Genomic DNA, 57671 nt, shown 5'->3' with positions numbered 1-57671 from the left:
CAAATGCGAGTTGGGTTCTTTTGGTTAGTGCATCAAACTCTATTTTTTCTACTTTATCGCCGGGTTTGTGGTAATCGGCATGCGTTCCTGTAAAAAAGAATACCGACGGAATGCCGTTTTTGGCAAAATTGTAATGGTCAGAACGATAATAAAAACGGTTTGGGTCGTTTCGATCGTTGAATTTATAATCCAAGCTCAGGTTTACATATTTTTTATTTGCTGATTCACAGATGTTGTACAAATCAGATGAAAGGTAATCCGATCCAATGACGTAAACATATTTGCTTGAATCGAGATGCGCATCATCATGGCGTCCGATCATATCGATATTGACATCGGCGACGGTATTCGCCAATGGAAACAGCGGGTTTTCAGAATAATACCGCGATCCGTGCAAGCCGTGCTCTTCTCCGGTGACATGTAAAAACAGGATCGACCGTTTTGGGCCGTGGCCTTCTTTTTTCGCTTTTGCGAATGCCTTGGCGATTTCCAAAACCGCGACAGTTCCTGAACCATCATCATCTGCACCATTGTAAATTTCGCCATTTTTCATTCCGACGTGATCGTAATGCGCTGAAACCACTACGATTTCATCGGGTTTTTCAGAGCCTTTGATAAATGCCCAGATGTTTTCGGAATCGCCAAGGTTTTCGTTGCGTTTTTTATTCATGAATTCAGCCGGGACTTTCTGGTAAAAACTATCGGCTCCAGTAGGAAACGGAATTTTACTGGCTTCATATTGGCGGATCAGATATTTTCCGGCTTTTTTCTGGCCTTCGGAACCTGTTTCGCGGCCTTGCATTTCATCGGATGCCACGACATACAAGTTTGTTTTCAGGTCTTTTTCAGAAATGTAATTGATGTATTTAGATGCATCCGAATTGTCTGCCCGAAGTCCGACCCCGGTTTTACATCCGATAAAAAAAACAGCCGAAATAAAAATGATGTATTTTTTCATAAAGTAACTATTAATGAGTGGTCAAGGCTGAAATGATCATCAGTATCATCAGGAAAATAAAGATAAAAAGCATATTGATGAAAAACAGCAGCAAGCCTTTCGATCTTGATACCAGGCGGCTTTCTTCATAAAATTTGCGATGCGAACGAAAGAAGTAAAAAAACCACCAGCAAACCAAACCAAATCTAAGGAAACCATCGAAAGTATTAACGATAGTATTGTCAAAATGATCGGTAACACCACCAATGATGGTGACAATTGAAAATGTAAACAGCAGGAACGAGAAATAATGCAGTGTAAAAATACCGTGGTCAAAATAAAACCAGCGTTTTTTGGAGTGGAAAACCCAAAGCCAGAACGCGAAGAACGGCATATATAAAAACAGTGCTTTCGGGATATTGTGGAATAAAGTTTCCTTGAATTTTTCTGTAAAGTGGTCTTCTTTGGCTTTTTGCCTGAGTTGGATCGTAATTTTTTTAAGCCAACTCATGACTGTTCCGTTTCGCTTGCTTTCGGGCTTCAGTTTTTGAACGGAATCGTAAGCCGCAACTGTAGGATACTGTACAAAATCAAAATCATCTTCGCCCTGTTTTTTGGCAACCGAATCAAGTGCTTTTTGTGCATCACCATGTGCAGTAAAAAATTTTGCTTTTTTAATGATTTTGGCCTTGTTTTCCGTTTCGGCTTGCTTCTCGGCTTCGATTTGTTTTTGGGATTTGGCGGCTTTTTCTGATTCAGAATTGGATTCAAATCCTGACGGCAGCACGCTTAGCAAGAAAAAAGTTACGAAACTCACAAATATGTAAAGCTTTACCGGAGGTACAAAACTTTGCCTTTTTCCGGATAAATATTCCTTCGTTAAAAGTGCTGGCCTAAACAAAAGGTATTTGATCGTTGTCCAGAATGCATTGTCATAATGCGTAAAATCTTCCGCAAAATGCGTGATCAGATGCCCGAACGATTGTCTGGTTTCGGTATTTTCCTGGCCGCAGTTCGGGCAAAATCGGTTTTCAACAACATGAAAACAATTCAGGCAGGTTTTGTCCTTTCGTATGTCGTGATGCGCCATAAATGGATTTGATTATTCTAATACTTCCTTCAGGAAAACCATAAAATGTTCCCATGATCTTTTGGCTGCCTTTTCATTGTAAGCTGCACCTTTTGAATTGTCGTTCCCGGCTTCAGGATCAGTAAAAGCATGAACTGAATTCGCGTAATAAATCATTTGCCAGTCGGCGTTTGAGGTACGCATTTCATCCTGGAATGAAGCGACTTCTGTTGCTGTTACATAATTGTCGTCGGCACCGTGGCAAACCAAAACTTTAGGCGTGATCGGTTTGCTGCTGCGTGAAGCATCTTTCCCAAGTCCGCCATGAAAAGAAACGACACCTTTTACATTCATTCCGGCGCGGGCGGCTTCGATCGCCCCAGTTCCGCCGAAACAATATCCAATGACGACGATCTTATCTTTATTGGCACCCGACGCAATTAATTGTTCCAATGCCAAGGCAATGCGTTTTTGGTATTCTGCATAATTTTTTTTGTAGAATCCGGCTTGTTTTCCAGCTTCGTTCGTGTCTTTTGGATAATTTCCTTCGCCGTAAATATCAGCTATGAAAGCGTTGTAACCCAAAGCGGCCAATTGTTCAGCAGTATCTTTTGAATGTTTGTCAATGCCTTTCCACGCCGGAAGAATCAGTATTCCAGCGCTTGAATGTGTGTTTTTTTGGGGAACAGAAGCAAATCCGTTTAATTTTTGAGCACCGTCTTTGTAAGCGACCGGTTTGAGTTGTGCCTGTATTTGTGCCGACATAAGAAAAGCAGTTGCGATAATAATGTATTTTTTCATGAGGTTGTTTTTGAAGCCTAAAAATACCTAAAAAAACGGTGTGCGGCTTATAAATAATAAAAAAGCTGCAATTATTCATTACAGCTTTAGATTTATAGATTTTGTAGGGATTTTATTTCTTTTCAGCTTCGTCGATTTTGGCTTTTGCTTTTTCCTTCATGGCCTTGCGCTTGGCTTCCTGTTTTTGCCTGGCTTCATCGGCTTTTTGATTTTGAAATTCATTATTTGTAGTGTTTTCCACCTTTTTCTCAGGATCTTTTTGTTTTTGGACCGGTGCTTGTTGCGGCTGGGTTTTGTTGTTGTTTTGCGCTGATAAAATGCAGATAAAAGCAAAAAATGCAATGAATGTTAAAAGTGTCTTTTTCATAATGGGGTCATTTTAATATTCGAATTTCAGATTAAAGATAGGGAATTATATTCATCTTATATATTTCTGTACAAATTCCAACCACCTATTTAAGTGACCAACATTTATAACAATCGGTTTTCAACGCTGCTAAATTGAATTTTAAAAATCAGCATTGATTTATGTTTCCTTTATATGTAAGGGTTTAGAGATGATTTGCATGTTCTGTGGGAATTTTATAACAAATTAAACTTGTTCTGTAATCGCGCAAAGACAGATAATTAACACCTTTGACCCGATGAACAACTCTACTTTACATTTTCCGTTTTACGCCAAGTTCGCATTTACCTTGCTGAGCCTGGTTTTAATATTGGGCTCATTTTATTTGGCGCAAAGCATTGTAATTCCGCTTTTGATGTCTTTGCTTTTTGCAATATTATTGAGGCCAGTGGTCATTTTTTTTAACTTGAAACTTCATCTTCCACATGTCATTGCAGTGATTTTAAGTGTAATTCTTTTTGTGCTGTTTTTCGTTGGGATCATGTATTTTATATCATTGCAGATTGGCGATATGGCTAACGACTGGGGCAAGATCAAGCAAAATGTTTCGATCCATGCCAATAATTTGCAGGAATTTGTACGCGAACGTTTCAACCTTAGCAAAACCGAACAGAAAAGACTACTAAATGATGCGACTAAAGGTTCGATGGAAACGGGAAAACAAATCGTAAGCACGACTTTATTGTCGTTTTCAGATGTATTGGTGAATTTGATGCTAATCCCGATTTATACTTTTCTGATCTTATTGTACAGAACGCATTTCATTAAATTCCTGTGCAAATTGTTTAAACCGGAGCACCATCTGAAACTGCGTGAAATATTGAAACAGATCAAGGTTTCCGTTCAGAGTTACATTGTTGGGTTGCTGATCGAAATGGTTGTGGTTTCCGTGCTAACAGCAGTCGGATTTATGATCATCGGATTAAAATATGCAATCTTACTCGGGATTTTAACCGGGCTTTTAAACCTGATTCCATATATTGGGATTTTGATTGCAGGCGTGATCAGTGTCGTTGCATCGCTAACAGGAAATGCAGATTTGTCGATCGTTCTCGGGATTTTAATCGTCAATGTAGTGGTTCAATTGATTGATAATAATTTATTGGTTCCAATGATTGTAAGTTCTAAAGTAGAAATAAATGCACTCGTTTCGATTGTAGGAATTATCATCGGCGGTGCGCTTGGCGGATTTTCAGGAATGTTCCTCGCAATTCCGTTGATTGCAATCTTAAAAGTCATCTTTGATAAGATTGAAAGTCTTGAACCCTGGGGTTATTTGATGGGCGACGATTTGCCGAAAACTTACGAATGGCGCCGGATCAAACTGCCGCAATTTCATGATAATGCCACCGATACAATCAATGTGCATCCAAACGCCGATGTGAAAATCTTCACCGAAACGACCACTAAAGATAACAACCAAACCCAATAATATTAATCAGAATAAATTTTCAAAATCTTATGAAACAGCGTATTCCGATTACTAAAATGAAAAGCTATGCGAGAAATAAATCCATAGCGCTGACTGATACTTCGATGGAAAGTACCGCATCATTAAATAAATTTCTGATCAACCTTGCCGATGTATTTTTGTTCATCGGGCGCGTTTTCAGAAACACTTTTTCACGCGGATTTGAATTCAAGGAATTCTTAAAACAATGTTTCCAGATTGGGAACAAATCGCTCGGATTGATTTCTGTCACAGGATTGATCATCGGATTGGTATTGACAATTCAGTCACGTCCGGTTTTGGTAAATTTTGGAGCCGTAAACATGCTTCCAAGTATGGTTGCAATTTCGTTAATCCGTGAAATGGGACCGGTGATTACAGCGCTGATCTGTGCGGGAAAAATCGGGTCGAGTATGGGCGCCGAATTGGGCTCTATGCGTGTCACCGAACAAATTGAAGCCATGGAAGTTTCCTCTACAAACCCGATCAAATTCCTGATCGTACCAAGAGTTGTTGCGGCAACAGTAATGATTCCGTTATTGGTTTTATATGCTGATGCACTCGGGATTTTGGGGAGCTGGGCAGGAGCGAACATCAAAGGCGATGTCAATTTTGTATTGTTTATCACGCAGGCTTTCGGAAAAGTCGTTTTCATGGATTTCATTCCGGCTTTCATCAAAACGTTTTTCTTCGGGTTTGTGATCAGCATGGTGGGCTGTTACAAAGGATTTAACGCCGGACGCGGAACCGAAAGTGTTGGTATTGCTGCAAATTCAGCGGTGGTGATGGCTTCACTGCTTGTTATTTTAGTTGATTTATTCGCCGTTCAGATAACCGATTTATTGTTATGAGTACCGAAAATAAAAATACAGAAGCAGTAATTGACATCAAAGATCTGAAAATCAGTTTCGGCGGGAATGAAGTGCTCAAAGGTGTTTCGCTACAACTGAATAAAGAAGAAAATCTTGTCGTTCTTGGAAAATCCGGAACCGGAAAGTCGGTCCTGATCAAATGCATTGTGCGTTTGCTCAAAGCAGATTCAGGAACGATCGAAGTTTTGGGCGATGAAGTCAATGGCGCCAAACGCGAAGAACTGGAAGAAACCCGCAAGAAAATCGGATTTTTATTCCAAAGCGGCGCGTTGTACGATTCGATGACCGTAAAAGAAAACCTTGAATTTCCGTTGCGCCGCATCAAAAAAGATTTGTCTGAAGAAGAAATTTCGCAAAAAGTCAATGAAGTGCTGGAAAACGTAGGTTTGCCTGATGCAATTGATAAAATGCCATCGGAACTTTCGGGCGGAATGCGAAAAAGGATCAGCTTGGCAAGAACCATTATTGTCGATCCGGCGATTATGTTATATGACGAGCCAACAACAGGTCTGGATCCGGTAACGTCAAATGAAATCAGCATGCTGATCAACGACATTCAGGAAAAATACAAAACCGCTTCGATCATCATTACGCATGATATCGAATGTGTGCGAACGGTTGCCGACCGGATCATTATGCTTAAAGAAGGCGAAGTGTACAAAGAAGGAAGTTTAGCCGAATTTGAAAGCGATTCCGATCCTTACATCAGTTCATTTTTCAAAAGTCAAAGTCTCAAAAATCAAAAATAAACATTAAAATGGAAGCAAAAACACAAAATTTCAAAGTTCGTTTGGGCATATTTATCGCAGTTGGCCTGGTGCTGTTTGTCCTTGCCATTTTTATCATTGGAAAGCAGAAAAACCTGTTCGACCCGGTTATAAAATTGACCACAAGATTTCACAATGTGGGCGGATTGCAGGTGGGAAGTACTGTTCGCTTTTCGGGAATTAATATTGGAACTGTTGATAATATTCGGATTATAAACGATTCGACCGTAAAAGTAGATCTGCTAATTAAGAAAGATGTGCAGCGTTTCATCCGTGCCGATTCTGAAGCCGGAATCGGTTCTGAAGGCATCATTGGCGACAAAATCCTCGTGCTTTCACAAGGCAGCCCGACAGCAAAAATTGCGGTTGACGGACAAAGCATTCCATCATCTGAACCTGTTGAAACCGATGCCATCATGGCAAGTTTGCAGGTAACTGCGGATAATGCAGCGGTTGCCACCGGAGAAATTACTGAAATCCTCCAAAAAGTCAACAGCGGAAAAGGAACTTTAGGAAAATTAATACAAGATCCGACGATGGCAAACAACATCGACAAGACGATTTTAAACCTTCGTAAAAGTACCAAAGGGCTTGATGAAAATATGGAAGCTGCAAAAGACAACTTTCTGTTAAGAGGATATTTCAAGAAAAAGCAAAAAGCTGCTGAAAAAGCTAAGAAAGAAGCAGAAAAGAAAAATGAAGAAGCTGCTGAAAATGCAAAAGAGGCTGCCGAAAAAGCACAAAAAGAGAAAGAAAAAGCCGAAAATAAAAAATAATCATTGTCAGATTTTCGTTACCTTTATAAGCTCTAAAAGTGCAAATTATTATGGATGCAGACAAAGAAATCAACGAAAAAATCATGAAGGTTACGATGGTCATCCAGGAAAATTATCCGGAACTTTCGAAATACCTGAACGAAATGCCGGTTACGATTCCCGTTGATAACAATCCGGAAGTGAATGTGCAGGTGTTGACTAAGTATTATGAAACGTTGTTGACGCTTTTCCGAAATTATGTAGCTGAGCATCAATTGCAAAATGCCAACCGTGGAAACCAGAACCATCATTTGTAATCTAATCTTTTACAAACCAACAATTTAAGATTTAAGCGTTCCTTATTTGGGGCGCTTTTTTTATCTGTTAAAATTTGCTAAAGCCTTATAAACATTGCCAAATATGTAAATATTATAATTTTAAGGAAAAGTTCTATAAGGCATTTCAGCGATTTGCGGTGCATCTTTGTACAGTAGATTTGGAACAAAATTCTACATAAAAATTGCTATAAAAAAGAAATAAAACAATTAATAATCTATAAAAATTGAAATCATGAGCACAGGTAAAGTAGCATTAGGAGCATTGGCAGGATTGGCAACGGGAGCCATTTTAGGAATTTTATTTGCACCAGACAAAGGTTCTGAAACACGCAAAAAAATCAAAGACAAAAGCAAAGGCCAAATTGATGACTTGAAAAGCAAATACAACGGCGTGATCGACAACCTGACTTCAAAATTGGAGCAAGTAAAAAGAAACGGCCAGGCACATGTTGAAGACGCTTACGAATATGCAGAAGATGCAGCAAACAACGCTAAAGCGAAATAATCTAAATATTAAAATCCAATAATATGAAAGATAAAGTAATAATAGTAGAGATGCTCGTTGAGAAAATTGAGCAATACGCGAAAACAAGTCTGGAGCTTTATAAACTAAAAGCGATAGATAAAGGAACCGATGTATTTTCTTCATTAATCTCGCGTGTCGTTATCATCACCATTATTGCTTTATTTTTCCTATTGGTAACACTTGGGTTGTGTTTTTACCTTGGTGAAGTTCTCGGAAAAGTATATTACGGTTTTTTTGCCGTGGCCGGAATTTACGCAGTCGTTGGAATCATCATGATCATTTTCAGGAAAAGATGGCTCGATGACACTTTAAACGACTACATCGTACGTCAAATTTTTAAAGAAAAGAAAAGATGATCACAACAGTAAAAGACAACAAATCGCTGAACGAAGCCATTGCGTTTCTTGAAAACCAGCAAAAATCTGAAATGTACCTTTTAAAAGAGCATTTTGAATTTACAAAGCAGGAACTCAATCCGGCGAATATCGTAAAAGATAAAATCCACGATTTAAAGGAAAGCTTCCAGTCTGCACTGACTTCTCCAAGCCTTAAAGGCAAATTGGTTAAAGGTGCTTTAGGAATCGCAACAGGTTTTCTTACTAAAAGATTTATTGTTGGCCCAACTGGAGGAATTGTATCTAAAATTGCCGGAACAGCTTTGCAAACCGGATTTTCAAGCCTTTTGATGAAAGCGCCAGACACCCTTGAAAATGTCAATCTTGGAAATATCAAGGAAGATGGAATATCGATGCTGCAAAAAGGGCTCAGCAAATTAAAAATCAAATAATTTTTTGAATGCCATAACTTTACGCTGAACGAAAATTTTCAGTATATTAAACCTATTTTTGAATGCTGCATTTAAGATTCAGAAACCAATACTGTAAATGATCCCTAAGTTAAAACTTCTTTTTCTGATGCTGATAATGTGCTGTTATCAGCTTTCTTTTGCACAGGAAAATAAAGGAAAAAGGCAAACCGATGCCCAAAAAAAGGATTCTCTTGAGATGTACCGCAACATCGAAAATTACTCCCGCAAAAGAGGCTTTACACGTTTTCTTCACAAACTGATATTCAGGCCTGTCACGGCAAAGCAAAAAATCAAAAAAAATTCCTTTCAGAAAATCAAGAAAAAACCTTTGCTTGATTCTGAGGGTAAAATTATCCGCAAAATTTTGATTACCACACTCGATCCATTCGGATATTCTGAAATTGATTCGACCAAAAAACCTACGCGCTGGCTGGACCGCACAGGAAATATGCTGCACAATAAAACCAGCAACCTTGCCATCCGAAACTTACTTTTATTAAAGAAAAACAGGCCTTTGGACTCCTTGCTCGTAAAAGAATCCGAGCGTCTCATCCGTTCGCAACGGTATGTACGAAGTGTTGTGATTACTAGCGAGCCCATCAAAGGCCAGGATTCGGTAGATGTTTACGTGCGCGTACTCGACGCCTGGAGCACCATTCCCGATTTTTCTGCCAGCGGTTCCAGGATGTCCTTTAAACTCAATGAACGCAATTTTCTCGGAACCGGCCATCAATTTGAAAATACATATAAGAAAAGCCTCGGATCAAATGAAGATGCATTCAGTACGCTCTATGTTGTTCCAAACATCCTCAATACTTACATCAAAACTTCGGTAAGTTACCAGGAAGACCTTGACGGCAATATCAGGAAATTTGCAGATGTAGAGAGGCCGTTCTTTTCGGCATTAACGCGTTGGGCAGCCGGAATCCATGTCGAAAACCAATTCAACCGTGCGATTGAAATCGACTTAAATAAGGTGGAAACCTACCAAATCTATAAATTCAATTCTTATGATTTCTGGGCCGGACATGCATACCAGATCTTTAAAGGAACTTCAGAAAAAAGCCGAACTACAAACCTCATTACAACGGCACGCTTTTTTAATGTAGATTATCTGCAAGGGCCATCAATTGTTAAAGACAGTCTCAGGATTTTTTCGGATGAAAAATTGTACCTGATCGGGATCGGGATTTCTTCAAGGCAGTTCGTCCAGGATAAATATTTGCTCAATTATCAGGTTGTTGAAGATGTACCGACGGGAATTGTCTACGGACTTACAGCCGGGCATCAAAGCAAAAACGGAACGCACCGATTGTATTTTGGAGGCAGGTTTGCCATAGGAAAATATTTCAAATTCGGATACCTGAGCACGAATATCGAATACGGAAGCTTTTACAGGCAACGCGATTTTGAACAAAGTGCGATCGCATACAATCTGGTGTATTTTACAAATTTGCTGGAGCGCGGAAGATGGAAATTCCGGCAGTTTATCAAACCCGAACTCATCATCGGAAATTCAAGGTTGCAATCGGATGCCGACAGGTTGACTTTAAATGATGCTTACGGGATCCAGGGTTTCAACAGCAACAACCTGTTCGGTACTAAAAAGTTACTGGTCAATTTTCAAACACAGGCTTATTCACCTTGGAATTTCTGGGGTTTTCGACTCAATCCATATTTAAGTTATACGATGGGAATGCTCGGCGATGCACAAAATGGACTTAGGAGCAGCCGCGTATATTCGCAAATTGGTGCCGGAATTATCATTAGTAATGATTACCTGGTTTTCAGTTCGTTCCAGATCTCGTTTTCCTATTATCCAAGTATTCCGGGTGTTGGCAACAGCATATTGAAAACGAATGCCTATAAAACGTCCGACTTTGATTTTCAGAACTTTGAACTTGCAAAACCAACTTTGGTTCCGTACCAATAGCCGCAAAAACGAATGGTATAACGTTTAGTAAAAATCGTATAACACACTCATCAGATAGCTAAAGTATCTTTACAATATTAAAATTGCATTTAATATCTAAAAGAAAAAGCTATGAAAAATATTACTAAACTTATTTTAGGATTACTGGTGTTTTCCTTTAATTATTCTCAGGCACAAGTAGAATTGGACGCTGTAAACATCCAGGCAAAAAAATCAGAAAAAACTGAAAATTCATCTTTTGTCGATGTCAGATATTACTATTATCCAAACCTTCAGGCATACTTTGACACCAAAGTCGCCATGTACCTTTACCAAGAAAATGGGGAATGGGTTGAATCAGAAAAATTAGAGCCATCTACAAGAGGTTATTCGATAAAAAATGGCCAGTATGTCATGATTGAAGGCTACACCGGCGAAGAACCTTATGAAATGCTTGCAGAACACAAAGCAAAATATCCAGCAGATTACAGCAGCAGGCCAAAAAGAGATGTGGCATCGAATTAAGTAATGCCGATCACATAAAAATCCGCAATTGTTCTTTACGATTGCGGATTTTTATTTGCTCCATACATCAAGATAACGTCCGGCGATCATTTTATATTCATGCTCTTTTATTATGAATTCACGCGCTCTTTCTCCAATTTCGGTAATTTCCAACGGATTTTCTATCAGATAAGACAAATCCTGTGCAATCTTTAAAGCATCAGGAACGGCATTTACATTTACAGTTTTGTTGAGATCATAATGTGCTGTAAATTCCGATTCTGCGCCCGTAAAAACCACTTTCCCGCTTGCCATCGCTTCAAGCGCATTGTAACCCTGATCGTATCCAAAAACCTGGTCTAAAAGAATGTGGGCTTTATTGTATAATTTGATGTAGTCATCATAAGGAACGCTTTCTACCTGAAGGATTTCTACTTTTTCAGGATATTTTTCCTTGATGATTTTAAGTGCTTCTTCAAAATAGGCGTTTCCTTTTTTTATCGAACTCAATCGGTTCACGCCGTGAAAAATGAAGATTTTATCCGAAACCGGATTCTGGACGAATGCTATTTTATCTGTATTAATCGGATTTGGGATGAATGTGTTTTTGATGTGTTGCAAATCCATCGGAATTTTATAATCCAAATCTGAAGTAATAATGCCGTTAACTTCTGACGCTACGAAATCATACAGTTTTTTATAAAGGGCGGTCGTATATTTTAACGTATAAGTATACCCATTTTTAAGTTTCGGATTTTCAAAATAAGGCGACAGGATTGAATACTTCATTTTGTTTTTCAGAAGTTCTTCAATGATCGGATGTTCTTCACCACAAACCAGCAGGAATTTTTTACCGTTTTGGTCGAACAATTTTCTGTACATTTTGATTTGCCACAACGGAAGCGTTTCGATTGCATTCGAATTGATCAGCTGCACCACATCATATCCTTTTAAAATAGGCAAAAGCTTTGAAAAATACCAGCCTTTTTCCAAATCCTCCAGATCGGTTTTAAAAAGCCTGAAAAATATTTTATTCAAAAATCGGCTTAAGCCATTGGAACCGGAAAATTTCGGCGCAATCGAAAAATCGACTGGAAAATCTTTAAAAGCATCGCCTGTTCCCACAATTTTGACTTCATGCCCCAAAGCCATCAAGCCTTCTTTCAGGGAATTGTGCAGCCGGCTGTATTCTCCAATCAAAAGTATTTTCATTAATAGAATAAATATTTATATTTGTGTAAATATAAATAAATTGGCCAGCAATTATACCGATCAGGATTTAGAAATTTTGATTTCTACAACCAACAGAAATACATTAGATTTCCTGATTCCGATGTTTCCTTTTGGCCACTTTTCAGAATTTTCGATACTCATTATCAACCAGACTTCTAAAGATAAAATAATGGTTTCCGATTTTCCGTCGGTCAGGATCATCAATTCATTTGAAAAAGGCCTGTCCAAAAGCCGGAATATTGCCATTCAGAATGCCAGTAAAAAAATCGGGCTTTTCGCTGATGATGACGTCATTTATGCAAAAGATTTTGACAAACAGATTATTGATGCTTTTAACGCATTTGACTCATCTGTAATTACATTTAATCACCAACGCATTGGTTTGGATCATCCACAAAATGCCGCAACAATGCATTATTCACACAATTTTAAAAGTATCTGGAACGTTTGCTCAATTGAAATTGCCGTTAAAACCGAAGACATAAAAAATGCTAAAATTAGTTTCAACGAACAATTCGGTCTTGGTTCATATTTTGAAACAGCCGAAGAATTGTTGTTCATGCGAACCGTTTTGCAGCATAAAATAAAAGCAGGTTATTTTCCGGTTGTTGTTGTTTCGCATGCTTTACTGTCGTCAGGCGAAGCGCAGGGAAGTGACAAATTAATTTTTGCAAGGGCGGCGTTATCATACAAATTATACGGAATGCTTGCTTATTTTTGGCTGCCGAAATATTTGTTTTTTTTATACAGGCACCAGTTCATTTCTAAAAGTGAAATTTTGAAAAAAATGAAAGCCGGGATTTTGGGAATAAAAAAATACAAGGAATTACACAAAACAACAATCAAATGAAGCAGTCATTACAGGATATTGAACTGATCCAGATTCCGAAAATTCACAACCGCCAGGGAAATCTGTCGGTTATTGAAGGGAATACAATTCCGTTTGAAATTCGCCGCGTGTATTATTTGTACGACGTGCCAAGCAACGCCGAAAGGTACGGGCACGCACACAAAGCGCAGCAAAAATTCCTCGTTGCGCTCAGCGGAAGCTTTGAAGTGGTTTTAAAAGATGGAACTGATGAAATGGTTTTTTTGCTGAACAAACCCAATTTCGGCTTATTGATTGCACCCGGAAACTGGCGCGAAATACGCAATTTTTCTTCAGGTGCGGTTTGCCTTGTGTTGGCCTCTGAAGTTTATGACGAATCGGATTACATTCGGGATTTCGACGAATTCACATCATTTAAAGACCGAATTTCCTAAACCGACATTCGCCAGAAAAGTTTTCAGATATACGAGCAGCCGAAGCGAAAACGCAGGAAGCCGAAGCAATAATCTTTTCTTAGCATTTAAATTTTGCAGGTCAATGGATTTATAATAATTCTCAAATGCAGGCTTATCGCCGATGAGTTTGCTTTTAATTGCTGAAGAAAACCGATTCAGGTCAAGAAATTTTTTCAAGCCGGCATTTTGCGTTTCTTCTAAAGCATATCGGCCATAAATTCCTTTCTGAAAATAATTCGAATCGTTTCGCGACAAACTTTTTTCGTCATAAACGTAACGTGCCAATACTTTCCAGACGAAAAAAACTTTAAAGTCCAAGCCAATCCTGATCCACAAATCGATATCTTCCAAAACCCTCAGGTCTTTATCAAAAACACCTGATTTGTCAAAAACACTTTTTGAAATCACGACTGACGAAGTGCATATTGCCGATTCTTTCACGCTGCCTTCAAAATAATCCACAATTGCAAAATCTTTATCTTTCGGAATCGAATATTCGGGTTTAAATACTTTTTTAGCGGTTTCTATTTCAATGGCAGAAGCAAAGACTTTTTGTTCCGGGAATTTTTGGATGAAGTGATGGATGGTTTCCAGAAAATCTGCATGCCAAATGTCGTCAGCATCGATAAAGCAAACATAGTTCGCCGAAGCATTTTCTATCCCAAGGTTTCTTGCCGCTGAAACGCCTTTGTTTTCCTGGTTGAAATATCGAATCCGTTGATCGTGAAAACCTCTTACGATTTCTGAACTATTGTCAGTCGAACCATCATTGATGACAAGCACTTCAAAATCGGGGAAGCTTTGCGCCAGAACGCTTTTCAGGGTATTTGCAATAAAATGCGCTTTGTTATAAAGCGGAATAATAACTGAAAAAAATGGCATCGCTGGTTTTTAAACCAAATATACTCAAAACTTGTATTTACTTCATTTTTAAATGCTATTTTTGTGTTGTTATATGCAGAAAAAAGCCCTTCATATTGTTAGTTTCGACAATCCTTTTCCGCCGGTTTACGGTGGCATTATTGAAGTTTTTTTTAAGTTAAAACCACTTCACGAGCTTGGCATCGACATTCATTTTCATTGCTTTGTAGATGTTATTCCTAAAAACAATCCCGAGCTTGTAAAAATCACAACAACAATTCATTATTACAAGAATGACAAGAATCCTTTTTACCTGTTTTCAAAGTTGCCGTTTTCTGTAAAAAGCAGAAACAGTAATAAATTGGTTCAGAATATTAAAAAAATTCCTGCACCCATTTTCTTCGAAGGATTAAAACCAACGCGTTTTGTGTTTGAAAAATTGCTTCCTGATTATCAAAAAATACTACGCCTGCACAATATAGAACATGATTATTTCAATGGAATTGCTTCAAGTGAAACCAATATTTTCAAGAAGTGGCTGTTTCGTTCCGAGGCTTTAAAATTTACCAGATACGAATCGGTTATCCGGCATTTTGATAAAACGATTGCGTTGTCAAAATTTGAAAACAATTACATCAATGGCAAATTTGGAAAGTCGGTTTACATTCCGGTTTTTCACGGAAACACAAAAGTATTGCCGCTGGAAGGCGTTGGGAAATATGCGATCTATCATGGCGATTTGAGAATGTCAGATAACCTGCGCGCAGTTCTAATGCTGATTGATGTTTTTAAAAAAATAACTGATTTTGAGTTGGTTATCGCGTCCAACAGCAACGAGAGGTTTATCAAATCAAAAATTGGAAAGCTTGCAAACATTCGTTACGTTCCGATTGAAAATTTCGCCCATTTAAAGCAATTGCTAAGAGAAGCCCAAATCAACCTGATTTATTCTTTCCAGAAATCTGGAACCAAACTAAAACTGATGAATGCACTCTACAACAGCCGTTTTTGCATCATCAATGACAATATTATGGATGATGAAAATGTGACGCAATTCTGCGAATTTGCCAATTCTAAAAATGAAATCATCGACAAAATAAATGCCCTAAAAAACCGTTCTTTTATGGATTACGAAAAAAGGCGTGACGTTTTGGAAACGACAATGAACGATGCTTTAAATGCGGAAATACTCGCTAAAGAAATATTTGAATCATGGAATTGAACAGGAAAAACTTATCGGGTTTGATCGTTGCCTCAATTGCAGGAAATAAAGAAAAACTGGTGCGTCAATACCATCAAAGCGAACCTGAGATTGGTTATTTTTTTCTCGATGATTTGCTGCCGACAGCTATCGCTTTGCAGATTTACAACGCTTTCCCGCAACCTGATGCGATGATTCTTAAAAATACCATTCGCGAGCGAAAGTATATCGCTGTACAGATGGATCTTTACAATCCATTACTTGAAGAAATCATTTATGCTTTTCAGGAGCCAAATGTAGTCGATATCGTATCGGAAATCTGCAAAATAACGAGTGTTGTTCCAGATGAAAATTTATATGCAGGCGGAATCTCGATGATGGCAAACGGGCATTACTTAAATCCGCATCTCGACAATTCTCATGACAAAGACCGCAAATACTGGCGCGTACTCAATTTGCTGTATTATGTCACGCCAGATTGGAAAGAAGAAAACGGCGGAAACCTCGAACTCTGGCCTAACGGACTGGAAGAAAAACAACTTACTATTACAAGTAAATTCAACAGGCTGGTTGTTATGGCGACGCATAACAATTCGCTGCATTCGGTTTCACCGCTGGCATTTGACGGTTTCAGGCGTTGTGTGTCGAATTATTATTTCTCAGAAAATCCGTTATTGAAAGACGATTCGTTTCATGTGACTTCATTTCGCGGCAGGCCCGAAAACAAATTTTCAGATATGATCCTGCAGGTTGATGCCTGGATACGGATGAATATCAGAAAGGTTTTCTCAAAAGGAATCAAAGAAAATCCACATGTCTACAAAAGGAAAATATAAGGTTTAAACAGTTCTCTGGACAACTTCAAAGATCTTATTGTCTTCGCATTTCAATGTCTTGGATGGGAATTTCATCAACAATGCATAATCGTGTGTCGCCATAATCACCGTTTTTCCATTCGCATTGATCTTTCTCAGAACGCCTAAAACTTCAACGCTGGTTTGCGGATCAAGGTTTCCTGTTGGTTCATCGGCAAGGATCAATTCAGGGTCATTAAGCAAAGCACGCGCAATTGCGACGCGTTGCTGTTCGCCGCCTGAAAGTTGGTGCGGCATTTTATTGGCAAACGATTTCAAATCAACTTTATCTAAGACTTCATCGATTTTCACCTGCATTTCATTCATGTCTTTCCATCCGGTGGCGCGCAAGACGAACAGCATGTTTTCTTTAACGCTTCGGTCGGGAAGCAGTTTAAAATCCTGGAAAATGATCCCGATTTTTCTTCTGAGATACGGAATGTTGCTTTCTTTTAAATTCGCCAGGTCAAAATCAACGATGCTCGCTTGCCCTTCAGTCAGCGGCAAATCCGCGTAAAGCGTTTTCATGAAACTGCTTTTTCCGGTTCCGGTTTTTCCGATAATGTAAATAAACTCGCCGTGATTTACCTCAAGGTTTACATTTGATAAAATGACTCTGTTTTCCTGGTAAATGGATACGTTCCTTAAAAATAAAACCGGTTGCGACATGATGAATTTTGTTTATCGGGTAAAAGTAATAAGTTCACGCTGGTATTCAAAATAAATTTGAAAAGTATTATCAATATTGGGATTGTTAAAAAAAATGTTCATAATAAAACCGCGAAATAGGTCGTTATAGCTTACAGAATAATACATTTGAAAATTAAACAAAATCAAAATGCGTAAACTCTCAAAGCTCTTTTTTGTGTCATTATTTTTCGCAATGGCATCAGTATCAGCACAAAAATCTGCCATTTATACCAACGAATTCGAAGATTTCAACCGCGCGGTTTCGTTGTACAAAAACAACCAGTATTTATCGGCACAACTGATTTTTGAAAAAGTCAAAGAACAAAACAAAAACGGGGACATTCAGGCCGATTGCGCTTATTATAGTGCGAATTGTGCGATTCATCTAAATCAGCCTGACGCCGATGAAAAAATGGAAAATTTCGTACGTGACTATCCAACAAGCCCAAAGCAAAACCAAGCATTTATTGAAGTCGCCCATTATTATTTCGATCAGGGAAAATATCCGCAGGCGCTTGAATGGTTTGACAAAGTCGACGAAAGCACGCTGAGTTATGAAGACCAGGACCGGTTTAATTTCCAGAAAGGCTACAGTTTTTTCAACGCCGGAAATAAAAAAGAAGCGACTCCGTATTTTAATAAAGTGCTGAATTCGAAAGAATTCGGCTCACAGGCCAAATATTACCTCGGTTTTATGGCTTATGAAGGCGACGATTATAAAAAAGCGACAAAGTATTTCGACGAAGTTTCGGGTGAGGAAAAATACAAAGAGAAATTGTCTTATTTCCAGGCCGACATGAATTTTAAGCTTGGGAATTTCCAGAAAGCGATTGACCTCGGATTGGCGGCCATGCCAAAATCGAACGCATTAGAAAAGTCGGAACTCAATAAAATCATTGGCGAAAGCTATTTTAATTTACAGCAGTACGAAAAAGCAATTCCGTTTTTAAAAGAATACAAAGGCAAAAAAGGGAAGTGGAACAACACCGATTTTTACCAGTTGGGTTATGCATATTACAAGCAGAATGATTTCCCGAATGCCATTTCGCAATTCAATAAAATCATCGGTGGAAATGATTTCGTCGCACAAAATGCGTATTACCATTTAGGAGAAAGTTACCTCAAAAGTGATTTGAAACAACAGGCATTGAATGCGTTTAAAAATGCTTCTGAAATGCAGTTTGATGCGAAAATCCAGGAAGATGCGAGTTTGAATTATGCCAAATTAAGCTACGAAATAGGAAATTCTTACCAGCCGGTTCCCGATATTTTGGCCGGATTTTTAGAAAAATATCCAACTTCTCCAAGCAAGACCGAAGTGGAAACGTTGCTGATCAATTCTTACATTACTTCCAAAAACTACAAAGGCGCGCTTGATCTATTAGAGAAAAACAAATCTTTTGCGAACAAATCTGCTTATCAAAAAGTGACTTTTTACAGAGGTTTGGAATTGTATACCGACGGAAATTATCCTGAAGCGTTGGCGATGTTCAAAAAATCGATTGCACAGCCAAGCGACGCAAAATTTACGGCACGCGCAACGTTCTGGAAAGCAGAAACCGAATATGTGACTGAGAATTTCAGTGACGCTTTGATCAGCTTTAAGCAATTTGCAGCGTTTCCGGAATCCAAAACGACACCTGAAAATAAAAATAGCAACTACAATATTGCTTACACGTATTTCAAATTGAAAGAATACGATCAAGCTGGGAATTATTTCCAAAGCCAGATCGACGCGGTAAAAGATGATAAATTCCGCCTGAATGATTCGTATTTGCGTTTGGGCGATTGCCGGTTTGTAACCGCGAAATACTGGCCGGCGATGGACGCTTACAACAAAGCGATCGAAATGCGCGGCGTAGATTCAGATTATGCGGCGTTCCAAAAAGCGATCAGTTACGGATTTGTTGCGAGAAACGACAAGAAAATTGAAGATCTGAACAAATTTATTGTGGCGTTTCCGAAATCGCAATACCGCGATGATGCGTTGTTCGAACTCGGAAATGTTTATGTGACCGAGAAGAAAAACGACCAGGCTATCAAAACGTATGATCAATTGATCAGTGAATATAAAAATGGTTCCTATGCTTCAAAAGCGATTTTGCGCCAGGGTTTGATTTATTACAATGCTGAAAACGACCAATTGGCTTTGGCCAAATTTAAAAAGATCGCTGCCGAATTCCCGAAAAGCCCGGAAGCTATCGAAGCGGTTTCTACCGCGCGTTTGATTTATGTTGATAACGGCAAAGTCGATGAATATGCGGCCTGGGTGCGCACTTTGGATTTTGTAAATGTTTCCGATGCCGATTTGGATAACGATACTTACGAAGCTGCCGAAAAACAATACATGCAAAACAATGTAAAGCAATCGATCACGACTTTAAAAAGTTATGTGTCGCAATTCCCGAACGGTTTGCATTCGGTTAAAGCGAATTTCTATCTGGCGCAGTCTTATTTTGCTGACGGACAGGAAGCAGCGTCCATTCCGAATTATGAATTTGTAGCATCGAAGCAACGCAATGAATTCACCGAACAATCATTAGCCCGACTGGCTTCAATTTACCTCAAAAAAGACGACGCAGCAAAAACAACTGCGACTTTAAAACGTCTGGAAACGGAAGCCGATTATCCGCAAAACGTGACCTTTGCACAAGCGAATTTGATGAAGACTTATTATGAGCAGAAAGATTACCCAAATGCGGTGATTTACGCCGATAAGGTTTTAGCGAATCCGAAAACTGATGATAAAGTCAAATCGGATGCGCAGATTATCGTAGCGCGTTCTGCGATGAATTCGAATGATGAGGCTAAAGCGCGTACGGCTTATGCTAAATTGCTAACGATTGCAAAAGGAGAAGTCGCAGCAGAAGCTTTGTATTATGATGCGTATTTCAAAAACAAAGATTCTAAGTTTGAAGCTTCGAATACTGCGGTTCAAAAACTCACGAAAGATTATTCGGGCTACAAATATTTTGGGGCGAAAGGTTTGGTGGTGATGGCAAAAAATTTCTACGGACTTAAAGACAGTTTCCAGGCAACGTACATTCTGGAAAGCGTCCTCAAAAATTTTAAGGCTTATCCTGACGTAGTTACAGACGCACAAACACAGCTCGACACGATCAAAGCAGCCGAATCACAAACCAACTCATCCATCCAAAACTAAATTTTATTGTCACACGGAGAAACTCGAAGTGCTTCATTAAAAAACAAAAAATATGAAATTCAAAATCCAATATAAAATCGCTTTCATTTTCGCACTTGCAGGATTGCAATCAGCAGTTGCCCAGAAAAAAGACGAGAACATCGGAACCGAAGTAGTGAATGTCGTAAAGCCTTATACGCCGACGATTTCAGACGCTTTCAAAATTAAGGAAACGCCTGCTTTAGACGACGAAGACAACACTAAGAAAGAAGTTATCAAATACAACATTTTCTCATTTCCCGTAGCATCTACATTTACGCCTTCTAAAGGAAAAGCGGCTGGTGTTGACAAGTCTAAACAAGAGCGTTTGTTTAAGAATTATGTTACTGGCGGATTTGGAAATTACGGAACGGCATTCGGTGAATTGTATGTCACGCAAGACGTTGGAGACAACGATTATTTCGCGGGTTCTGTAAAGCATTTGTCTTCGAATGGCGGCATCAAGGAAGCGATCGTTGACGACAAATTCCTGAATTCTTCCATCGACTTGACTTACGGAAGCAAACAGAAAGATTTTTCCTGGAACGCCGATCTGGGTTATCAGATCCAGAAATATTTCTACTACGGATTTCCGGTTGATTATGGAAAAGACATTTTGACAAACGAACAGCTTGTTGGGATTGTACGCGGACTCGATGATGTACAAACCTACAACAACGTATATGTTTCGGGAAAACTGAAATTCAATGAAAACATGTTCAATGAAGTCGGATTGAAATACAACCGTTTCTGGGACGCGTATGATTCGGCTGAAAACCGTTTTGTCATCAAGCCGGTTTTTGAATTTGCGGTTGGCGAAAATTCGATCAAAACAGAAATCATTGCCGATTATCTGGGTGGCGAATTCAAGAAAAATTATTTTACGGCATTGCCGACAAAATACGGATTTACGAATTTCGGGATCCATCCGAGTTTTGCCATGCAGAAAGACGATTGGTCGTTCAACATCGGCGCATCGGCATTTTACAGCATCGATTCTGAAAACAGCAAAAACAAATTTTACATTTATCCGAATGCGACGGCTTCGTTAAAAGTGGTTGGTGATTTAATGGTGTTTTATTTAGGCGCGGACGGAACATTACAGCAAAATTCCTATCGTGATTTCACCAACGAAAATCCTTATGTTTCGCCTTCGCTCGGCATAGCGCCAACAGACAGGCAATTGGACGGATTTGCAGGTTTGAAAGGAAAACTGTCGAATTACATCAGTTATAACGTACGCGGTTCGATGATCGCCGAAAGGAATAAAGCGATGTTTTTAAATAATCCGAGAAATGAATTGAACTTAGACCAGGAAGCGTATCAATACGGAAATTCTTTCGGCGTTGTGTATGACAATGTCAGGACGTTAAGCTTTTTCGGTGAAGTGAAAGCCGATTTTACGAAAGACATTTCTGTCGGAATCAATGGAACTTTCAATAAATATGACGCAAAGAATCTTGATGATGTTTATAATTTGCCTGAGCTTAAATTTGGAGCCAACATTGACGTAAACATCACGCCAAAATGGTACGCAGGTGCAAATCTGTTTTTTGTCGGAGAACGAAAAGACCTGCTGCAATCAAGTTTTGCAATCGCACCTCAGACCATTACTTTGGACAGTTATTTCGATGCCAATGCACACGTCGGATTTAAATACAGCGACAGGCTAACCGCTTGGCTGCGTTTGAACAACATTGCAAACCAGGCGTATGAAAAATGGCTCAATTACCCGGTACAGTCGTTTCAGGTAATGCTTGGAGCGAGTTATAAATTTGATTTTTAGAAGAAGTTTCAAAGTTTCAAAGTCGATTCGCTGAACTTTGAAACTTTGCTGCTTTAAAACTTTCTTACTTTCACATGACTTTCAAACAAAACATACATTCCCATTACCTTCAGCTTGTTCAGGATCGGATTGACGTATTCCGTGATATGATTTCGGCTTTGACCGAAGATTCAAAAAACGACGCAAAAGGTTCAGCAGGCGATAAGCATGAAACCGCTTTGTCGATGATGCACATCGAACAGGAAAAGCTGAATCGAAAACTAAAAGAATGTTTGGATCAGAAAGCGATTTTGGATAAAATCGATCCGTTGGCGCAAGCCAGGAAAATCAGCCTGGGCAGCTTGGTCAAAGCCAATGGCATTTATTTGTATGTGAGTTCTGCTTTGCCAAAAATTACCGTTGGCGAAATTTCTATTATCGCGCTGTCACCACAGTCTCCGCTTGGAGAGAAATTAATGGGAAATGAAACTGGTTTTTCATTTGAGATCAATAAAACGCTATATGCAATTGAAGAAATTGCATAGCAGCAGTTGCATTTTGTAAGTTAAATGCTCATTTATCTAAAATATACTTTCATATTTATTGCTAATTCTCCTTTTTTGTTTGGATATTTAACTGATTATTTGAAATAAGTTTTCTAATCGTAATCAAAAACACATCTTTGCCTTATCAAAATAAACAAAATTAAGTCAAAGTATAAAAGTTATCAATTATGTGCGGAATATTAGCCATTATCGGAAAAGGAAAAGATGAAGAATTAGTAAAAACGCTTTCAAAAAGGATGTCGCACCGCGGCCCGGATGAAAGCGATTTGCATGTTACAGAAAATGGGCACATCTTAAGCCACGAGCGTTTATCGATCATCGATTTGCATTCGGGCAAACAACCGATCAAAGGAACCAAAACCGCTTATATGGTTCATAATGGTGAAATCTACAACCACCAGGAATTGCGCGACGGGATTTTAAAAGATCATACTTTTCGCACCAAATCAGATTCGGAAGTCATTGTACATTTATACGAAGAATTCGGTTACGATTTCTGCCATTTATTAGACGGTGATTTTGCTTTCGTAGTCGTTGATGGCGATGATTTTATTGCAGGCCGCGACCCGATGGGCGTAAAGCCTTTGTATTACGGATTGGACGAAAGAGGCCGGATTTACTTCTCGTCTGAGATGAAACCGATAGCCGACCAATGCAAAACATTTTCCACTTTTCCTCCGGGACACATTTACACACAAAAAACAGGTTTCGTAAAATACTACAAACCGGTTTATGAAGATTATACCAAAGCAACGAAAGCATTGGATCTATCTGCAATCCGCGAAGCGTTAACCGAAGCAACCCGCAAAAGATTAATGAGCGATGTGCCAATCGGAGTATTGCTTTCCGGCGGATTGGATTCTTCATTGACTTCTTCAATCGCCGCAAGATTGTTGGCCGAAAAAGGCAAAAAACTCCATTCATTCTCAATCGGTCTTGATAAAGATGCGCCGGATGCAGCAGCAGCAAGAAAAGTAGCCGAATTCTTAGGAACTGACCACCACGAAATTCATTTTACAATAGAGCAGGGCATCGAAATCCTTGACAAATTAATATGGCATCTTGAAACATACGACGTGACTTCCGTACGGGCAAGCACACCGATGTATTTCCTGTCAAAAGCGATCACCGACCTCGGGATCAAAGTAGTGCTATCAGGAGAAGGTGCAGATGAAATCTTTGGCGGGTATTTATATTTTAGAAATGCGCCTTCAACTGAAGATTTCCAGAAAGAAACCATCGAAAGGGTTCAGAAATTGTTTACTGCGGATTTGCTTCGTGCCGATAAATCAACCATGGCTCACGGACTCGAAGCGCGCGTTCCGTTCCTGGATAAAGATTTCCTCGATGTGTCAATGCTGATCAAAGCCGAAGAAAAACAGCCAAAAACTTACAATGGCGTAGAAAAATACATTCTAAGAAAAGCGTTCGATACGCCCGATCAGCCTTATTTGCCACAGGAAGTGTTGTGGAGGCAGAAAGAGCAGTTTTCCGACGGCGTAGGCTACAACTGGATTGATACGTTGATCGAATATTGTTCGTCAAATGTCACAGATGAGCAACTGGAAGCCGCAGCAGAAAGATTTCCATACAATACGCCAACGACAAAAGAAGCATATTTCTACCGCGACATTTTCCACAAGCATTATCCGCAATTGAGCGCAGCGCAAACCGTTCGCAAATGGATTCCGAAATGGCAGGAAAACCAGGATCCAAGCGGACGTGCCAATGCAGCACACGTCAAAGCAGATGTTGAAATCGCCAAATCTGGCGCTACAGTTTAGAAAGTTTATTAGGTTTGTTGAATATTGTTTGTAATTTTAAGCGCCGGAGTTGTTACCGGCGCTTTTTTTATGGCTTTAAAACTCACTTTCCAATTTTACGACCTGCCGCTTGCGCATCCGTTTACGATTTCGCGTTATACGGTTAATGTTCAAAAAACCGTTGTCGTTTGTATTTCCGATGGGGAAATTTCCGGATATGGAGAAGCAACCGTCAATCCGTATTACCATAGTACAGTGGAAAGATTGACAGAAAGCATTTCCAAAGTCAAACCAATTATCGAAAATTCAGAAATGATTCATCCATCAGATTTATGGCAAATTGTTGCGCCACATCTGCAGGAAGATTATTTTGCATTGTGCGCGATCGACGAAGCGTATTGGGATTTCTACTCGCGCAGGCACAAAAGAACGCTCCGGAGTTTTTGGGCTGCAGCCGATGAAAATCTGCCGTTAACTTCGTATACGATTGCGATAGACTCGATCGAAATGATGCAGCAAAAGATCATCGAAAAACCATGGCCTGTTTACAAGATCAAACTCGGAACGCAAAATGACCTGCAAATTGTAGAATTACTCCGTAAAACGACCGATTCAGTATTCAGGATCGATGCCAATTGCGCCTGGACTGCAGATGAAACGATTGAATATTCAAAAATCTTCAAACAACTAAATGTCGAATTCATTGAACAGCCTTTAAAAGCAAATGATTTCGAAGGCATGAAAAAAGTTTGTGAACATTCGGTTTTGCCGATTATTGCAGACGAAAGCTGCCAGCGCGAAGATGATGTCAATTCCTGCGATGGATTATTCCACGGCATCAACATTAAACTCACCAAATGTGGCGGCATCACTTCGGCTTTGCGAATGATCGAAAACGGACGCGACAAAGGCCTTAAAATCATGGCAGGTTGTATGACCGAATCGACTGTCGGAATTTCAGCATTGGCACAAATCGCCCCGCTTCTGGATTATATCGATGCCGACGGAGCGCTGCTTTTGAAACAAGATATAGCCAAAGGCGTGTCGTTTGATTTCGGTAAAATCCGCTACAGCGAAAACTTCGGAATTGGTGTCGAATTGTACACAGAAAAATCGATATAATGTTAATAACTTAAAGTCCAAAAGGACTATTTTGACTGGGAAATCATTCGCGTTTTTATATATTTGCGTGTTATACAAAAAATATATTTTTTACAGTAAATTTTTATGAGCGAAGAAATCAAGAAGAACAATTATTCAGCAGATAGTATTCAGGCATTAGAAGGGATGGAGCACGTAAGAATGCGTCCTTCCATGTATATAGGCGATGTAGGTGTTAGAGGACTACATCACTTGGTTTACGAAGTAGTAGACAACTCCATCGATGAAGCGATGGGCGGATGGTGTGACACAATTGGTGTGGCCATCAACGAAGATGGGTCGGTAACGGTTGAAGACAACGGCCGTGGAATTCCGGTTGACATGCACAAAAAAGAAGGCATTTCTGCACTTGAAGTCGTCATGACGAAAATTGGTGCCGGAGGTAAATTCGACAAAGATTCCTATAAAGTTTCCGGAGGTTTGCACGGTGTGGGTGTGTCTGTAGTGAATGCGCTTTCCAAACACATGAAATCTACGGTTTTCCGTGACGGAAAGGTCTACGAGCAGGAATACGAAAGGGGAAAATCAATGTATCCGGTAAAGCAGGTTGGCGAAACGACCAAACGCGGGACCATGCAAACGTTCTATCCTGATGATACCATTTTTACACAAACGACCGAATTTTCATACGACACGCTTTCTGCACGTATGCGTGAATTGTCGTTCCTGAACAAAGGAATTACGATTACGTTTACCGATAAAAGGGAAGTTGACGATAAAGGCGAATTTAAGGTTGAGGTTTTTCATTCCGATGAAGGTTTGAAAGAATACATTCGTTACCTCGATGGAAACCGCGAGCCGATCATTTCACATGTTATCTCCATGGACAATGAAAAAGGCGAAATCCCGGTTGAGGTTGCTTTGATCTACAATACAAGCTACACAGAGAATATTTTCTCTTACGTAAACAACATCAATACGCACGAAGGTGGAACGCACTTGCAGGGTTTCCGCAGCGGATTGACAAGAACATTAAAAAAATATGCTGATGCTTCTGGTTTATTAGACAAACTGAAATTTGAAATTACCGGAGATGACTTCCGTGAAGGACTGACCGCGATCATTTCTGTCAAAGTTCAGGAACCGCAATTTGAAGGGCAGACTAAAACCAAACTTGGAAATAGGGAAGTCGTTTCTCCTGTTTCTCAGGCGGTTGGAGAAATGCTCGAAAATTATTTGGAAGAAAATCCGAACGATGCAAGAACGATCGTTCAGAAAGTGATCTTGGCAGCGCAGGCACGCCACGCAGCGAAAAAAGCGCGTGAAATGGTGCAGCGTAAAACCGTGATGGGCGGCGGCGGACTTCCGGGTAAATTATCCGATTGTTCAGAACAGGATCCGGCAAAATGCGAGGTATACCTTGTCGAGGGAGATTCGGCGGGCGGAACGGCAAAACAAGGCCGCGACCGTGCTTTTCAAGCGATCATGCCATTGCGTGGTAAGATCCTGAACGTTGAAAAAGCCATGCACCACAAGGTTTTTGAAAACGAAGAGATCCGGAATATTTTTACGGCACTTGGCGTTACGATCGGAACTCCGGAAGACAGCAAGGCTTTGAATATCGAAAAACTACGCTACCATAAAGTCATCATCATGTGTGATGCCGATGTCGATGGAAGCCACATTTCTACTTTGATCCTGACATTTTTCTTTAGATTTATGAAAGAACTGATCGAACAAGGCCACGTTTATATTGCTGCGCCACCTTTATATTTGGTTAAAAAAGGAAACAAAAAAGAATATGCCTGGAACGACGACCAGCGCGATGCTGCGAATGCCAGAATGGGCGGAAGCGCAGGAATCCAGCGTTATAAAGGTCTTGGGGAGATGAACGCGGAGCAGTTGTGGGAAACGACCATGGATCCGAGTTTCAGGACGCTTAGACAAGTCAATATCGATAGCCTTGCAGAAGCCGATCAGGTGTTTTCAATGCTAATGGGCGATGAGGTTCCGCCGAGAAGGGAATTCATTGAAAAAAATGCCGTTTATGCTAAGATCGACGCGTAAATAACGGAATGCCCTAGCCCCGATAACAGCGGAAATCCTTTTTATTTTAAGTGAGGAACGAACAAAATAAAAAGATTGCAGCGGATAGCGGGAACAGCTTCAAAAAATAAACAACAACAAATACATATAAACATGAAAGTTACCATAGTAGGAGCAGGAAACGTTGGAGCCACTTGTGCAGACGTGATCGCTTACAGAGGCATTGCGAGCGAGGTCGTTTTGCTAGACATTAAAGAGGGTTTTGCAGAAGGAAAAGCAATGGATATTTCACAATGTACATCGAATACGGGTTTTAATACGCGTGTTTCGGGTGTGACAAACGATTATTCGAAAACAGCGAACAGCGATGTGGTGGTGATCACTTCGGGAATTCCGAGAAAACCGGGAATGACGCGTGAAGAACTGATCGGGATCAACGCCGGAATTGTAAAAACTGTTGCTGAAAATGTGCTCAAACATTCTCCTCATACTATTATTGTAGTGGTTTCGAATCCGATGGATACGATGACCTATTTAACTTTGAAAGCCACCGGATTGCCTAAAAACCGCATCATCGGAATGGGCGGCGCTTTAGACAGTTCGCGTTTTAAATATTATTTGTCAAAAGCTTTAGACAAACCGATCAACGACGTTTCGGCGATGGTCATTGGCGGACATGGCGATACGACAATGATTCCGTTAACAAGACTGGCTTCTTACAATGGAATTCCGGTTTCACAATTTTTATCTGAAGAAGCAATGGCAAAAGTAGCGGCTGACACGATGGTTGGAGGCGCGACTTTAACCGGCTTGCTCGGAACTTCCGCGTGGTATGCGCCGGGTGCTTCTGTTGCTTATCTGGTAGACAGCATTTTAAATGACCAGAAGAAGATGATCGCGTGTTCGGTATTGCTTGAAGGCGAATACGGACAAAGCGATGTTTGCGTTGGCGTGCCTTGCATCATTGGTAAAAACGGGATTGAAGAAATCGTCGATATCAACCTAAATGACAACGAAAAAGCACTTTTCGCAAAGAGTTCAGACGCGGTAAGAAACATGAATGCCGACCTGAAATCGGTTTTGGCGTAAGCTTTTATACTTTATATAAGGAAGACTGCAAATTTGCAGTCTTTTTTTTGAGATTAATCAATAAATAAATTGGTTAATGTTTTCAGTAATTATATATTTGCACGTTTCAAAAAAAATAGGATAATTTTAACACCTGATTTTATTGGGTTTTGGATCATCCGAAAGCATTAAAATAAACCACAAAAACCAGAATTAATTAATTTTTAGTAATAATGCAGAATAGAGGACTAGTTAAATTTTTCGCAATTTTATTTGCATTGGTAAGCATTTACCAACTTTCATTCACTTTTGTAGCTGACGGCATTGAAAAAGATGCAAAGACTTTCGCGAAAGGAAGCTCTGAGAGAGAAGTAAAGTATTTGGATTCTATCGGAAAAGAGAAAGTCTTTAATCTTGGGTTCACCGATTTTACTTACAACGAAGTAAAAGACAAAAAGATCAACAAAGGGCTTGACCTTGAGGGTGGAATCAATGTACAACTTCAGATTTCGGTTAAAGACATCATTAAAGGATTGGCAAACAATTCTAAAAATCCTGTTTTTAACCAGGCAATTGAACAAGCTACCAAAAATAGAAAAGGAAATGAAGATTACCTTGATGTGTTTTTCAGGGAATTTGACAATGCTTCTAAAGGAACTGTAAAATTAGCTTCTCCTGATATTTTCGCAAACAAAAACTTAGGTGATCAGATCAACTTTAAAATGTCTGATGGCGAAGTTCAGAAAATCATCCGCAAAAAAGTAGATGAATCTGTAGATTCTGCTTTTGAAGTATTGAGAAAACGTATTGATAAATTCGGCGTAACACAACCAAACATCCAGAAACTGGGTGAATCAGGAAGAATCCTCGTGGAGCTTCCAGGTGCAAAAGATGTAGATCGTATCAAAAAATTATTGTCTGGTACGGCACAATTGGAGTTCTGGGAAACTTACAAAATTGACGAAGTAGGGAATTTCCTTATGGCGGCCAACAATGCTTTGAAAGCTACTGAAAAAGCCGTTGTAAAAACAGAAACCAATACTAAAACACCCGATACCTTAAGCGCATTGCTTGCCGATAAAGCAAAAGATACGACAGCTTCGGCTTCAACAAAAGACTTAGGGCCAATCATCAGCAAATTTGTTGCTCAGGGTGGTGGTGCTGTTCTTGCAGTTGTAAATACAAAAGATACAGCAACAATCAACGGTTATTTCAAAAGACCAGAGATTAGAAACTTATTAAGCGGAGACCAGCGTTATGCCAAATTTGTTTGGGGAATTCCAACAACAACAGTTGACGAGAAAACCAAAAAACAGGTAGAAACTGTTGAGCTTTATGCTTTAAAAGGAAACCGTGACAACCAGGCTGCGATGAGCGGTGGCGTGATTACAGATGCTAAAGATTCATTCGACCAATTAGGCAAACCATCCGTAACCATGCAAATGAACGGACAAGGTGCAAAAGCCTGGGAAGAATTGACCGGTAAAGCCTACACACAAAAAAGCAATATCGCGATCGTTCTTGACGATATCGTATACTCGGCTCCTGGCGTTTCGAGCGGACCGATTTCAGGAGGAAGATCTGAAATTTCAGGTACTTTCGACGTGACACAAACCAAAGATTTAGCGAACGTGCTTCGTGCAGGTAAATTGCCTGCTGCTGCAGAAATCGTACAATCAGAAGTAGTTGGGCCATCATTGGGGCAGGAAGCTATTGACAACGGAACCACTTCAGCGCTTGTAGGGCTGCTGATCGTAGCTCTTTGGATGGTGGTTTATTATGGTAAAGCAGGTTGGTTCGCCAACGCAGCGCTTCTTGTAAACTTATTGTTCCTTTTCGGAATCCTTGCAAGCCTAGGTGCGGTATTGACTTTGCCTGGTATTGCCGGTATCGTATTGACCATGGGAACTGCGGTAGATGCGAATATCATTATCTATGAAAGGGCAAAAGAAGAATTGCGCCTTGGAAAATCAATCGAAGAAGCGGTAAAAGCATCTTTCGGATGGAAAGGGGCAATGCGTTCGATCATTGATGCGAATGTGACGCACGTATTGACGGGAGCGGTTCTTTTGATCTTCGGAACAGGACCAATCCAGGGATTTGCAACGACTTTATTGATCGGTATCGCAACTTCATTGTTCACATCAATCTTCATCACAAGAATGTTGTTAGACTGGAGTGTTGCTAAAGGAAACAAATTGACCTTTACAACAGGGTTCTCTAAAAACTTCTTTACGAATTTCCACTACGACTTTTTAGGAGCAAAGAAATACACTTATATTTTCTCAAGTTTGGTAGTTATTGTGAGCGTGATCTCGCTTGCTACTCACGGTTTGGATTATGGTGTTGATTTCAAAGGTGGAAGAACTTTCCAGATTCGTTTTGAAAAGCCAGTTTCTGCTGAAGAAGTAAGAAATGAATTGCTTCCTGTTTTTGATAAGTCTGCCGAAGCGAAAGTTTTCGGAAAAGACAACCAATTGAAAGTGACTACCAAATTCATGGTTGAAGCACACGGAACAGAAGCTGACGAACAGGTAAACAAAATCTTGTTTGACAAATTGAAAAAACACTTCGATGCAAATATGACTTACGATAAATTCGTAAACAGCTACGAAGGCAAACAATACGGAATTCTTCAGGCTTCTAAAGTTGGGCCAACAGTGGCAGACGATATCAAAACCAATTCATACTGGGCAGTTCTTGGTGCGATGGCCATCGTATTTATCTACTTAATGGTATCGTTCAGAAAATGGCAGTACAGCTTAGGTGCGATCGCAGCGGTTGCGCATGATGTGATCTTCGTATTGGGTGTTTACTCTTTATTGTGGAAATACATGCCATTCGGAATGGAAATCGACCAGCACTTCATTGCAGCGATCTTAACGGTAATTGGATATTCAATGAACGATACCGTAATTGTATTTGACAGGGTTCGTGAATACCTTGGCGGAAAAGCAAAAGGTAACTTCAACCAGATCGTAAACCAGTCGATCAACTCGACCATGTCAAGAACGATCAATACGTCATTAACGATGATCCTGGTATTGCTAATCATGTTCATCTTCGGTGGCGAGTCAATCAGAGGATTTATCTTTGCGATGCTTATCGGTATCGTGATCGGAACCTACTCTTCATTGTTCATCGCAACACCGGTATTGGTAGACACGATCTCAGATGCAGAACACAAAAGAATTGAAGAAGAGCACAACAGGGAAGCTTAATTCAAATAGTTATATAAAAAGCCCGATAGTGATATCGGGCTTTTTTTTGTGTTTTTTCAGGAGCTATTTCCTGCTCCCGAACCTTCGGGAAGCTGTGTCTTTTTTAAATGCCTCCGCTGCGTCATACAAATTTACAAAGGATGCCGCTTCCACCAGGGCTAAGGAAGTATTGTACGAATTATAATGCAGCTATAAATTAAACTTCACATATAGAAATTCACCTGCTTTTCATTATGTTTGTCATACTAATTAATCAACCATGAAAACCGAAAAACCAACCAAACTGATCCAACTGCTCGATGATCTGATATCAGAAACCGAGAAAATAAATGTCGGCCAAATCTACATTGCCGTTGTCGAAGAAACAAACAGGATTAAGTTTTTAGAAACGGCAGCAAACCCATTTTCAGAAACTGTTTACAAAAACCTCATTCGGTTGTCTATCAAAGATTTTATCCATTCGGGGCGCGCTATCGATAGCATAGAGGTGATCCGGGAAGTGATGGAGGTTATTTCACAGGCGGAGATTATCGCAGAATGATATTTTAAGGTTTCGGGAAAATATTTGGAATTTTTTGCCAGGTCATGTAAAACTCCAACTGTAGTCAGGTGCAGTTTTATCTTTCATTTTATTATTCCGAAGATTTTTGTCTAAGCTAAATCTCTGAAAATGAGAATTGGTTTGCTTCGCGAACGAAAACGAAGTTATGAAAAAACGTTTTCAATTTACAGAAAACGAGTTGATCCGTTATTAGCAATAACGTTACAATTTATCTTTCAAAAAATTTCTGACATCTTCTCTTAACAACCCATAAGCGAATTCTTTTGGAACTAAAGCTTTGGACTTGTCTTTGTTTGTACTTGTCTGATACCAATAATTGTCCATTTTAAGGATGTGAAGATTTTTTGGGATTTCCTTGATGTTTACAAATTCGTATTTGCCATCTGTAAAAACAATTTTTTCACTATAATCGTAGCCACTTTCTCTTTTATTCATACTTATAATGCTTCTGCTTTCTTGAAGCGGAATTAGATCATATGACTCTTCTAATAAGAATCCACAATTTGATTTGTCCGAGTAACAGATAGAAGCAATGTATTGCCCCGTTTCGGTTTTGATAATGCGTGGATTGCTTAACCACTTGAATCCTAATTTATACATTTCTTCACGCACAATATCTGTAATAATAATTGCTGATAAATGTCTTGTTATGACGTCCGAGTTTTCTGTGTATGCCTCTTCATTATAAAAACTGCAATAATTTTTAGAGTTGATTTTATCATTTTGCGAATATGCTGAAATAACCGAACATAAAAGAAATAGCATAATTTTTAAATGTGTCATATTTGAAATGATTGGTTTTGATGGAAAAATTACTGCTAACGTTTTGCCTGTAAGTGAATTCGAGAATCAAACGAGCCGAGTTTTATATGCCAAAATAAAACTTTATCCGTGAAAATGAAAGTGCAACTTACCGAAACAAGCATAGTTAGCTTAGCGGTTGTTGTGCGCGTTTTTGTAGTCTTAAATTTTATTGTAGGACTCAACGATAGATTTAATGACAAGATTTGGATTGTCCTTGTAAATCAGGTGTCCGCAATCTTTTGCGACTATGCCAATACGATTTGGTTCAGCTTCTACAAAATTCTTATGACAATTAATCCAACGTTCAATTTTTCCAGTGTCTTTCCAGAATGGCTTTCCGTTAACGATATCAGTGACTGGAATTGAAGCAGGGAAACTATTTTTTCTCATAATTTCAACAGTACTTTTTAAATTCGTTGCCATATAATAAAATCCAAGATTATTTTGCTTCCAGTTTTCTATATCATTTTTTTGTTGCCTGAGCGTTTCCGAGACATATTCATCCGTATAATAATCATGATTTACATCAATTAGAACCGCTGCTTTGACCTTATCAGGATTTCTTGCAGCATATAATGTTGAATACCATCCACCATAAGAATGTGCAACAAGCATTATTTTATCATTATAGCCCAATTTTTTAAGTGCCAATTCTAAATCTTCGATTCCATTTACAATATTGTGTTTGGAAATGTCAGTTTCCGAAATGTCTACCGTACTTTTTCCGAATCCCGCTCGATCATAAGTTATTAAAGTCGCACCTGTTTTATCGGCTATTGGTTGCAAAATATTATTCATAGCATTTCCATCAGCGCCACCGCCCGTTTCAAAAAGAATTGGAATGCCTTTACCTTTTATGATATTGAAGTGCAGTTTGTGATTTCCAACGGCTACTAAAGTGTCAATGGTTTGTGATTGAGAATTTAAAGAGATAAAAAGGACAATAATGCTTATTGATAACTTCATTTAATGGTTGCTTGTTGATTAAGGTTGTTTAAAAATCACCGCTAACGTTTTGCTTGTAAGCAATTCGCAATGCATGACGGCAGAGTTTTCTCTACCGAATATAAAAATTCTTCATGAAACAACAACTTCCGGTTTCCGAAAGCTCTGCGATTGTGGTTACAGGCTGTTGCGCGCTGTTCTTATTTTTCGTCCTTCCTAGTTTCATTAGCATTCTTCTCACTTCTATTGTAAATATTGTTCAATACGAAATACAGGATTATCGATAAAAAAATTGCACTTATTTTCACCTTGCGATAGGTTAGTAGTTTTAGCGCTTCCGACATCATTCCGCCTAGCAACAATCCAATTAATAACCGTTTCCACCATTTATCTAATATATTCATAAATCAATACTTATAAATTCAATAACAGAAATTTTCAGCTCACAATTGCGTGTTTTTTTCGGTGTGGTTCTCCAAAATAGCGCACAACGCTTGGCCGCTTCGCGAATTTGCGATGCAAGCGAACTGAGTATTCTCTGCCAAGATAAAACTTTCTTCGTGAAAATCAACATTCAACTTACCGAAACCAGCAAGTTCTTGAAACGGTTGTTAGCAGCAGTACATTTATAAAATATCAATGATTAGCCAACGGAAAAAGCAACAAATAATCAACGGGATTACTACTAATGAAACTTGCATTATATTATCAACAAAGTTACTTGCATCAGATTCATCATCTTCCCAGACAGAATTAAATTTAACGTAAAAAAAATATATGACGGTTATATGTTTTTAAAATGTAATTATCGTAGCATTTATATAGAATCAAAAAAAGCATTAGATGAGAAGCTGCAAAAACCATATCCTTTTCACTTTTTTCCATTCCTGAATCATATGATAAAAAAGATAAAACAGAGAATACAATTGAAATTATCAGTAAAGTTTTGTAAACATTTATTTTTCTTAAAATTTTATGCCATGGAGGATAAATGAATACAATAGTCCAAATGTAAAAAAATGAAATTGCGAAAATAATTGTTCCCATTCTTGTGTCGTTTTCGTATTGCTGCTAACGCTTGGCCGGTAAACGCAGTTGCTGATAAAAGCGAGCTGAGTTCGCTCTGCCAAGATAATGTTTCTTCGTGAAAGATGAACGTTCTGTAACCTGAAAATCAGCAATTGCGATTACCGGCGGTTACCTGCCGTATCTAACACAGTGTAAACAACAAAACAACCCGCCAGCAAACCTTTTTCAACGTTTTTAACAGGAATCACGTCCGTATTTACCATTTCGCCTTCTATGCCTATAAATTTTACACTGCCAAATTGGCTTTCCATTTTGCTAATCACATCCTTAATATCTACTGCAAAAAAGTTTTTTACATTGTAGATTGCAGATAGAACCAAAGTTCTCTTATTAGCATTTGGATTTAAGAATTTAATTAGCGCATATTCTTCATATACAGATCTAATTTCTCCATCTTGTTTATCTCCAAGGCTTTCCAAATAATTATCTAAGTCTTCAGGATATTTAGGCAAGCTGTAAAGTTCGCAAATTTTATTGAATGCCATTTCAGCCTGTCTATCTTGTGATTTAGTAGTAGATTCAATTTCCATGATCGTATTGTACAATTCCAAATCACTTTTAATCCATTCACTAATTTTCATGGTAGTTGTTGTTTTATGAGGTTTCCCCCGGATATGGCAGGTAACTCTCAAATATACGCAATAACCAAAACAGCTGCAATCATTTACTGACTGCTCTTGATATAAAACCATTTAAATTTTGTAGCAAAACTTTAAAAATAAAAAAATTGTTACAGTTTGTGTAGCAATTTTTTTGAAAATAAAAATTTGCTACAGAATGGCAAAATTTTTGATTTCAAATATTTGTATTCCAAACAAATCAGCCATGAAAACAAAAACTTCCATTAGTTCCTTATTAGGAGTGACTCAAGAACAGGCTGCATTGTTGTTCGGTGTAAGCCGCAGCCTTTGGTCGCTCGTTGAAATCGGCAAGCGCAACCTGCCATTGCACGCCACAGAACTGCTGGGAAAAATACTTGTTAAAATACAAGAATCTGAAGCCACTTCCAATTCACCGGTAGCACGACAGCACGATACGTTCAACAAGAAATTAGAAAAACTACTGCACGAAAACACCTATCAGATCCTGCATCTCGAACGTGAAATTGCCGCTGCCATTAAAAAACGGGAAAAAGAATCGAGGCTGCGAAGGCTTAAAGATTTGTTAACCAATCTTGAAAATGAAAAAAAATTTCAAACCGGGATGGCTTCTATCATAAATTCTAAAGTCTCCCGTACAAATGATGTTGTTATTTCAAATCTTCTGTTCGAACAAGAACACCGTATGGAATTACTCCAATTCGAAAAATCATTGCTCGAATCCAAATTGCAAAGTCTGAAATTGAAAATGATAATGCCCAAAGCGGAAAATAATCCGGCACTTTAAAGGAACAAAAAAGCCATCAACAATGTCGATGGCTTTTGTATATCAATCCAAATTCTGAAAATTATCTGATTTCAATCGGCTTTTCAGCAGCCCACATAAAGTACAATCCGATAAGGATAAACGGAATGCTGAGCCATTGGCCGGTAGAAAATAATCCAAGCGAACTCTCAAATCCGCCCTGGCTTTCTTTTACATATTCGACTACAAAACGAACCGTCCACAGCAAAACAAGGAACAAGCCGAATAAAAATCCTTGTTTTTCACGAATGTTCGTTTTCCAATACATATAAAACAACACTGCAAAAACCACTACATAACACGCCGCTTCATACAATTGCGCCGGATGTTTTACCGGAACCTGCGCCAGGACATCGGCAAATTTCGGATCGTGTGCAATGGCCTGATACGCCGCCTTCGGATTCGGTATTTTTGTGATGCTTACCGCTTCCCTCGAACTGAACTGGTCTTTCACAAACTGCACCCCGAAAGTATTCGAACCATCGGTCTTTTTACCTACGATCTCCGAGTTGAAAAAATTCCCCAAACGCACAAAGATCGCACCGCTTGCTACCGGAATGACCACGCGGTCGAGTACCCAAAGCATCGGTCTTTTCATGATATTTTTGCTGAAGAAATACATTGTAATAATGATCGCAATCGCAGCACCGTGACTTGCCAATCCCTGGAATCCGGTGAATTCAAAAGTCGGGGAGAAGCGAAACGGCAATAAAATTTCGGATAAATGGTTTCTGTAATATTCCCAATCGTAAAAAAATACATGCCCCAGCCTTGCGCCAAGCAACGTTGCCAGAACGGTCCAGATGAATAAGGAATCCAGTTTGTCGATCGGCTCGTTTTCGCGGTCAAAGATTTTTTTCATAATATACCAGCCAAGGGCAAACGCAATCACAAACATGAGGCTGTAGTAGCGAATCATGAAAAATCCTAAATCGATTCCTTCTGTAGGGCTCCAGACAAAGCTTAATGGGTGTATCATTTGGTAAATTATTTGGACGTAAAAATAACATTTAATACAAATGTAAAATCCTAAAGTTAGTTAATGTTTGTGCGTACAAGTTTTTGGCGGAACCGGATCGTAACCGCTGCGTCCCCACGGATGGCAGCTCAAAATGCGTTTGGCACCAAGGTAACTTCCGTAAAACAACCCGTGTACTTTTAAAGCTTCAAGCGCATACGACGAACAAGTAGGCTCAAACCTGCAACTTGCGGGTGTTAAAGGCGAGATCACGGTTTGATACACGCGGATCACAAAAACAAAGGGCAATATTAGTATTCGTTTGATGGTCAACTTACAAGATAAAAGTGGTTCCTTCTTTGCTGTCTTTGAGCTGGATGCCAAGAGCAAGCAACTGGTCGCGGATCTGGTCCGACAGCGCGAAATTCTTATTCGCCCGTGCTTCGTTGCGCATCCCGATCAGCATGTTCACCAAGCCTTCCATTTTCTCGACGTGGCTTTCATCAGATTTTTCTTTTCCGAGTCCGAGCACATCGTTCACGAATGCCGATAATGTTTTTGAAAGATCCTCAAGATCGGCAGCAGTAAGGGTTGCCGAACCTTCCTTCAGTAAGTTGATAAAACGAACACCTTCAAACAATTGCGCGATTAAGATCGGGCTGTTGAAATCATCGTTCATCGCATCATAACACAATTGTTTCCAGCTTGAAATATCGAGCGTAGAATTTGCCGAAGCGTTGACTTCTTTAATGTTTTCCATCGCTTCCATCAAACGGTTGTAGCCTTTTTCAGCTGCAATGATCGCATCATCAGAAAAATCAAGGATGCTTCTGTAATGCGCCTGTAACATAAAGAAACGCGCCACATTTGCAGAAAAAGCCTTACTCAAAAACGGACTTTCGCCGGTTAAGATTTCACGCGGCAAAATATTATTTCCGGTTGATTTGGCCATTTTCTTGCCGTTTAGGGTCAGCATGTTTGCATGCATCCAATAATTCACAGGCGTTTGGCCGGTGCAGGCTTCATTTTGTGCAATTTCACATTCATGGTGCGGGAATTTTAAATCCATTCCACCGCCGTGAATGTCAAAATGATTGCCCAGGTATTTCGTGCTCATCGCCGTACATTCGAGATGCCAGCCCGGAAAACCGTCGCTCCATGGCGAAGGCCAGCGCATGATATGTTGTGGCTCGGCTTTTTTCCAGAGCGCAAAATCCTGCGGGTTTCGTTTATCAGATTGGCCGTCAAGTTCGCGGGTATTGGCGAGCATGTCTTCGATGTTGCGGCCGCTGAGTTGGCCGTAATGGTAACTTTCATTGAACTTTACGACATCAAAATACACCGATCCGTTAGCTTCATAACCAATTCCGTTGTCGATGATCTTCTTGATGATCTCAATCTGTTCGATAATATGTCCGGTAGCTGTGGGCTCGATGCTCGGCGGAAAAAAATTGAATTCATTCAAAATCTCATGAAAATCAACCGTGTAGCGTTGCACGACCTCCATCGGCTCCAGCTGCTCCAGCCTTGCTTTTTTGGCAATTTTGTCTTCGCCTTCATCCACGTCGTCTACAATGTGGCCCACATCGGTAATATTTCGCACATAGCGCACTTTGTAGCCCAAATGAAGCAGGTAACGAAAGATTACGTCAAAGGACATAAACGTCCGCACATTGCCAAGGTGCACATTGCTGTAAACCGTCGGGCCGCAAACATACATCCCGATATTACCTTCATGGATGGGATTAAAAAGTTCTTTTTCCCCGGAAAGGGAATTGTATATTTTGACGGTTTGCGTTTTGTATAGTGGCATTTTTATTTTTTTAGGAGCTAATTCCTGCTTTTCGCTTGTATCCTTTTTACGGCGCAGCGCAGCGGAGCCGTAAAAAGGATACCGCTGCAAATGTAATTCACTGAACTCAAATAAAAAATAAAAGTCAAGTGAAGTAATCAGGGCTAGGACATTGGATTAAAAATTAAAATTTTGTTTCCAGTTTAATATAATCCAAAAATTCACGTCTGGTTTTCTCATCTTTAAATTTACCTCCAAATTCAGAGGTTACGGTGCTGCTTTCAATATCGCGGATCCCGCGTGAATTCACGCATAAATGTTTGGCATCGATTACGCACGCAACATCTTGCGTTCCCAAAGCGCGCTGCAATTCCTGGACGATCTGCATCGTAAGGCGTTCCTGCACCTGAGGCCTTTTGGAAAAATAATCCACGACACGGTTCATTTTAGAAAGCCCGATAACTTTTCCGTTTGAAATATAACCCACATGTGCGCGTCCAATAATAGGCAGCAAATGGTGTTCGCAGGTAGAGTAAACGACAATGTTTTTCTCAACGAGCATTTCGCCGTATTTGTAATTGTTGTCAAAAGTAGAAGAACTTGGTTTCTTTGCAGGGTTCAGCCCGCCAAAAATTTCCTTTACAAACATTTTTGCAACGCGGTTTGGCGTGCCTTTGATGCTGTCATCGGTAAGATCCATCCCAAGTGTCCTGAGGATGCTTTCGACGTCTTTTTTGATTAATTCTATTTTTTGGTCATCCGGAATATCGAAAGCATCATCCCTAAGTGGGTTGGTAGCGTTTGAACTGATGTGGTCGTCTCCGATTTCGTCGTGAAAATCTTCGTTAGTTGTCATTAATAGGTATTGTTATGATGGCTTATTTTAAAGGCAACAAAGATAATTAATAAAAATCAAAGAATATATTTCAGTGTTAAATATTCAGTTAATTTAAAATTTAAGATAATTCTTTGCTAAATTTTTGTAAATTTCGCTGCCAAAATTATCTAAAATGAAAAATAAATACCTGCTGTTTCTACTGGTAAACTTTACTGTATTTACTGCCTTTGCCCAAAATGCCACACTTGCCAGCGTAAAAATCACGGCTGACAAAGCGGCGTGTAACGGAGGTTTGACCGAGCCTGTAAACCTTACTGCCAATTATACAAATTTTAACGAAAGCAGCAATTACACAGTAACACAGGTTCCTTACAGGCCGTTGCCTTATGCGGGAGGAAAAGATATACTCGTTGGTGGAGATCTTGATGATTTCTGGAGTCCCGGTATTTTTACACTGCCTTTCAAGTTTTGTTTTTTCGGGAATGCTTATGATAACGTCATGATCGGCTCAAACGGGGTTATTACTTTTGATGTAGGTGATCATAGGGGTGTTATTCCGGATGGTTTCTGTTCGTGGGACATACAGCAGGCTTTTCCGGGTCCTAACTATCCTCAACCTATCCAGGATCCAAATCCAGCTTCCGACCCTAGATTACGTGGTGGGCCCATAACAAATGCTATTTTTGGGGTATACCAGGACATTCACTTCGCAGGCCGTGCAAACTTTGCCAATGTAAATTATCTTTTAAGGAACGACGGTCCTTATGCAGAGCCAAACAGGATCTTTATTGTCAACTACAACCAGCTTCCGCAGTATCCTGCTACCCAGCAAAGTTCTATTGACGCCGGGCTGCAAACCTACCAGATCATTTTACATGAAACCTCAAATATAGTTGAAGTCAATGTGAAGCACAGGGAAGCAAATCCTGGTTGGCAACTTGAAGCATTGATTGGTTTGATGAACCATGACGGGACAATTGGGGTGAGCCCTCCTGGAAGAAATTCTGTTGATTTTACCGCAAACAACGAATCTTATTTGTTTAAGCCAAATGGGCCTATTCCTGTTTCACCAAATCCTGTCGCGCCACAAATTGAATGGACCTATCTCGATTATAACACAGGAGCCACGTTGCATTCATCCCTTCCGACGATAACAGGATATTATCACAATACAATTCCTGCAAGAAATATTTTCAAGGTAAAGGTGACTTATTTCCGATGTGATGGAACAACTGTAGTGGTTGAAGATCAATTTACATTGACAAAAGGAACATTCCCAACGTTAAGCAATCCTTCAAACATCTGTACCTCATCTACACCGCCATTTATACAGAATATCAGTCAGGAAAGCAACATGATTCCTGCGACAGAAAGCGTAACCGATTATAGTTTTACCTATTGGACAATCCAAACCAGTGCGATTAATGGTTTTGGCCCTGGAAGGATCTTTACGCCTACAACTTATAATGTAACGACTTTGCCACAAGACATCTACGTAAGGGTAGAGGATGCATTAGGAGTAGGTTGCCAGGATGTTAGAAAATTTTCAATCATCAGACAACCGGAAGGCGCTTTTAAATATAGTAGTGCTGACTACTGTGACGACATTACAACCGCACAATTGCCACAAAATGTAACTGCGCCCACACCTTTACCTGCACTAACACCTAACGGAACTTTTAGTGCACTTGATACTTTAGGAAATCCAACTACAGGTCTTATTATCAATCCAACTACAGGGGCGATTACGCCCAATGGAAGTATAGTGGGCATATATGATGTTCTTTATCACATCAACGCTGATCCTGCAGGTACCTGTTTGGCGTATGATGCGCCTTTGGTCAGGGTTGAGATTAAGAACTGTACTTGTACCGTTGTGGCTTCAAATACAACTACAGATATTTGCGTAGGCACAGCAATAGCAACCCCAAGTCCGTTACAATTTACAGTTTCTACGGGAACGCCAACAACAGCATCGATTGATTCGTCTGGTGATCCATTGCCAGCGGGTCTTACGGGTACATTTATCACGACTGCAGGTGCTGAGAAATTTGTAATTAGCGGAACGCCAGCCGTTGGAGCCACTTCAGTGACTAATGTTATTGTTTCAATGACCACAGCATTGGGCACGTGTTATTCTGTTCCGATTACCATTAATATTGGAACTGTTCCAACAATTACAGGAACTTTTAATGTCTGTGCCGGATCAACCACTACGCTTACCGGATCAGGAACGCCTGCAACGGCAAGTCCGTGGGTTTCTTCAAATACCGCGGTTGCGACAGTAGACAATTTAGGAGTAGTCACCGGGGTTACAGGTGGAACTTCTACGATCACTTATACAAATGCAACCGGCTGTAAAATTACCCAAAGCATCACGGTCAATGCGCTTCCGACAATTACAGGAACTTTTAATGTGTGTATCGGATCGACAACTGCCCTTACCGGATCGGGAACGCTGGCAACTTCAAGCCCGTGGGTTTCTTCGAATACCGCAGTTGCAACAGTAGACAATTTAGGAGTAGTTACCGGAGTTACAGCTGGAACTTCTACGATCACTTATACGAATTTAGACGGATGTAAAATTACCCAAAGCATCACGGTCAATGCGCTTCCAACAATTACGGGAACTTTTGATGTATGTATCGGATTAACCACCGCGCTTACCGGATCAGGAACGCCTGCAACGGCAAGTCCATGGATCTCTTCAAACACCGCGGTAGCGACAGTAGACAATTTAGGAGTAGTCACCGGAGTTACAGCTGGAACTTCGACCATCACTTATACGAATTTAGCCGGTTGTAAAATTACGCAAAGCATTACGGTCAATGCGCTTCCAACAATCACAGGAACTTTTGTTGTCTGTGCCGGGTCAACCACTGCACTTACCGGATCAGGAACACCGGCAACTGCAAGCCCGTGGGTTTCTTCAAATACGGCAGTTGCGACAGTAGACAATTTAGGAGTGGTCACTGGGGTTACAGGTGGAACTTCTACCATTACTTATACGAATTTAGCCGGCTGTAAAATTACCCAAACCATCACGGTCAATGCGCTTCCGACAATTACGGGAACTTTTGATGTATGTATCGGATCAACCACTGCGCTTACCGGATCGGGAACGCCTGCAACTGCAAGTCCATGGGTTTCTTCAAATACCGCAGTAGCGACAGTAGACAATTTAGGAGTAGTCACCGGAGTTACAGCTGGAACATCTACAATCACTTATACGAATTTAGCCGGCTGCAAAATTACCCAAAGCATCACGGTCAATGCGCTTCCGACAATTACGGGAACTTTTGATGTATGTATCGGATCAACCACTGCGCTTACCGGATCGGGAACGCCTGCAACGGCAAGTCCGTGGGTTTCTTTAAATACCGCAGTTGCGACAGTAGACAATTTAGGAGTAGTCACCGGAGTTACAGCTGGAACTTCTACGATCACTTATATGAATTTAGCCGGCTGCAAAATTACCCAAAGCATCACGGTCAATGCGCTTCCAACAATTACGGGAACTTTTGTTGTCTGTGTCGGATTAACTACTGCGCTTACCGGATCAGGAACGCCGGCAACTTTAAATCCGTGGGTTTCTTCAAATACTGCGGTAGCAACAGTAGACAATTTAGGAGTAGTAACAGGGGGTGCAGGCGGAATTTCTACGATCACTTATACGAATTTAACCGGATGTAAAATTACCCAAAGCATCACGGTCAATGCACTTCCAACAATTACAGGAACTTTTGATGTATGTATTGGATTAACCACCGCGCTTACCGGATCAGGAACGCCTGCAACGGCAAGTCCATGGGTCTCTTCAAATACTGCGGTAGCGACAGTAGACAATTTAGGAGTAGTCACCGGAGTTACAGCTGGAACTTCGACCATCACTTATACGAATTTAGCCGGTTGTAAAATTACGCAAAGCATTACAGTCAATGCGCTTCCAACAATCACAGGAACTTTTGTTGTCTGTGCGGGATCAACCACTGCACTTACCGGATCGGGAACACCGGCAACTGCAAGCCCATGGGTTTCTTCAAATACGGCAGTTGCGACAGTAGACAATTTAGGAGTAGTCACTGGGGTTACAGGTGGAACTTCTACAATTACTTATACTAATTTAGCCGGCTGTAAAATTACCCAAAGCATCACGGTCAATGCGCTTCCGACAATTATGGGAACTTTTGATGTATGTATCGGATTAACCACTGCGCTTACCGGATCGGGAACGCCTGCAACGGCAAGTCCATGGGTTTCTTCGAATACCGCAGTTGCAACAGTAGACAATTTAGGAGTAGTTACCGGAGTCACAGCTGGAACTTCTACGATCACTTATACGAATTTAGACGGATGTAAAATTACCCAAAGCATCACGGTCAATGCGCTTCCAACAATTACAGGAACTTTTGCTGTATGTATCGGATCAACTACTACCCTTACCGGATCAGGAACGCCTGCAACGGCAAGCCCGTGGGTTTCTTCAAATACCGCAGTTGCAACAGTAGACAATTTAGGAGTGGTTACCGGAGTTACAGCTGGAACTTCTACCATCACTTATACGAATTTAGCCGGCTGCAAAATTACCCAAAGCATCACAGTCAATGCGCTTCCAACAATTACAGGAACTTTTGTTGTCTGTGCCGGATTAACTACTGCGCTTACCGGATCAGGAACGCCTGCAACGGCAAGCCCGTGGGTTTCTTCAAATACTGCGGTAGCGACAGTAGACAATTTAGGAGTAGTCACCGGAGTTATAGGCGGAACTTCTACGATCACTTATACGAATTTAACCGGCTGTAAAATTACCCAAAGCATCACGGTCAATGCGCTTCCAACAATTACGGGAACTTTTGATGTGTGTATCGGATTAACCACCGCGCTTACCGGATCGGGAACGCCTGCAACGGCAAGTCCATGGGTTTCTTCGAATACCGCAGTTGCAACAGTAGACAATTTAGGAGTAGTTACCGGGGTTGCAGGCGGAACTTCCACCATCACTTATACAAATGCAGCCGGATGTAAAATTACCCAAAGCATAACGGTTAGTCCGATTCCAACAATTACAGGAACTTTTGTTGTCTGTGCCGGGTCAACCACTGCACTTACCGGATCAGGAACGCCTGCAACTTCAAATCCGTGGGTTTCTTCAAACACCACAGTTGCAACAATAGACAATTTAGGAGTGGTCACTGGGGTTACAGCTGGAACTTCGACCATCACTTATACGAATTTAGCCGGCTGTAAAATTTCCCAAAGCATCACGGTCAATGCGCTTCCGACAATTACGGGAACTTTTGCTGTCTGTACCGGATTAACCACTGCGCTTACAGGATCAGGAACGCCGGCAACTGCAAGTCCATGGGTTTCTTCGAATACCACAGTTGCAACAGTAGACAATTTAGGAGTAGTTACCGGGGTTATTGGTGGAACTTCTATCATTACTTATACAAATGCAGACGGATGTAAAATCTCCCAAAGCATCACGGTCAATGCGCTTCCAACAATTACGGGAACTTTTGCTGTATGTATCGGATCAACTACTACGCTTACGGGATCAGGAACGCCGGCAACTGCAAGTCCTTGGGTTTCTGCCAATACCGCGGTAGCGACAATAAGCAATACAGGTATGGTTACCGGAGTTTCGGCCGGAACTTCATTGATCACTTATACAAATGCAGCTGGCTGCATCATTACTCAAATCATAACGGTGAATGCGCTTCCAACGATTACCGGAACTTTGAATGTTTGTGTAGGATTGACTACAACATTAATAGGTTCAGCAACACCAGCAACATTAAGCCCTTGGATTTCTGCAACTCCAGCAATTGCTACAGTGAGCAATACAGGAGTCGTTACCGGAGTTTCAGGCGGAACAGTTTTAATTACGTATACGAATTCAAATGGTTGTAAAACTACTGCAACTGTCAATGTGATCGCAGCGCCGGTCATTACAGGAATATTAAATGTGTGTATCGGTTCAACGACTACACTTACCGGATCAGGAACGCCTGCAACTACAAGCCCTTGGATTTCTGCCAATACCGCAGCAGCTACGATAACTAATGCAGGTGTGGTCACAGGGGTTTCCGCCGGAACTTCGTTGATCACTTATACCAATTCAAACGGTTGTATTATTACAGCAACAGTTGTGGTCAATCCACTTCCAACGATTACCGGAACTTTGAATGTATGTGCTGGATTGACAACGGCACTTACCGGATCAGGAAGTCCTGCAACACCAGGCGCTTGGATTTCTGCCAATACCGCCGTAGCGACAGTTAGCAATACAGGAGTAGTTACCGGAGTTTCAGTAGGATCGACTTTAATTACTTACACCAATTCAAATGGCTGTAAAATCACGGCGACAGTAATTGTAAATGCACTTCCAACCATTACCGGTACGCTGAATGTTTGCGAAGGATTGACAACAACGCTTATCGGTTCGGGTACTCCTGCGTTAACAAATGCATGGATTTCTTCGAATCCAGGAGTGGCAACGATAAGCAGTACAGGTGTTGTTAATGGGATTTCGGCAGGAACTACCGTAATTACCTATACGAATTCAAATGGTTGTATAAAAATGGAAACGATAAGCGTAAGTGCACCTCCAACCATTACAGGAATGTTAAATGTATGTATCGGTTCAACCACAATACTTTCAGGTTCAGCAACAGCAGCTACAGTAAGCCCTTGGGTTTCTTCTGCGCCTACAGTAGCGACGGTTGGCAATACAGGGATTGTTACCGGAGTTTCAGCAGGGACAACTGTTATTACGTACAAAAACGCAAATGGTTGTACAATTACAGCTACAATAACTGTAAATGCAATTCCAACTGTTACAGGAACTTTAAGTGTTTGTGAAGGCTCGCAAACGCAACTAACCGGTTCGGCAACCGCCTCAGCAGTGAATCCATGGATTTCATCAAATCCTTCTGTTGCGACTGTTGACAATGTAGGTTTGGTTACGGGAGTAAAAGCAGGAACTGTAACCATTACTTATACCAATTCAAACGGTTGTATCAAAACGGCAACCGTAGTAGTAAACCCATTACCTGTAGTCAATTTGCCTCAGGATGAGTTTATTTGTGTGGATCCAAGCGGTATAGTAATTTCAAGAGCAAATCTAACTACCGGATTAACTGGCCCATATACTTTCAAATGGTTTGATGCCGCCGGAGAAATTTTAGGTGAAACAGCGAGTAGTTATTCTGCTGGTGCGGCAGGAGATTACACAGTTGAAGTTACCAATACAGTTACAGGTTGTGTCAATACCGGATCGGCGACTGTTACGGCTTCTTTTGCACCGGTTTCGGCAACTTATGAAGTATCGAATTATTTCTCGGAAACCCAATTGGTAACCATTAATGTATTGCCTGTTGGAGATTACCTGTATCAGGTAGACAACGGCGCGTTTCAAAGCAGCAATCAATTTTACAACCTGTCTTCGGGGTATCATGATGTTGTAATTAAAGACAGGGTAGGTTGTGGGTCGATTCCAATAAGTGACATCAGGATCATCGCATTTCCTAAATTCTTTACACCAAATAATGACGGATACAATGATAGATGGAACATTCCGGACCTGAGCGATCAGAATGGTTCTAAAATTTTGATCTTTGACAGATACGGAAAACTGATGAAAGAAATCTCTCCAAAAGGAGCGGGATGGGATGGAATGTTCAATGGAAATCCGGCTCCGGCTGATGATTACTGGTTTAAAGTTTTCTTTATCGAACAAGGCTCATCTAAAGAATTCAATGCACATTTTGCACTCAAACGATAATTAAAAACGTTTGTATAAAAGAAAAAGGCTTCCTAAATTTAGGAAGCCTTTTTTATAATAATTATAAACTTTGTAAATCTATTTAGAATTATAAGCTTTAATCGCTTCTTTAAGTATTTCTACTGAACGGATTAAATCTTCCTTTTTTAGCACGTATGCAATCCTGACTTCATTCAGGCCAACGCCCGGAGTAGAATAAAAACCCGCTGCCGGTGCAACCATAACCGTTTCCCCGTTTAGGTCATACGATTCTAGCAGCCATTGGGCAAAATCATCTGCGTTGTCAATAGGCAATTGTGCGATGCAATAAAAAGCGCCTTTTGGCTTTGCTACTTTCACACCTTCAATTTTATTGAGTTCTGAAACTAAAATGTCCCGGCGTTCCCTGTATTCGGTAATCACTTCGTCAAAATAACTCTGTGGTGTATCGAGTGCAGCTTCACTTGCAATTTGTGCAAATGTTGGCGGACTTAATCTTGCCTGTGCAAATTTCATAGCGGCTGCCATAAGCGCTTTGTTTTTTGAAACGATGCAGCCAATTCGTGCACCACACATGCTGTAACGTTTAGAAACCGAATCGATCATAATCGCATGTTCTTCGAGACCGGGAACATTCATGACTGAAAAATGCACATCACCATCATAAGTGAATTCGCGATAGACTTCATCGGCGATCAAAAACAAATCGTGTTTTTTTACAATATCTGCGAGTTGCAGGATTTCCTCTTTCGAATATAAATATCCTGTCGGATTTCCGGGATTGCAAATCAGGATCGCTTTGGTTTTTGGTGTAATCAATTTTTCAAATTCTGAAATCGGAGGCAAAGCAAAGCCTGTATCAATACTTGAAATCACCGGCACAACATTTACTCCGGAAGCGGTAGAAAACCCATTGTAATTTGCATAAAAAGGTTCCGGGATAATGATCTCATCGCCCTGATCCATCGTTGAGCCCATCGCAAAAAGTAAGGCTTCAGAGCCGCCGGTCGTGATGATGATATCGGCAACATCAATCGGAAGCCCATGGTTTTTATAGTACTGTGAAAGTTTGGTCCTGTAGCTTTCAAAACCTGCAGAATGGCTGTATTCCAAAACTTTGATATCGAGGTTTTTGATCGAATTCATCGCCACTTCAGGTGTTTTGATATCCGGTTGCCCGATATTCAGATGGTACACTTTATGGCCCTTCTTTTTTGCAATTTCTGAATATGGCACCAATTTTCTGATTGGCGACTCAGGCATTTGCATTCCTTTGTTTGAAACTTTTGGCATGATTGTATTTTTTTGAAATACAAATTTGCGAATTTTTTAATTCTAGGGCAATTCTTTTACTTTTTATTATTGAATATATAAGTACCGGAAATTTTCTATATTTATCACAAACATTTAAATATGACCAGCAAATTTGCTTTTGTATTGTTTCTTGTTTCTGCCATAATCCATTCGCAGGACCATTTTGAATTTGAAACCAATAAAAGCAAGATTACAATTCCGTTCAAACTCATCAACAACCTGATTTTTATACCCGTTAAAGTCAATGGCGCCGAACTAAATTTCCTTCTCGACACCGGCGTCGAGGAAACCATTCTTTTAAGTCTCGAAGACAAAGGCGATGTCAATTTTTTCAATGTAAAGAAAATCAAACTGAAAGGTCTTGGGAGCAATGAAGCAATCGAAGGGCTCAAATCATCTGGAAATGTGATGGATATGAACGGCTTTATCGACAAGCACCACGATCTGTATATTGTTCTCGACGAAAATTTTAATTTCTCAACCCATATAGGCATTCCGGTAAACGGCATCATCGGATACCATTTTTTTAAAAACAACCTGGTCGCCATTGATTACGCGCACAAAAAAATCATTATTTACAACGATGAAAAAAAGATCAGAAAAAAGCTAACATCAAATTTTAATGAAATCCCGATTACCATTGAAAAAAACAAACCTTACATGGCCACAGAAATTGCGATCGGTCAAAATCCTGTAAATGCAAAATTACTGCTCGATGTTGGCAACAGCGATGCCTTATGGTTGTTTCCAAACGAAGAAAGGCAAATTACAATTCCAGCAGCAAATTTCCAGGATTACCTCGGCAGGGGTTTTAGTGGCGAAATCCATGGTAACCGGGCAAAGATCTCAAGAATAAATTTCGGCAAATTTGAATTCAACAACCCCATTATCGCGTTCCCCGATTCTGCTTCGATCAAAAGCGTCAATATGGTCAAAGACCGAACAGGCTCTGTTGGTGCAGAAATCCTGAAAAGGTTCACCGTCATTTTTGATTATCGGAACAAAAAAATGTACGTCAAAAGCAACTCTAATTTCAGTTTGCCTTTCCATTACAATATGAGCGGAATCGAGCTTCAGAACGAAGGCATGCAATGGGTGCAGGAAACGGTAAAACTGGAAACGGTCGTTGAAGCAAATACATACGACATTAACGGAAATAAAAATGATTTCAAATATAAATTCATTTTAAAACCCATTTATCTGATTTCAAACATCAGGCCGAACTCGGCAGCCGAACTTTGCGGATTGCAAAAAGGAGACGCCATAACTAAGATCAACGGATTTCCAGCCTACAAATATTCGCTTGCAGAGATCAACGACATACTCAAATCGGAAGAAGGAAAGTGGATGACTTTTCAGGTCATGAGAAACGGAACCGAATTAAAATTCAAATTCCAGCTCAAAAGCATCCTATAAAAAAAGCTCCCCGATTTTGGGAGCTTTGATTGTATTAGAAATTGCTGGTAGGCAGCGATTTTTTCTTTTCGAGGATGTTGATGCTTTCTTTCGCAATCACTTCCCCTTTTATTTTCAGTGCAACACGCCCGCCTTCAACATTCGTAGCATTCGATTCTACCGTGATCGTTTTCCTGATCGGGCCTGCATTCATATTGTATTTCACGTCGATTTTTCCAATTTTTCCTGGCAATACCGGTTCTGTTGGTTTAGACGGAACCGTACAACCGCAGGTAGACTGCACATTGGTAATGATCAAAGGGGCATTTCCCGTATTTTTAAATTCAAACGAACGGATTCCGCTGTCGCTGTCTTTCGTAACCGTACCATAATCAATTGTGTTGTCTTTGGCAAGAAACTCAATTTTAGCCTGCGAAAATCCGGTAATACTAAAGGAAATCACGGCAATTAATGATAGCATTTTTTTCATTGTGGGTTCAATTTTAAGGTTTACGTTCTGGTAAAAGTACTTTCTTTTGATTAATGTGCAAATATTTAAATCTTAATTTTTTATACTGCACGATTTATTTACTTTTGTAGCCGGGCTTACCAAAAAATGTACCAAAGTTAATTTCAACATTTTCGATGGTTTTTTAGAAGCTGTTTCCCGCTTTCCGCTGCAATCTTTTTTCGCTTTGCAAGCTTCAAAAAGGATTTACGCTTCAATCGGGGCTAGGGCATTGTCTTAAACCGCAATAATGCCGTCCGATTCAACAATTAAACGATCCAACGATTAAACAATTATGACAATTCCCGCACAATTCGACGCAAAAGCCATAGAGCAAAAATGGTACGACTACTGGATGAAAAACAATTATTTCCATTCCAAACCCGATCATCGCACACCATATACCATCGTCATTCCGCCGCCAAACGTGACCGGAGTTTTGCACATGGGACACATGCTAAACAATACCATTCAGGATGTTTTGATCCGCCGCGCACGCCTCAAAGGTTTCAACGCATGCTGGGTTCCGGGAACCGATCACGCATCCATTGCTACGGAAGCAAAGGTTGTTGCCAAACTAAAATCCGAAGGCATCAATAAAAATGACCTTTCCCGCGAAGAATTCCTCAAACACGCCTGGGAATGGACCGACAAATACGGCGGCGTTATCTTAGACCAGTTAAAAAAACTCGGCGCTTCCTGCGATTGGGAACGCACCAAATTTACTATGGATCCCGACATGTCTGCATCTGTAATCCGTTCGTTCGTCGATTTGTACAACAAAGGCTTGATCTACCGCGGATATCGCATGGTCAACTGGGATCCGCAAGCAAAAACGACTTTGTCTGACGAAGAAGTCATTTACGAAGAGCAACAGGGGAAATTGTATTTCCTAAAATATCAGATAGAAGGCAGCAATGATTTCCTGACTGTTGCAACAACGCGCCCGGAAACCATTCTTGGCGACACGGCCATCTGCATCAATCCAAACGATGAAAGGTATTCGCATCTGAAAGGCAAAAAGGCGATCGTGCCGATTTCCGGACGCGTGATTCCGATTATCGAGGACGAATATGTTGACATCGAATTCGGAACCGGATGTTTAAAAGTCACCCCGGCGCACGACATGAACGACAAAGCGCTAGGCGAGAAGCACAACCTCGAAATCATCGACATTTTCAATGACGACGCGACTTTAAACTCGTTTGGTTTGCATTATGAAGGCAAAGACCGTTTCGTGGTTCGGGAAGAAATTTCAAAAGAACTCGAATCGCTTGGAAATTTGGAGAAAACCGAAATCCACCTTAATAAAGTCGGCACTTCCGAAAGGACAAAAGCCGTCATCGAACCGCGTTTGTCAGACCAATGGTTCCTGAAAATGGAAGATTTGGTTAAACCTGCAATTACAGCAGTTCTAGAAAGTGACGAAATCAATTTGTACCCAAAGAAATTTGAAAATACTTACAGGCATTGGCTTGAAAACATCCGCGACTGGAACATTTCGCGCCAGCTCTGGTGGGGACAGCAAATTCCGGCCTATTATTATGGCGACGGAAAAGAAGATTTTGTCGTAGCAGAAAGTATCGATAAAGCAGTAGCATTGGCAAAAACCAAAACCAACAGTCCAAACCTGACTAAAGAAAATTTAACTCAGGATGTTGATGCACTCGACACCTGGTTTTCATCCTGGCTGTGGCCAATGGCGGTTTTCGGTGGAATCATGGAGCCTGAAAATCAAGATTTTAAATATTATTATCCAACGAATGATTTGGTTACCGGCCCGGATATTTTGTTTTTTTGGGTGGCGCGAATGATCATTGCAGGTTATGAATATACGGGCGAAAAACCGTTTACAAATGTATATTTAACCGGTTTGGTTCGTGACAAACAACGCCGAAAAATGTCTAAATCGCTTGGAAATTCACCTGATCCATTGGATTTGATCGAGAAATTCAGCGCCGATGGCGTTCGTGTAGGCTTGCTTTTAAGCGCATCGGCAGGAAATGATATCATGTTTGATGAAGAATTGTGTGTTCAGGGGAAATCATTTTCCAATAAAATCTGGAATGCGTTCCGATTGATTAAAGGCTGGGAAGTTTCAGCTGCGATTCCGCAACCGGAATCTTCAAAAGTAGCCATCGAATGGTTTGATGCCAAATTGCAGCAAACGCTCGTTGAAATCGAAGATCATTTTGAAAAATACAGGATCTCGGATGCATTGATGGCAATTTACAAATTGGTTTGGGACGATTTCTGTTCATGGTTTTTAGAAATGATCAAACCGGCATACCAACAGCCCATTGACAAAGCAACATTCGACAAAGCAATTGAAATGCTGGAATCAAACCTTAAATTGCTGCATCCGTTTATGCCATTTTTGACAGAAGAAATCTGGCAATTCATTGCAGAAAGAACAGAATCAGAAGCGTTAATCGTTTCAACCTGGCCAGAACAAAAAGCATTCAACAGCCAGTTGATCGCTGATTTTGAAAATGCTGCCGAAGTGATTTCCGGAATCCGTACAATAAGAAAAGAAAAAAATATTGCGTTTAAAGATGCCATCGAATTGAAAGCGATCAACAATGATAAAACCTCGGTTTATTTTGATTCGGTAATTTCAAAACTTGGGAATATTAGTGCATTCGAATATGTATCTGAAAAAGTCGACGGTGCTTTGTCTTTCCGAGTTAAATCAAATGAATTCTTCATTCCGGTAACCGGAAATATTAATGTTGAGGAAGAAATTGCAAAGCTTTCAGAAGAATTGAAATACACCCAGGGCTTTTTGAAATCGGTACAAGCCAAGCTTTCAAATGAAAAATTCGTTGCTGGCGCTCCCGAAAAAGTCCTTGAAATGGAACGCAAAAAAGAAGCCGATGCGCTTTCTAAAATTGCAATGATCGAGCAGAGTCTTACAAGTTTGCGTTAGACGGCTTCGTTGCAATATTAAAAAACAAAAACATAAAAAAGCCGCTCCATTTTCTGAAGCGGCTTTTTTCTTGTTTCTTTCAGCAAAGCGATCTTGACTCTTGCAACGCAGTGGTCTTTCAGCGCAGCGGTCTAATACTTTCTCCGCATCGCATCTTCATAACGCTCACCGACTTTTTTCCAGTTGATGACATTAAAAAAAGCATCGATGTAATTTTTTCTTTTGTATTGATAATTCAGATAATACGCATGCTCCCAAACGTCAAGCGCGAGGATCGGAAAACCTTTTACCGGCATTCCAGGCATCAAAGGATTGTCTTGATTGGGCGTACTTGTGATTTGTAGTTTTCCAGCTTTGTCAGTAACGAGCCAAGCCCAACCTGAACCAAATTGTTTTGAAGCCGCTTCCTGAAATGCCACTTTAAAATTTTCAAAAGATCCAAAAGCACGGTTAATTGCAATTGCCAATGTATCTTTTGGAATGCCGCCAGCTTTTGGTGCCATGCTTTCCCAGAAGATATTATGATTGTAAAACCCGCCTGCATTGTTACGTAAATCAGCGTTGCTCATGTCGAGTTTTGAAAGGATTTCTTCTATCGGAAGTTTCTCAAATTCGGTCGCAGCGACCACTTTATTAAGATTGTTCGTATACGTGAGGTAATGTTTTGAATAGTGGATTTCCATCGTTCCGGCATCGATGCTTGGTGCCAATTCATCGTACTGATAAGGCAAAGCCAACATTTTAAATGTACCTTCTTCTGCTTTGACATCTTCGGGATGGCCGATGGTCATTTTTTCTTCAGCAGTTGGAAGCGGAACTTCAACTACTTCGGTCAGCTTTTTATTGTTGCAAGAACTTAGCATCGCTACAAATGAGCAGAGCAATAAGATTTTATTTCTTTTCATCTAGCTTCTTTTTGGCTGCATGAATGGCTTCAATGTACAACTCTTTAGCTTCATCCACTGAAAGGTGGCTGATCTGCATCCAGGCATTGGTTTTAAACGCGTTCCGCAAATCAAAACCGGTGTTAAAATTGGCGGCTGGAGTTCCGAAAGTTGCCTGCTTGTAAAAAGCATACAGGCGCAATTGCTCGTCCTGAGGCAAATCGTCCTGGCTCATTTCGGTAGCAATATCAACTGCTTCCTGAAAACGTGTATCTAAATCTTTTGCAGTCATTTAATATTTTATTGCGATGATGGTTTTTCCGCCAACGGCTTTTTGGTTTAATTTGACTTCAACTTTTGTTCCAATTGGAAGGAATAAATCGACCCTTGATCCAAATTTAATAAAACCGGCATCAGTTCCCTGAACAACATGCATGCCTTCTTCGGCATAATTGACGATTCGTTTGGCCAATGCACCTGCAATTTGTCGGTACAAAATTTCACCAAAAATTCGGTTTTCAACCACTACGGTTGTTCTTTCATTTTCGGTGCTTGCTTTTGGATGCCAGGCAACAAGGTATTTTCCGGGATGGTATTTGCTGAATTTTACTTTTCCATTCACCGGATAACGCGTCACATGCACATTGATCGGCGACATGAAAATGGAAACCTGCAAACGTTGGTCTTTGAAATATTCCGATTCGAACACTTCTTCGATCACGACCACTTTTCCGTCCACGGGAGCAATAATCTGTTCGTCTGTGATGTTTACTTCTCTTTTTGGATTCCTGAAAAATTGCAAAATCATGATCAGGAAAAATAAAATGACCAGCATGACTGTCATCCGAAGCCATTCCAAATGAATGAATTTGTCTGCCAAAAGCAGGAATATGACAGTTAATGTCGTTGAGATCAGGATAATTTTTCCGCCTTCTTTATGAAACATAATATAAAATTTGATAAAACAAAAATACAAAAGGTGCGACAAATATCACACTATCTAAACGGTCTAAAATCCCACCGTGTCCGGGCATGATTTTTCCGCTGTCTTTTACTCCGGCGCTGCGTTTGAATTTGGATTCAATCAGATCTCCGATTGTTCCGAAAATGCCGACAATTACAGCAATGATCAGCCAGATTAAAATGGGCTGCCCGATAAAATATAGTGCAATTGCTACACTAAAAAGCATTGCGAAAATCAGTCCGCCTACAAAACCTTCAATTGTTTTTTTGGGAGAAATGCGTTCGAAAAGTTTTTTCCTGCCGAAATTCTTCCCAATCAGAAACGCAAAAGTATCGTTTGTCCAGATTAAAATAAATATGGAAATGATGATTTTCGGATTGTATTCAAAACCCAATTGAGGAATTTTTGTCAGCAGGATAATAGGCAGGATAATGTAGCCAATTAGGAAAACATATTTTGAAAGTACATCCAGGTTGGTGTTCCTGCGATTGAATAAATAGGCTATGCAACGTATAGACACAAATAGCGTCGCAGCAAGGATAAGCAATTCAGTTGTTTTTGTAATTTTAAAATACGAGAACAAAAAATAACCGATTGCGGCAATCACCATCGGTAGGTCTTTCCTAAGCTGGATCAGGTCACAAAATTCAGCTACCGAAACGATCAGGAATATTCCAAAAAGAATTAAAAAGGTGTTAAAATATAAGGTTGCACCAACGAGTAAAGCAATATAAACGATTCCGGATAACGTTCTTGTGAGCGTTTCATTCATCTTAAAGGTCTTCTAAAAGCAACAAATAGAGGTTTTTTGCACTGCTTCCATATTGAAGGAAATCTTCTTCTTTGGCTTTTTCGAAATATTTAATGGTGGTAATATTCGTTGGATAATTTCGGTCATACTTCTTTTTGATTTCACGAAGACCGTCGCTTTTGCTTTCAAGAATCTGGCTTGTGGTAGCTAGAATGACAATGTTGGCCGGAAGATCATTTGGTTTTTGCTGTTTGATCTGATTTGAAGAAAATAATATTGAACCTTCTTCAGCAATCAGGTTTTCACAGCTTGCAAGCAGGAATTTCGGATCTTTCGGATTGTTGTAGCTTAATTTATTGTCATCAAGCATACTAAAAAGCTTCGGCTCAAAACACATGGCTTCCGATTCGAACCAATCATTTTCTTCAAGGATATTTTCAAACTGGTCTTTTACTTCAGCAAGATTTTCACAATACAGAAATTTTCCGCCGTTCTTTTTGAAATTGAAAGTGAATTTTTCATCTGCGGGAGCAGAGAAGCTTGCCTGTAAATTATTGAACTCACTTTCCTTGTCCTCATCTGAGGATTCACCACCGGTTCCAAAAAATTTCTTGAAAAGACTCATATACTAATTGTTGTTTGAAAACATCCAAAGATAAAAAAAACTTGATTCAAATGCGGATGAATCAAGTTTTTTTTTAAATGGGAATATTTTTTAAATTCTTACAAATCTGTTTCTGGTTGCAAGTTCGCATCGAAGTTTCTTTTTCCAAAAATCGCTTCAAGATCG

At 40.1% G+C, this 57671-nt stretch carries 49 protein-coding genes (2 of these 49 cut by a window edge); 27 read left to right on the top strand and 22 right to left on the bottom strand.

The annotated features are described in order from the left end of the window. From BLS32_RS15655 to BLS32_RS15640, 4 genes are all read right to left on the bottom strand, one after another. On the bottom strand, positions 1-958 hold the 5' portion of the coding sequence (locus BLS32_RS15655) for a M28 family metallopeptidase (RefSeq protein WP_091398020.1). The gene continues 62 nt to the left of window position 1, outside the view; only the first 958 of its 1020 coding nucleotides appear in the window; it begins with the start codon at positions 956-958; its stop codon lies off the left edge, out of view. Between the two features lie 10 nt (positions 959-968). Beyond that, on the bottom strand, positions 969-2027 hold the full coding sequence (locus BLS32_RS15650; RefSeq protein WP_091398016.1) for a DUF3667 domain-containing protein: 1059 nt from the start codon (positions 2025-2027) through the stop codon (positions 969-971). Positions 2028-2039: 12 nt separating this feature from the next. Continuing rightward, positions 2040-2807: a dienelactone hydrolase family protein gene (locus tag BLS32_RS15645; protein ID WP_091398012.1), complete on the bottom strand. Its 768-nt coding sequence runs from the start codon at positions 2805-2807 to the stop codon at positions 2040-2042. 112 nt (positions 2808-2919) lie between these two features. After that, positions 2920-3174 carry a hypothetical protein gene (locus tag BLS32_RS15640; protein ID WP_091398009.1) on the bottom strand — a complete coding sequence of 85 codons (255 nt, stop codon included), beginning with the start codon at positions 3172-3174 and terminating at the stop codon, positions 2920-2922. A gap of 277 nt (positions 3175-3451) precedes the next feature. On the opposite strand from BLS32_RS15640, the gene BLS32_RS15635 reads away from it, so the two are divergent. The 10 genes from BLS32_RS15635 to BLS32_RS15590 all read left to right on the top strand — a co-directional run bounded on the left by BLS32_RS15635 (position 3452) and on the right by BLS32_RS15590 (position 11166). Beyond that, positions 3452-4645: an AI-2E family transporter gene (locus BLS32_RS15635; protein WP_091398007.1), complete on the top strand. Its 1194-nt coding sequence runs from the start codon at positions 3452-3454 to the stop codon at positions 4643-4645. A 104-nt stretch (positions 4646-4749) separates the two neighbouring features. Continuing rightward, entirely contained in the window at positions 4750-5514 is a 765-nt protein-coding gene (locus BLS32_RS15630; RefSeq protein ID WP_091398453.1) for an MlaE family ABC transporter permease, read from the top strand. Continuing rightward, positions 5511-6284, top strand: a complete 774-nt coding sequence (locus tag BLS32_RS15625; RefSeq protein WP_091398004.1) for an ABC transporter ATP-binding protein — start codon at positions 5511-5513, stop codon at positions 6282-6284. Before BLS32_RS15630 ends, BLS32_RS15625 begins: the two co-directional genes overlap by 4 nt. 8 nt (positions 6285-6292) lie before the next feature. Next, positions 6293-7078, top strand: coding sequence for an MlaD family protein (locus tag BLS32_RS15620; protein WP_091398001.1), 786 nt, complete (start codon positions 6293-6295; stop codon positions 7076-7078). A 50-nt stretch (positions 7079-7128) separates the two neighbouring features. Continuing rightward, positions 7129-7374: a hypothetical protein gene (locus BLS32_RS15615; protein WP_091397997.1), complete on the top strand. Its 246-nt coding sequence runs from the start codon at positions 7129-7131 to the stop codon at positions 7372-7374. A gap of 253 nt (positions 7375-7627) precedes the next feature. Beyond that, positions 7628-7900: a YtxH domain-containing protein gene (locus BLS32_RS15610; RefSeq protein WP_091397994.1), complete on the top strand. Its 273-nt coding sequence runs from the start codon at positions 7628-7630 to the stop codon at positions 7898-7900. 23 nt (positions 7901-7923) lie between these two features. Then, complete coding sequence (locus tag BLS32_RS15605; protein WP_091397992.1) at positions 7924-8277, top strand: hypothetical protein; 354 nt, start codon at positions 7924-7926, stop codon at positions 8275-8277. Then, positions 8274-8708 (top strand): hypothetical protein, encoded by a 435-nt coding sequence (locus tag BLS32_RS15600; RefSeq protein WP_091397989.1) that lies wholly within the window; start codon positions 8274-8276, stop codon positions 8706-8708. Before BLS32_RS15605 ends, BLS32_RS15600 begins: the two co-directional genes overlap by 4 nt. A gap of 127 nt (positions 8709-8835) precedes the next feature. Beyond that, entirely contained in the window at positions 8836-10662 is a 1827-nt protein-coding gene (locus BLS32_RS15595; protein WP_245699493.1) for a hypothetical protein, read from the top strand. A 111-nt stretch (positions 10663-10773) separates the two neighbouring features. Beyond that, positions 10774-11166 (top strand): hypothetical protein, encoded by a 393-nt coding sequence (locus BLS32_RS15590; protein ID WP_091397986.1) that lies wholly within the window; start codon positions 10774-10776, stop codon positions 11164-11166. A gap of 51 nt (positions 11167-11217) precedes the next feature. On the opposite strand, the gene BLS32_RS15585 is transcribed toward BLS32_RS15590, so the two are convergent. Further along, complete coding sequence (locus tag BLS32_RS15585) at positions 11218-12357, bottom strand: glycosyltransferase family protein (RefSeq protein ID WP_091397984.1); 1140 nt, start codon at positions 12355-12357, stop codon at positions 11218-11220. Between the two features lie 40 nt (positions 12358-12397). Here BLS32_RS15585 and BLS32_RS15580 point away from each other — a divergent pair, with 40 nt between their 5' ends. Together BLS32_RS15580 and BLS32_RS15575 are read left to right on the top strand one after the other, a co-directional pair. Next, positions 12398-13228, top strand: a complete 831-nt coding sequence (locus BLS32_RS15580; RefSeq protein WP_091397981.1) for a glycosyltransferase — start codon at positions 12398-12400, stop codon at positions 13226-13228. Next, the gene (locus tag BLS32_RS15575) at positions 13225-13641 is read left to right on the top strand and encodes a sugar 3,4-ketoisomerase (protein ID WP_091397978.1); all 417 of its coding nucleotides are present in this window, start codon (positions 13225-13227) and stop codon (positions 13639-13641) included. Before BLS32_RS15580 ends, BLS32_RS15575 begins: the two co-directional genes overlap by 4 nt. On the opposite strand, the gene BLS32_RS15570 is transcribed toward BLS32_RS15575, so the two are convergent. Further along, on the bottom strand, positions 13618-14544 hold the full coding sequence (locus tag BLS32_RS15570) for a glycosyltransferase family 2 protein (protein ID WP_091397974.1): 927 nt from the start codon (positions 14542-14544) through the stop codon (positions 13618-13620). The two genes, BLS32_RS15575 and BLS32_RS15570, sit on opposite strands and share 24 nt — an antisense overlap. A 73-nt stretch (positions 14545-14617) precedes the next feature. On the opposite strand from BLS32_RS15570, the gene BLS32_RS15565 reads away from it, so the two are divergent. After that, positions 14618-15745 (top strand): glycosyltransferase family protein, encoded by a 1128-nt coding sequence (locus BLS32_RS15565; protein ID WP_091397972.1) that lies wholly within the window; start codon positions 14618-14620, stop codon positions 15743-15745. Then, positions 15736-16560: a 2OG-Fe(II) oxygenase gene (locus BLS32_RS15560; protein WP_091397970.1), complete on the top strand. Its 825-nt coding sequence runs from the start codon at positions 15736-15738 to the stop codon at positions 16558-16560. Before BLS32_RS15565 ends, BLS32_RS15560 begins: the two co-directional genes overlap by 10 nt. 3 nt (positions 16561-16563) lie before the next feature. Here BLS32_RS15560 and BLS32_RS15555 read toward each other — a convergent pair whose 3' ends face one another. Further along, positions 16564-17247 carry a cell division ATP-binding protein FtsE gene (locus BLS32_RS15555; protein ID WP_091397969.1) on the bottom strand — a complete coding sequence of 228 codons (684 nt, stop codon included), beginning with the start codon at positions 17245-17247 and terminating at the stop codon, positions 16564-16566. 169 nt (positions 17248-17416) lie between these two features. Here BLS32_RS15555 and BLS32_RS15550 point away from each other — a divergent pair, with 169 nt between their 5' ends. From BLS32_RS15550 to BLS32_RS15510, 9 genes are all read left to right on the top strand, one after another. After that, positions 17417-20431: a tetratricopeptide repeat protein gene (locus BLS32_RS15550; RefSeq protein ID WP_091397966.1), complete on the top strand. Its 3015-nt coding sequence runs from the start codon at positions 17417-17419 to the stop codon at positions 20429-20431. A 52-nt stretch (positions 20432-20483) separates the two neighbouring features. Next, a complete protein-coding gene (locus tag BLS32_RS15545; protein WP_091397963.1) occupies positions 20484-22235 on the top strand; it encodes a TonB-dependent receptor in 1752 nt (583 codons plus the stop codon). A 74-nt stretch (positions 22236-22309) separates the two neighbouring features. Beyond that, on the top strand, positions 22310-22759 hold the full coding sequence (locus BLS32_RS15540; protein ID WP_091397960.1) for a hypothetical protein: 450 nt from the start codon (positions 22310-22312) through the stop codon (positions 22757-22759). A 188-nt stretch (positions 22760-22947) separates the two neighbouring features. Beyond that, on the top strand, positions 22948-24564 hold the full coding sequence (gene asnB, locus BLS32_RS15535) for an asparagine synthase B (RefSeq protein WP_091397957.1): 1617 nt from the start codon (positions 22948-22950) through the stop codon (positions 24562-24564). Between the two features lie 24 nt (positions 24565-24588). Beyond that, positions 24589-25665, top strand: a complete 1077-nt coding sequence (locus tag BLS32_RS15530) for a dipeptide epimerase (RefSeq protein WP_307725639.1) — start codon at positions 24589-24591, stop codon at positions 25663-25665. A 105-nt stretch (positions 25666-25770) separates the two neighbouring features. Next, positions 25771-27711 carry a DNA topoisomerase (ATP-hydrolyzing) subunit B gene (gene gyrB, locus BLS32_RS15525; RefSeq protein ID WP_091397954.1) on the top strand — a complete coding sequence of 647 codons (1941 nt, stop codon included), beginning with the start codon at positions 25771-25773 and terminating at the stop codon, positions 27709-27711. Between the two features lie 132 nt (positions 27712-27843). Further along, on the top strand, positions 27844-28779 hold the full coding sequence (locus BLS32_RS15520; protein WP_091398443.1) for a malate dehydrogenase: 936 nt from the start codon (positions 27844-27846) through the stop codon (positions 28777-28779). Between the two features lie 212 nt (positions 28780-28991). Beyond that, positions 28992-31979: a protein translocase subunit SecDF gene (gene secDF / locus BLS32_RS15515; RefSeq protein ID WP_091397951.1), complete on the top strand. Its 2988-nt coding sequence runs from the start codon at positions 28992-28994 to the stop codon at positions 31977-31979. A gap of 259 nt (positions 31980-32238) precedes the next feature. Further along, positions 32239-32520, top strand: coding sequence for a hypothetical protein (locus BLS32_RS15510; protein WP_091397949.1), 282 nt, complete (start codon positions 32239-32241; stop codon positions 32518-32520). Positions 32521-32742: 222 nt separating this feature from the next. Here BLS32_RS15510 and BLS32_RS15505 read toward each other — a convergent pair whose 3' ends face one another. From BLS32_RS15505 to BLS32_RS15485, 3 genes are all read right to left on the bottom strand, one after another. Beyond that, a complete protein-coding gene (locus BLS32_RS15505; protein ID WP_091397946.1) occupies positions 32743-33324 on the bottom strand; it encodes a hypothetical protein in 582 nt (193 codons plus the stop codon). Between the two features lie 180 nt (positions 33325-33504). Further along, positions 33505-34311, bottom strand: a complete 807-nt coding sequence (locus BLS32_RS15500; protein WP_091397943.1) for an alpha/beta fold hydrolase — start codon at positions 34309-34311, stop codon at positions 33505-33507. Between the two features lie 1166 nt (positions 34312-35477). Further along, positions 35478-35960: a hypothetical protein gene (locus tag BLS32_RS15485; protein ID WP_139171789.1), complete on the bottom strand. Its 483-nt coding sequence runs from the start codon at positions 35958-35960 to the stop codon at positions 35478-35480. Positions 35961-36204: 244 nt separating this feature from the next. Here BLS32_RS15485 and BLS32_RS15480 point away from each other — a divergent pair, with 244 nt between their 5' ends. Next, positions 36205-36765, top strand: a complete 561-nt coding sequence (locus BLS32_RS15480) for a helix-turn-helix domain-containing protein (protein ID WP_139171788.1) — start codon at positions 36205-36207, stop codon at positions 36763-36765. Positions 36766-36826: 61 nt separating this feature from the next. On the opposite strand, the gene lgt is transcribed toward BLS32_RS15480, so the two are convergent. The 4 genes from lgt to folE form a co-directional block, all read right to left on the bottom strand. Then, entirely contained in the window at positions 36827-37762 is a 936-nt protein-coding gene (lgt, locus tag BLS32_RS15475; RefSeq protein ID WP_091397930.1) for a prolipoprotein diacylglyceryl transferase, read from the bottom strand. Positions 37763-37822: 60 nt separating this feature from the next. After that, the gene (gene yidD / locus BLS32_RS15470; RefSeq protein WP_170227608.1) at positions 37823-38068 is read right to left on the bottom strand and encodes a membrane protein insertion efficiency factor YidD; all 246 of its coding nucleotides are present in this window, start codon (positions 38066-38068) and stop codon (positions 37823-37825) included. Positions 38069-38075: 7 nt separating this feature from the next. Further along, on the bottom strand, positions 38076-39554 hold the full coding sequence (cysS, locus tag BLS32_RS15465; protein WP_091398439.1) for a cysteine--tRNA ligase: 1479 nt from the start codon (positions 39552-39554) through the stop codon (positions 38076-38078). A gap of 163 nt (positions 39555-39717) precedes the next feature. After that, positions 39718-40389: a GTP cyclohydrolase I FolE gene (gene folE / locus BLS32_RS15460; RefSeq protein WP_091397925.1), complete on the bottom strand. Its 672-nt coding sequence runs from the start codon at positions 40387-40389 to the stop codon at positions 39718-39720. Between the two features lie 154 nt (positions 40390-40543). Here folE and BLS32_RS15455 point away from each other — a divergent pair, with 154 nt between their 5' ends. After that, positions 40544-48157, top strand: coding sequence for an Ig-like domain-containing protein (locus tag BLS32_RS15455; protein WP_091397922.1), 7614 nt, complete (start codon positions 40544-40546; stop codon positions 48155-48157). A 78-nt stretch (positions 48158-48235) separates the two neighbouring features. Here the strand turns inward: BLS32_RS15455 and BLS32_RS15450 are convergent, their stop codons facing one another. Next, the gene (locus BLS32_RS15450) at positions 48236-49429 is read right to left on the bottom strand and encodes a pyridoxal phosphate-dependent aminotransferase (protein ID WP_091397920.1); all 1194 of its coding nucleotides are present in this window, start codon (positions 49427-49429) and stop codon (positions 48236-48238) included. 120 nt (positions 49430-49549) lie between these two features. On the opposite strand from BLS32_RS15450, the gene BLS32_RS15445 reads away from it, so the two are divergent. Continuing rightward, positions 49550-50866, top strand: coding sequence for a PDZ domain-containing protein (locus BLS32_RS15445; protein ID WP_091397917.1), 1317 nt, complete (start codon positions 49550-49552; stop codon positions 50864-50866). A 34-nt stretch (positions 50867-50900) separates the two neighbouring features. Here the strand turns inward: BLS32_RS15445 and BLS32_RS15440 are convergent, their stop codons facing one another. Next, positions 50901-51335: a DUF1573 domain-containing protein gene (locus tag BLS32_RS15440; protein WP_091397914.1), complete on the bottom strand. Its 435-nt coding sequence runs from the start codon at positions 51333-51335 to the stop codon at positions 50901-50903. 313 nt (positions 51336-51648) lie between these two features. Between BLS32_RS15440 and BLS32_RS15435 the strand changes: the two genes are divergently transcribed. Next, positions 51649-54282: a valine--tRNA ligase gene (locus BLS32_RS15435; protein WP_091397911.1), complete on the top strand. Its 2634-nt coding sequence runs from the start codon at positions 51649-51651 to the stop codon at positions 54280-54282. Between the two features lie 131 nt (positions 54283-54413). Here the strand turns inward: BLS32_RS15435 and BLS32_RS15430 are convergent, their stop codons facing one another. The 6 genes from BLS32_RS15430 to ftsH form a co-directional block, all read right to left on the bottom strand. Next, a complete protein-coding gene (locus BLS32_RS15430; RefSeq protein ID WP_091397908.1) occupies positions 54414-55187 on the bottom strand; it encodes a superoxide dismutase in 774 nt (257 codons plus the stop codon). Next, positions 55174-55458 carry an acyl-CoA-binding protein gene (locus BLS32_RS15425; protein ID WP_091397905.1) on the bottom strand — a complete coding sequence of 95 codons (285 nt, stop codon included), beginning with the start codon at positions 55456-55458 and terminating at the stop codon, positions 55174-55176. Before BLS32_RS15425 ends, BLS32_RS15430 begins: the two co-directional genes overlap by 14 nt. Then, positions 55459-56112 carry a phosphatidylserine decarboxylase family protein gene (locus BLS32_RS15420; RefSeq protein WP_091397902.1) on the bottom strand — a complete coding sequence of 218 codons (654 nt, stop codon included), beginning with the start codon at positions 56110-56112 and terminating at the stop codon, positions 55459-55461. Beyond that, the gene (locus tag BLS32_RS15415) at positions 56102-56902 is read right to left on the bottom strand and encodes a phosphatidate cytidylyltransferase (RefSeq protein WP_091397899.1); all 801 of its coding nucleotides are present in this window, start codon (positions 56900-56902) and stop codon (positions 56102-56104) included. The genes BLS32_RS15420 and BLS32_RS15415 overlap by 11 nt, the downstream gene beginning before the upstream one ends. Before the next feature lies 1 nt (position 56903). Then, on the bottom strand, positions 56904-57506 hold the full coding sequence (locus BLS32_RS15410) for a lactate utilization protein B/C (protein ID WP_091397896.1): 603 nt from the start codon (positions 57504-57506) through the stop codon (positions 56904-56906). 98 nt (positions 57507-57604) lie between these two features. Then, on the bottom strand, positions 57605-57671 hold the 3' portion of the coding sequence (gene ftsH / locus BLS32_RS15405; protein WP_091397893.1) for an ATP-dependent zinc metalloprotease FtsH. The gene runs 1865 nt beyond the window's last position; 67 of the gene's 1932 nt are visible here — the last part of the coding sequence; its start codon lies beyond the right edge, outside the window — the gene reads right to left on this strand; it ends in the stop codon at positions 57605-57607.

Source organism: Flavobacterium noncentrifugens (genome assembly GCF_900100375.1).
GTDB lineage: Bacteria > Bacteroidota > Bacteroidia > Flavobacteriales > Flavobacteriaceae > Flavobacterium > Flavobacterium noncentrifugens.
The sequence above is the reverse complement of the archived record's forward strand: the minus strand, read 5'-3'. Positions and strand labels throughout refer to the sequence as shown.

Coding starts and splice junctions, on each gene's coding strand:
- BLS32_RS15640 (WP_091398009.1), bottom strand. CDS start 3,174: ATGAAAAAGACACTTTTAACATTCATTGCATTTTTTGCTTTTATCTGC.
- BLS32_RS15445 (WP_091397917.1), top strand. CDS start 49,550: ATGACCAGCAAATTTGCTTTTGTATTGTTTCTTGTTTCTGCCATAATC.
- BLS32_RS15505 (WP_091397946.1), bottom strand. CDS start 33,324: ATGACACATTTAAAAATTATGCTATTTCTTTTATGTTCGGTTATTTCA.
- folE (WP_091397925.1), bottom strand. CDS start 40,389: ATGACAACTAACGAAGATTTTCACGACGAAATCGGAGACGACCACATC.
- BLS32_RS15575 (WP_091397978.1), top strand. CDS start 13,225: ATGAAGCAGTCATTACAGGATATTGAACTGATCCAGATTCCGAAAATT.
- BLS32_RS15600 (WP_091397989.1), top strand. CDS start 8,274: ATGATCACAACAGTAAAAGACAACAAATCGCTGAACGAAGCCATTGCG.
- asnB (WP_091397957.1), top strand. CDS start 22,948: ATGTGCGGAATATTAGCCATTATCGGAAAAGGAAAAGATGAAGAATTA.
- BLS32_RS15480 (WP_139171788.1), top strand. CDS start 36,205: ATGAAAACAAAAACTTCCATTAGTTCCTTATTAGGAGTGACTCAAGAA.
- BLS32_RS15500 (WP_091397943.1), bottom strand. CDS start 34,311: ATGAAGTTATCAATAAGCATTATTGTCCTTTTTATCTCTTTAAATTCT.
- BLS32_RS15415 (WP_091397899.1), bottom strand. CDS start 56,902: ATGAATGAAACGCTCACAAGAACGTTATCCGGAATCGTTTATATTGCT.
- BLS32_RS15620 (WP_091398001.1), top strand. CDS start 6,293: ATGGAAGCAAAAACACAAAATTTCAAAGTTCGTTTGGGCATATTTATC.
- BLS32_RS15570 (WP_091397974.1), bottom strand. CDS start 14,544: ATGCCATTTTTTTCAGTTATTATTCCGCTTTATAACAAAGCGCATTTT.
- BLS32_RS15595 (WP_245699493.1), top strand. CDS start 8,836: ATGCTGATAATGTGCTGTTATCAGCTTTCTTTTGCACAGGAAAATAAA.
- BLS32_RS15630 (WP_091398453.1), top strand. CDS start 4,750: ATGGAAAGTACCGCATCATTAAATAAATTTCTGATCAACCTTGCCGAT.
- BLS32_RS15425 (WP_091397905.1), bottom strand. CDS start 55,458: ATGACTGCAAAAGATTTAGATACACGTTTTCAGGAAGCAGTTGATATT.
- BLS32_RS15435 (WP_091397911.1), top strand. CDS start 51,649: ATGACAATTCCCGCACAATTCGACGCAAAAGCCATAGAGCAAAAATGG.
- BLS32_RS15540 (WP_091397960.1), top strand. CDS start 22,310: ATGACTTTCAAACAAAACATACATTCCCATTACCTTCAGCTTGTTCAG.
- cysS (WP_091398439.1), bottom strand. CDS start 39,554: ATGCCACTATACAAAACGCAAACCGTCAAAATATACAATTCCCTTTCC.
- BLS32_RS15485 (WP_139171789.1), bottom strand. CDS start 35,960: ATGAAAATTAGTGAATGGATTAAAAGTGATTTGGAATTGTACAATACG.
- BLS32_RS15645 (WP_091398012.1), bottom strand. CDS start 2,807: ATGAAAAAATACATTATTATCGCAACTGCTTTTCTTATGTCGGCACAA.
- BLS32_RS15455 (WP_091397922.1), top strand. CDS start 40,544: ATGAAAAATAAATACCTGCTGTTTCTACTGGTAAACTTTACTGTATTT.
- BLS32_RS15555 (WP_091397969.1), bottom strand. CDS start 17,247: ATGTCGCAACCGGTTTTATTTTTAAGGAACGTATCCATTTACCAGGAA.
- BLS32_RS15610 (WP_091397994.1), top strand. CDS start 7,628: ATGAGCACAGGTAAAGTAGCATTAGGAGCATTGGCAGGATTGGCAACG.
- BLS32_RS15550 (WP_091397966.1), top strand. CDS start 17,417: ATGCGTAAACTCTCAAAGCTCTTTTTTGTGTCATTATTTTTCGCAATG.
- BLS32_RS15635 (WP_091398007.1), top strand. CDS start 3,452: ATGAACAACTCTACTTTACATTTTCCGTTTTACGCCAAGTTCGCATTT.
- BLS32_RS15560 (WP_091397970.1), top strand. CDS start 15,736: ATGGAATTGAACAGGAAAAACTTATCGGGTTTGATCGTTGCCTCAATT.
- secDF (WP_091397951.1), top strand. CDS start 28,992: ATGCAGAATAGAGGACTAGTTAAATTTTTCGCAATTTTATTTGCATTG.
- BLS32_RS15650 (WP_091398016.1), bottom strand. CDS start 2,027: ATGGCGCATCACGACATACGAAAGGACAAAACCTGCCTGAATTGTTTT.
- BLS32_RS15440 (WP_091397914.1), bottom strand. CDS start 51,335: ATGAAAAAAATGCTATCATTAATTGCCGTGATTTCCTTTAGTATTACC.
- BLS32_RS15420 (WP_091397902.1), bottom strand. CDS start 56,112: ATGTTTCATAAAGAAGGCGGAAAAATTATCCTGATCTCAACGACATTA.
- BLS32_RS15510 (WP_091397949.1), top strand. CDS start 32,239: ATGAAAACCGAAAAACCAACCAAACTGATCCAACTGCTCGATGATCTG.
- BLS32_RS15625 (WP_091398004.1), top strand. CDS start 5,511: ATGAGTACCGAAAATAAAAATACAGAAGCAGTAATTGACATCAAAGAT.
- BLS32_RS15545 (WP_091397963.1), top strand. CDS start 20,484: ATGAAATTCAAAATCCAATATAAAATCGCTTTCATTTTCGCACTTGCA.
- BLS32_RS15590 (WP_091397986.1), top strand. CDS start 10,774: ATGAAAAATATTACTAAACTTATTTTAGGATTACTGGTGTTTTCCTTT.
- BLS32_RS15410 (WP_091397896.1), bottom strand. CDS start 57,506: ATGAGTCTTTTCAAGAAATTTTTTGGAACCGGTGGTGAATCCTCAGAT.
- BLS32_RS15615 (WP_091397997.1), top strand. CDS start 7,129: ATGGATGCAGACAAAGAAATCAACGAAAAAATCATGAAGGTTACGATG.
- BLS32_RS15565 (WP_091397972.1), top strand. CDS start 14,618: ATGCAGAAAAAAGCCCTTCATATTGTTAGTTTCGACAATCCTTTTCCG.
- BLS32_RS15585 (WP_091397984.1), bottom strand. CDS start 12,357: ATGAAAATACTTTTGATTGGAGAATACAGCCGGCTGCACAATTCCCTG.
- BLS32_RS15520 (WP_091398443.1), top strand. CDS start 27,844: ATGAAAGTTACCATAGTAGGAGCAGGAAACGTTGGAGCCACTTGTGCA.
- BLS32_RS15430 (WP_091397908.1), bottom strand. CDS start 55,187: ATGAAAAGAAATAAAATCTTATTGCTCTGCTCATTTGTAGCGATGCTA.
- BLS32_RS15450 (WP_091397920.1), bottom strand. CDS start 49,429: ATGCCAAAAGTTTCAAACAAAGGAATGCAAATGCCTGAGTCGCCAATC.
- BLS32_RS15605 (WP_091397992.1), top strand. CDS start 7,924: ATGAAAGATAAAGTAATAATAGTAGAGATGCTCGTTGAGAAAATTGAG.
- lgt (WP_091397930.1), bottom strand. CDS start 37,762: ATGATACACCCATTAAGCTTTGTCTGGAGCCCTACAGAAGGAATCGAT.
- gyrB (WP_091397954.1), top strand. CDS start 25,771: ATGAGCGAAGAAATCAAGAAGAACAATTATTCAGCAGATAGTATTCAG.